General features: G+C 48.4%; 60 protein-coding genes, 4 tRNA genes, 1 pseudogene, 1 riboswitch and 1 other annotated feature (1 of these 67 cut by a window edge). Of the genes and pseudogenes, 48 read left to right on the top strand and 17 right to left on the bottom strand.

The window, feature by feature from the left end; genetic code table 11:
- The 14 genes from WDY75_RS04940 to WDY75_RS05005 all read left to right on the top strand — a co-directional run.
- Positions 1-41 (top strand) — tRNA-Gly (locus WDY75_RS04940) (it extends 34 nt beyond the left edge of the window).
- A gap of 11 nt (positions 42-52) precedes the next feature.
- Positions 53-126 (top strand) — tRNA-Cys (locus WDY75_RS04945).
- 12 nt (positions 127-138) lie between these two features.
- Positions 139-215 (top strand) — tRNA-Arg (locus tag WDY75_RS04950).
- A gap of 7 nt (positions 216-222) precedes the next feature.
- Positions 223-302: transfer RNA gene (locus WDY75_RS04955), tRNA-Leu, on the top strand.
- Positions 303-926: 624 nt separating this feature from the next.
- Entirely contained in the window at positions 927-1,226 is a 300-nt protein-coding gene (locus WDY75_RS04960; RefSeq protein WP_006212661.1) for a hypothetical protein, read from the top strand.
- A gap of 73 nt (positions 1,227-1,299) precedes the next feature.
- Positions 1,300-1,977: a PspA/IM30 family protein gene (locus WDY75_RS04965; protein WP_006212660.1), complete on the top strand. Its 678-nt coding sequence runs from the start codon at positions 1,300-1,302 to the stop codon at positions 1,975-1,977.
- A 2-nt stretch (positions 1,978-1,979) separates the two neighbouring features.
- The gene (locus WDY75_RS04970; RefSeq protein WP_036644774.1) at positions 1,980-2,480 is read left to right on the top strand and encodes a PspC domain-containing protein; all 501 of its coding nucleotides are present in this window, start codon (positions 1,980-1,982) and stop codon (positions 2,478-2,480) included.
- A gap of 1 nt (position 2,481) precedes the next feature.
- Positions 2,482-3,168, top strand: coding sequence for a PspA/IM30 family protein (locus tag WDY75_RS04975; protein WP_006212658.1), 687 nt, complete (start codon positions 2,482-2,484; stop codon positions 3,166-3,168).
- 172 nt (positions 3,169-3,340) lie between these two features.
- The gene (gene liaF / locus WDY75_RS04980) at positions 3,341-3,985 is read left to right on the top strand and encodes a cell wall-active antibiotics response protein LiaF (protein ID WP_036644772.1); all 645 of its coding nucleotides are present in this window, start codon (positions 3,341-3,343) and stop codon (positions 3,983-3,985) included.
- Between the two features lie 48 nt (positions 3,986-4,033).
- Positions 4,034-5,107, top strand: coding sequence for a sensor histidine kinase (locus tag WDY75_RS04985; protein WP_006212656.1), 1,074 nt, complete (start codon positions 4,034-4,036; stop codon positions 5,105-5,107).
- Positions 5,085-5,735 carry a response regulator gene (locus WDY75_RS04990; RefSeq protein WP_036644768.1) on the top strand — a complete coding sequence of 217 codons (651 nt, stop codon included), beginning with the start codon at positions 5,085-5,087 and terminating at the stop codon, positions 5,733-5,735. Before WDY75_RS04985 ends, WDY75_RS04990 begins: the two co-directional genes overlap by 23 nt.
- 165 nt (positions 5,736-5,900) lie before the next feature.
- Positions 5,901-6,719 (top strand): YwmB family TATA-box binding protein, encoded by an 819-nt coding sequence (locus tag WDY75_RS04995; protein WP_063477760.1) that lies wholly within the window; start codon positions 5,901-5,903, stop codon positions 6,717-6,719.
- A 137-nt stretch (positions 6,720-6,856) separates the two neighbouring features.
- Complete coding sequence (gene zwf, locus WDY75_RS05000) at positions 6,857-8,404, top strand: glucose-6-phosphate dehydrogenase (protein ID WP_006212653.1); 1,548 nt, start codon at positions 6,857-6,859, stop codon at positions 8,402-8,404.
- A 119-nt stretch (positions 8,405-8,523) separates the two neighbouring features.
- Positions 8,524-10,104: a peptide chain release factor 3 gene (locus WDY75_RS05005; protein WP_063477759.1), complete on the top strand. Its 1,581-nt coding sequence runs from the start codon at positions 8,524-8,526 to the stop codon at positions 10,102-10,104.
- Between the two features lie 83 nt (positions 10,105-10,187).
- Here the strand turns inward: WDY75_RS05005 and sspI are convergent, their stop codons facing one another.
- A complete protein-coding gene (sspI, locus tag WDY75_RS05010; protein ID WP_006212651.1) occupies positions 10,188-10,424 on the bottom strand; it encodes a small acid-soluble spore protein SspI in 237 nt (78 codons plus the stop codon).
- Between the two features lie 142 nt (positions 10,425-10,566).
- On the opposite strand from sspI, the gene WDY75_RS05015 reads away from it, so the two are divergent.
- From WDY75_RS05015 to yunB, 6 genes are all read left to right on the top strand, one after another.
- Entirely contained in the window at positions 10,567-11,229 is a 663-nt protein-coding gene (locus WDY75_RS05015; protein WP_006212650.1) for a potassium channel family protein, read from the top strand.
- An 86-nt stretch (positions 11,230-11,315) separates the two neighbouring features.
- Positions 11,316-12,119, top strand: a complete 804-nt coding sequence (locus tag WDY75_RS05020; protein ID WP_063477758.1) for a TrmH family RNA methyltransferase — start codon at positions 11,316-11,318, stop codon at positions 12,117-12,119.
- A 124-nt stretch (positions 12,120-12,243) separates the two neighbouring features.
- Positions 12,244-12,690: a DUF1801 domain-containing protein gene (locus tag WDY75_RS05025; RefSeq protein ID WP_006212648.1), complete on the top strand. Its 447-nt coding sequence runs from the start codon at positions 12,244-12,246 to the stop codon at positions 12,688-12,690.
- An 84-nt stretch (positions 12,691-12,774) separates the two neighbouring features.
- Positions 12,775-13,197: an SRPBCC family protein gene (locus WDY75_RS05030; RefSeq protein WP_006212647.1), complete on the top strand. Its 423-nt coding sequence runs from the start codon at positions 12,775-12,777 to the stop codon at positions 13,195-13,197.
- 3 nt (positions 13,198-13,200) lie between these two features.
- Entirely contained in the window at positions 13,201-13,545 is a 345-nt protein-coding gene (locus tag WDY75_RS05035) for an ArsR/SmtB family transcription factor (protein ID WP_063477757.1), read from the top strand.
- A 110-nt stretch (positions 13,546-13,655) separates the two neighbouring features.
- A complete protein-coding gene (yunB, locus tag WDY75_RS05040; RefSeq protein ID WP_063477756.1) occupies positions 13,656-14,621 on the top strand; it encodes a sporulation protein YunB in 966 nt (321 codons plus the stop codon).
- Positions 14,622-14,738: 117 nt separating this feature from the next.
- On the opposite strand, the gene WDY75_RS05045 is transcribed toward yunB, so the two are convergent.
- A complete protein-coding gene (locus WDY75_RS05045; RefSeq protein ID WP_006212644.1) occupies positions 14,739-15,821 on the bottom strand; it encodes a M23 family metallopeptidase in 1,083 nt (360 codons plus the stop codon).
- A 222-nt stretch (positions 15,822-16,043) separates the two neighbouring features.
- Here WDY75_RS05045 and lipA point away from each other — a divergent pair, with 222 nt between their 5' ends.
- On the top strand, positions 16,044-16,937 hold the full coding sequence (gene lipA, locus WDY75_RS05050; protein ID WP_006212643.1) for a lipoyl synthase: 894 nt from the start codon (positions 16,044-16,046) through the stop codon (positions 16,935-16,937).
- Between the two features lie 27 nt (positions 16,938-16,964).
- A complete protein-coding gene (locus WDY75_RS05055) occupies positions 16,965-17,522 on the top strand; it encodes a YutD family protein (protein WP_006212642.1) in 558 nt (185 codons plus the stop codon).
- A 48-nt stretch (positions 17,523-17,570) separates the two neighbouring features.
- Here the strand turns inward: WDY75_RS05055 and WDY75_RS05060 are convergent, their stop codons facing one another.
- Positions 17,571-18,374 carry an NAD kinase gene (locus WDY75_RS05060; RefSeq protein ID WP_036644790.1) on the bottom strand — a complete coding sequence of 268 codons (804 nt, stop codon included), beginning with the start codon at positions 18,372-18,374 and terminating at the stop codon, positions 17,571-17,573.
- Positions 18,375-18,439: 65 nt separating this feature from the next.
- Positions 18,440-19,672, bottom strand: coding sequence for a sporulation integral membrane protein YlbJ (gene ylbJ / locus WDY75_RS05065; RefSeq protein ID WP_063477755.1), 1,233 nt, complete (start codon positions 19,670-19,672; stop codon positions 18,440-18,442).
- A gap of 409 nt (positions 19,673-20,081) precedes the next feature.
- Here ylbJ and WDY75_RS05070 point away from each other — a divergent pair, with 409 nt between their 5' ends.
- The gene (locus WDY75_RS05070; protein WP_006212639.1) at positions 20,082-20,459 is read left to right on the top strand and encodes a globin; all 378 of its coding nucleotides are present in this window, start codon (positions 20,082-20,084) and stop codon (positions 20,457-20,459) included.
- Positions 20,460-20,516: 57 nt separating this feature from the next.
- The gene (locus WDY75_RS05075) at positions 20,517-21,212 is read left to right on the top strand and encodes a DUF2225 domain-containing protein (RefSeq protein ID WP_172963903.1); all 696 of its coding nucleotides are present in this window, start codon (positions 20,517-20,519) and stop codon (positions 21,210-21,212) included.
- Between the two features lie 79 nt (positions 21,213-21,291).
- Here the strand turns inward: WDY75_RS05075 and WDY75_RS05080 are convergent, their stop codons facing one another.
- Together WDY75_RS05080 and WDY75_RS05085 are read right to left on the bottom strand one after the other, a co-directional pair.
- On the bottom strand, positions 21,292-21,522 hold the full coding sequence (locus WDY75_RS05080) for a hypothetical protein (protein ID WP_082834246.1): 231 nt from the start codon (positions 21,520-21,522) through the stop codon (positions 21,292-21,294).
- Positions 21,519-21,704 carry a YycC family protein gene (locus WDY75_RS05085; RefSeq protein WP_006212637.1) on the bottom strand — a complete coding sequence of 62 codons (186 nt, stop codon included), beginning with the start codon at positions 21,702-21,704 and terminating at the stop codon, positions 21,519-21,521. The genes WDY75_RS05080 and WDY75_RS05085 overlap by 4 nt, the downstream gene beginning before the upstream one ends.
- A 127-nt stretch (positions 21,705-21,831) precedes the next feature.
- Between WDY75_RS05085 and WDY75_RS05090 the strand changes: the two genes are divergently transcribed.
- Entirely contained in the window at positions 21,832-23,625 is a 1,794-nt protein-coding gene (locus tag WDY75_RS05090; protein ID WP_063477754.1) for a M3 family oligoendopeptidase, read from the top strand.
- Positions 23,626-23,918: 293 nt separating this feature from the next.
- The gene (locus tag WDY75_RS05095) at positions 23,919-24,323 is read left to right on the top strand and encodes a hypothetical protein (RefSeq protein ID WP_006212634.1); all 405 of its coding nucleotides are present in this window, start codon (positions 23,919-23,921) and stop codon (positions 24,321-24,323) included.
- Positions 24,324-24,416: 93 nt separating this feature from the next.
- Here the strand turns inward: WDY75_RS05095 and WDY75_RS05100 are convergent, their stop codons facing one another.
- Together WDY75_RS05100 and WDY75_RS05105 are read right to left on the bottom strand one after the other, a co-directional pair.
- Positions 24,417-24,638 carry an alpha/beta-type small acid-soluble spore protein gene (locus tag WDY75_RS05100; protein WP_006212633.1) on the bottom strand — a complete coding sequence of 74 codons (222 nt, stop codon included), beginning with the start codon at positions 24,636-24,638 and terminating at the stop codon, positions 24,417-24,419.
- Between the two features lie 218 nt (positions 24,639-24,856).
- Entirely contained in the window at positions 24,857-25,846 is a 990-nt protein-coding gene (locus WDY75_RS05105; protein WP_063477753.1) for an aldose 1-epimerase, read from the bottom strand.
- A gap of 176 nt (positions 25,847-26,022) precedes the next feature.
- Positions 26,023-26,264 (top strand) — a binding site (T-box leader).
- Positions 26,265-26,370: 106 nt separating this feature from the next.
- Between WDY75_RS05105 and trpS the strand changes: the two genes are divergently transcribed.
- Entirely contained in the window at positions 26,371-27,357 is a 987-nt protein-coding gene (trpS, locus tag WDY75_RS05110; protein WP_063477752.1) for a tryptophan--tRNA ligase, read from the top strand.
- A 15-nt stretch (positions 27,358-27,372) separates the two neighbouring features.
- On the opposite strand, the gene WDY75_RS05115 is transcribed toward trpS, so the two are convergent.
- Positions 27,373-27,540 (bottom strand): hypothetical protein, encoded by a 168-nt coding sequence (locus WDY75_RS05115; protein ID WP_006212630.1) that lies wholly within the window; start codon positions 27,538-27,540, stop codon positions 27,373-27,375.
- Between the two features lie 121 nt (positions 27,541-27,661).
- On the opposite strand from WDY75_RS05115, the gene WDY75_RS05120 reads away from it, so the two are divergent.
- From WDY75_RS05120 to WDY75_RS05130, 3 genes are all read left to right on the top strand, one after another.
- Positions 27,662-27,880, top strand: coding sequence for an alpha/beta-type small acid-soluble spore protein (locus WDY75_RS05120; RefSeq protein ID WP_006212629.1), 219 nt, complete (start codon positions 27,662-27,664; stop codon positions 27,878-27,880).
- A 283-nt stretch (positions 27,881-28,163) separates the two neighbouring features.
- On the top strand, positions 28,164-29,102 hold the full coding sequence (gene cyoE / locus WDY75_RS05125; protein ID WP_006212628.1) for a heme o synthase: 939 nt from the start codon (positions 28,164-28,166) through the stop codon (positions 29,100-29,102).
- A gap of 63 nt (positions 29,103-29,165) precedes the next feature.
- Complete coding sequence (locus WDY75_RS05130) at positions 29,166-29,783, top strand: SCO family protein (RefSeq protein ID WP_006212627.1); 618 nt, start codon at positions 29,166-29,168, stop codon at positions 29,781-29,783.
- A 119-nt stretch (positions 29,784-29,902) separates the two neighbouring features.
- On the opposite strand, the gene WDY75_RS05135 is transcribed toward WDY75_RS05130, so the two are convergent.
- A complete protein-coding gene (locus WDY75_RS05135) occupies positions 29,903-30,250 on the bottom strand; it encodes a toprim domain-containing protein (protein WP_036644739.1) in 348 nt (115 codons plus the stop codon).
- Positions 30,251-30,677: 427 nt separating this feature from the next.
- Complete coding sequence (locus WDY75_RS05140) at positions 30,678-31,829, bottom strand: MFS transporter (RefSeq protein ID WP_036644738.1); 1,152 nt, start codon at positions 31,827-31,829, stop codon at positions 30,678-30,680.
- A gap of 176 nt (positions 31,830-32,005) precedes the next feature.
- Here WDY75_RS05140 and WDY75_RS05145 point away from each other — a divergent pair, with 176 nt between their 5' ends.
- From WDY75_RS05145 to WDY75_RS05170, 6 genes are all read left to right on the top strand, one after another.
- On the top strand, positions 32,006-32,452 hold the full coding sequence (locus tag WDY75_RS05145) for a hypothetical protein (protein WP_006212624.1): 447 nt from the start codon (positions 32,006-32,008) through the stop codon (positions 32,450-32,452).
- A gap of 120 nt (positions 32,453-32,572) precedes the next feature.
- On the top strand, positions 32,573-33,721 hold the full coding sequence (locus tag WDY75_RS05150; RefSeq protein WP_063477751.1) for a transglutaminase domain-containing protein: 1,149 nt from the start codon (positions 32,573-32,575) through the stop codon (positions 33,719-33,721).
- 128 nt (positions 33,722-33,849) lie between these two features.
- Positions 33,850-35,901, top strand: coding sequence for a penicillin-binding protein 2 (locus WDY75_RS05155; RefSeq protein WP_063477750.1), 2,052 nt, complete (start codon positions 33,850-33,852; stop codon positions 35,899-35,901).
- Between the two features lie 154 nt (positions 35,902-36,055).
- A complete protein-coding gene (locus WDY75_RS05160; RefSeq protein WP_063477749.1) occupies positions 36,056-36,802 on the top strand; it encodes a Cof-type HAD-IIB family hydrolase in 747 nt (248 codons plus the stop codon).
- Positions 36,803-36,809: 7 nt separating this feature from the next.
- Positions 36,810-37,289: a DUF456 domain-containing protein gene (locus tag WDY75_RS05165; RefSeq protein ID WP_063477748.1), complete on the top strand. Its 480-nt coding sequence runs from the start codon at positions 36,810-36,812 to the stop codon at positions 37,287-37,289.
- A 54-nt stretch (positions 37,290-37,343) separates the two neighbouring features.
- Complete coding sequence (locus WDY75_RS05170; protein ID WP_063477747.1) at positions 37,344-38,969, top strand: polysaccharide biosynthesis protein; 1,626 nt, start codon at positions 37,344-37,346, stop codon at positions 38,967-38,969.
- Between the two features lie 50 nt (positions 38,970-39,019).
- On the opposite strand, the gene WDY75_RS05175 is transcribed toward WDY75_RS05170, so the two are convergent.
- On the bottom strand, positions 39,020-40,378 hold the full coding sequence (locus tag WDY75_RS05175) for a DUF2515 family protein (RefSeq protein WP_338841933.1): 1,359 nt from the start codon (positions 40,376-40,378) through the stop codon (positions 39,020-39,022).
- A gap of 183 nt (positions 40,379-40,561) precedes the next feature.
- On the opposite strand from WDY75_RS05175, the gene WDY75_RS05180 reads away from it, so the two are divergent.
- The 8 genes and pseudogenes from WDY75_RS05180 (at position 40,562) to WDY75_RS05215 (ending at position 48,562) form a co-directional block, all read left to right on the top strand.
- Positions 40,562-40,906: a thioredoxin family protein gene (locus WDY75_RS05180; RefSeq protein ID WP_063477746.1), complete on the top strand. Its 345-nt coding sequence runs from the start codon at positions 40,562-40,564 to the stop codon at positions 40,904-40,906.
- A 245-nt stretch (positions 40,907-41,151) separates the two neighbouring features.
- Complete coding sequence (locus tag WDY75_RS05185; protein ID WP_063477745.1) at positions 41,152-42,126, top strand: heme A synthase; 975 nt, start codon at positions 41,152-41,154, stop codon at positions 42,124-42,126.
- A 121-nt stretch (positions 42,127-42,247) separates the two neighbouring features.
- Positions 42,248-43,875 (top strand): annotated as a pseudogene (locus WDY75_RS05190) (UbiD family decarboxylase domain-containing protein).
- A gap of 46 nt (positions 43,876-43,921) precedes the next feature.
- Positions 43,922-44,641, top strand: coding sequence for a Cthe_2314 family HEPN domain-containing protein (locus tag WDY75_RS05195; RefSeq protein WP_006212614.1), 720 nt, complete (start codon positions 43,922-43,924; stop codon positions 44,639-44,641).
- Between the two features lie 121 nt (positions 44,642-44,762).
- Positions 44,763-44,909: riboswitch (SAM riboswitch) on the top strand.
- Between the two features lie 107 nt (positions 44,910-45,016).
- Positions 45,017-46,033, top strand: a complete 1,017-nt coding sequence (locus WDY75_RS05200) for a methionine ABC transporter ATP-binding protein (RefSeq protein WP_006212613.1) — start codon at positions 45,017-45,019, stop codon at positions 46,031-46,033.
- A complete protein-coding gene (locus WDY75_RS05205; protein WP_063477744.1) occupies positions 46,033-46,701 on the top strand; it encodes a methionine ABC transporter permease in 669 nt (222 codons plus the stop codon). The genes WDY75_RS05200 and WDY75_RS05205 overlap by 1 nt, the downstream gene beginning before the upstream one ends.
- A gap of 66 nt (positions 46,702-46,767) precedes the next feature.
- Entirely contained in the window at positions 46,768-47,610 is an 843-nt protein-coding gene (locus tag WDY75_RS05210) for a MetQ/NlpA family ABC transporter substrate-binding protein (RefSeq protein WP_036644711.1), read from the top strand.
- A 178-nt stretch (positions 47,611-47,788) separates the two neighbouring features.
- Positions 47,789-48,562, top strand: a complete 774-nt coding sequence (locus WDY75_RS05215; RefSeq protein WP_063477743.1) for an SDR family oxidoreductase — start codon at positions 47,789-47,791, stop codon at positions 48,560-48,562.
- A gap of 76 nt (positions 48,563-48,638) precedes the next feature.
- On the opposite strand, the gene WDY75_RS05220 is transcribed toward WDY75_RS05215, so the two are convergent.
- The gene (locus tag WDY75_RS05220; RefSeq protein WP_006212609.1) at positions 48,639-48,884 is read right to left on the bottom strand and encodes a NifU family protein; all 246 of its coding nucleotides are present in this window, start codon (positions 48,882-48,884) and stop codon (positions 48,639-48,641) included.
- A gap of 82 nt (positions 48,885-48,966) precedes the next feature.
- Here WDY75_RS05220 and WDY75_RS05225 point away from each other — a divergent pair, with 82 nt between their 5' ends.
- The gene (locus tag WDY75_RS05225) at positions 48,967-49,215 is read left to right on the top strand and encodes a YuzB family protein (protein WP_063477742.1); all 249 of its coding nucleotides are present in this window, start codon (positions 48,967-48,969) and stop codon (positions 49,213-49,215) included.
- A 38-nt stretch (positions 49,216-49,253) separates the two neighbouring features.
- On the opposite strand, the gene WDY75_RS05230 is transcribed toward WDY75_RS05225, so the two are convergent.
- Positions 49,254-50,312 carry an NAD(P)/FAD-dependent oxidoreductase gene (locus WDY75_RS05230; RefSeq protein WP_006212608.1) on the bottom strand — a complete coding sequence of 353 codons (1,059 nt, stop codon included), beginning with the start codon at positions 50,310-50,312 and terminating at the stop codon, positions 49,254-49,256.
- Positions 50,313-50,466: 154 nt separating this feature from the next.
- Positions 50,467-51,573 carry an aminofutalosine synthase MqnE gene (mqnE, locus tag WDY75_RS05235; protein WP_006212607.1) on the bottom strand — a complete coding sequence of 369 codons (1,107 nt, stop codon included), beginning with the start codon at positions 51,571-51,573 and terminating at the stop codon, positions 50,467-50,469.
- 391 nt (positions 51,574-51,964) lie between these two features.
- Between mqnE and WDY75_RS05240 the strand changes: the two genes are divergently transcribed.
- Positions 51,965-52,324 carry a HesB/IscA family protein gene (locus tag WDY75_RS05240; protein WP_006212606.1) on the top strand — a complete coding sequence of 120 codons (360 nt, stop codon included), beginning with the start codon at positions 51,965-51,967 and terminating at the stop codon, positions 52,322-52,324.
- Between the two features lie 399 nt (positions 52,325-52,723).
- A complete protein-coding gene (locus WDY75_RS05245) occupies positions 52,724-53,461 on the top strand; it encodes a hypothetical protein (protein WP_063477740.1) in 738 nt (245 codons plus the stop codon).
- Between the two features lie 910 nt (positions 53,462-54,371).
- Here the strand turns inward: WDY75_RS05245 and WDY75_RS05250 are convergent.
- Entirely contained in the window at positions 54,372-54,917 is a 546-nt protein-coding gene (locus WDY75_RS05250; protein WP_063477739.1) for a hypothetical protein, read from the bottom strand.
- Between the two features lie 270 nt (positions 54,918-55,187).
- Complete coding sequence (locus WDY75_RS05255) at positions 55,188-55,397, bottom strand: hypothetical protein (RefSeq protein ID WP_006212602.1); 210 nt, start codon at positions 55,395-55,397, stop codon at positions 55,188-55,190.
- Positions 55,398-55,620: 223 nt separating this feature from the next.
- On the opposite strand from WDY75_RS05255, the gene WDY75_RS05260 reads away from it, so the two are divergent.
- Complete coding sequence (locus WDY75_RS05260) at positions 55,621-56,283, top strand: YheC/YheD family protein (RefSeq protein ID WP_036644697.1); 663 nt, start codon at positions 55,621-55,623, stop codon at positions 56,281-56,283.
- Positions 56,284-56,391 lie beyond the last annotated feature (108 nt).

A 56,391-nucleotide genomic window follows, 5' to 3' on the forward strand; every position in this document is an offset into this window, starting at 1 on the left:
CAAGGCGAGGGTCGCGGGTTCGATTCCCGTCGTCCGCTCCATTTTTGTTTCTGGCGCCATAGCCAAGTGGTAAGGCACAGCTCTGCAAAAGCTTTATCCCCAGTTCGAATCTGGGTGGCGCCTCCATTACAAACTTATGTGCCCTTAGCTCAGCTGGATAGAGCGTTTGACTACGAATCAAAAGGTCAGGAGTTCGAATCTCTTAGGGCACGCCATCAGTAAGCCGGTGTGGCGGAATTGGCAGACGCGCGCGACTCAAAATCGTGAGGGAAACCGTGGGGGTTCGAGTCCCTTCACCGGCATCATCAAAAGGAATGCAGACGTTTATAGTCTGCATTCCTTTTTTCGTATTGATCTTTTGTTAGGTTAGTTACTCCACGCTAAGCCTCCGTTGCTTTTTATGATAGGGACTGATGTAAATGCTCCTCAGTATGTAGGCAGCTCCTGAATTGCACCTAACTGCATACCTTTAACTGCATACCTTTAACGCCCCCTTTTTAATACACTATCGTACTTCATTTTACGTGGTATTAATTCCCTCACTAATCCGGGACTCGTTTAATTCCAGTGCTTTCAATCATTCATACATTAATGAATATCTTGATTTTCTTACAAGGCCTTTGTAAATCAGGACATATTACGCGACCCGCGGTATAGATCCTTTCTAAACCGACACTTTTAGCACTGCTCTAAGGTAATCAGACAGCAGTAGAGCTATGCTCTCGATGGTAATGATACATCCCATGGAATGAGCTGAGAGCAGATCTAGTGTAAGGGTTGGACGCAGGTCTGTAGGTGGCCCCGACTTAGGTCTAGGTTCAAAAACCGTCCGCAGGCCGTTTTAGTTCATCTTGAAATTACCTAGAATAGAGTCATAAGGTTGAACAAAAGAAACAACAATCAAATAACAGAAAGGCGGTGCATAAATGAGGAATTCAAAAGGAAATGGAATAAGTATCCTGTTGATTGGTTTAGGGATATTGGTTCTCCTGGGAATATTCGGTCCTCTGCTCGGATGGTTGTTCAGTCTTCTAATTCCAGTGCTGATGGTCGCTTTGGGATATTACGGGATCCGTAGAGGAAATACCTTAATCGGATGGATTATTCTCGGTATCGGTGTAATCTGGTTGATGGGTAAACTCTCCTGGTTGATCGGTCCGATCTTTGGAATCATCTTAATCATCTACGGGGTGTCCAGATTGAAGAATGGCAGACCACGTTACTGATATAACACAATAATGAATGGCAGGCATAAACAGCCAGATAATGATCGCGATAGAAGAGGAGGACTAAGCCAATATGAGTGTTTTCCGACGGATAAGAGACATAACCGTTGCAACATTGAATGAAAAGCTTGAACAGAGCCAGGATCCGGTTCGTTTGATCGACCAGTTCCTTCATTCAACCAGACAGGACATTGCAGAAGCAGAGAAACTGCAGCAGCAATGCCAAGTACATTCCAGACAGCTGAAACAGCAGGTGGATCAAGCAGAAACCATGCGCTATAAACGTGAAGAGCAGGCATTGCTCGCACTGAAGGCCGGTGAAGATCATCTTGCCAAACTTGCATTGCAGGAAAAGTTGATCTATGAGGAAAAAATTGAGCAGTACCAAGGCCTGTTATCCTCAAGCCTGGAGTCGCTGAAAGAAATCGATGAACAGCTCGGCGAGCTGCGCATGGAATATCAGACGGTGTACAGCAAACGTCAATATTACGTTGCCCGGGTCGAGACCCTTCGTCTTCAACAAAAAATGAATGAACGTACGGGATCCTACGGCGGCGGTCAAGATGTACCCAAGATGTTCAATCGCCTAGAAGATCGCATCAGTGATTGGGAATTGGAAGCCAGAAGCCTTCGCGATTTACGGCGCATGGGGCAAGAATACATGAATCAGGCTGGTGAATCGGTCTCCACTGTATTGGAAAAGGAACTTGCCCGCTTGAAGCAAAAGCTGAATAACAGCGGAAAGGAGTAAACATGACTAGATTGTACCGTTCCACCCGCGACAAAATGTTCACAGGGTTGATCGGCGGTATATCCGATTATTTCGGAGTCGAATCGACCCTACTCAGAATCATATTTGTAATCAGTATCTTTTTTACAGGCGGTACAACGCTCTTAATATATCTGATTGCATCCCTCGTAGTTCCCAAAGAACCGTATTATCACGATCCGTACGGACCACCACGGGGAAGACAGGGCGGCGGATATCGTTACAACGATAATCCAGGACCAGGTCCAGGCTACAATGGTTACAACGACGGTTATGGACGCCAAGGCTATCCTAATGAACATGGGATCTTTGGTCCGAAATATGACCGCTCTGGGCGTCCGGATGGAGGACATGGCGCAAGAAACAACGCGTCCCCGGATTCCGATCTGGATGCAATGATGAAGGATATCGAGAAGAAGGCAATGCAGAAAGAAATTGAAGAACTTAAGAAAAAACTTTCGGACTATGAGAAGGGAGATAAATAACATGGGAGTATTTAAAAGACTTAAAGATATGACAAAGGCATCGGTGAATGAACTGCTGGATAAAGTAGAGGATCCGATCGTAATGTTGAATCAGTACCTGCGCGATATGGAGGCAGAAATTCATGAAGCAGAGGTAACGGTTGCGAAGCAAATGGCTAACGAGCGCCGCATGAAGCAGCGTGTGGATGAGGCAGTAAAAATGGCTGCACAACGCGAAGCACAAGCTGAATTGGCTCTGAAAAACGGTCAAGAAGAAGTGGCTCGCAAGCTGCTTGAAGAAAAAATTTATTTCGATCAAAAAGAAACCGAGTATGTGGAGCTGCACCTGCAATCCGAGGCTCAAGCGAAAGAGCTTGTCGCTCAGCTGCATGAAATGAAAGACGAGTTCTACAAAATGCGTAACAAGCGCAATGAGCTCGTAGCCCGCGCTCAAATGGCTAAAGCGAAGAAACAGATGTCTCAAGTGAGCAGCCTGCACACGATTGAAAGCGGCAGTGCTTCGATGGGCTTCCACCGTATGGAGGAAAAAATTATGCAGTTGGAAGCAGAAGCTGATGTGCTCCGTGCACCATACCGTCCTAACAATGCTGTATACACCAGCCCGGTGGATGCTGAGAAGCAGTTGAAGGTGGATGAGCAGCTGCAAGCTTTGAAAAACAAAATGGGTAATTCCTCAAAGTCAGAGTAATTGCTTAACAAGTTAGCAAAATAAGTACAAACCATATTCGAAATCCATGTTCATATGATATGCTATACGGTATGATAGTTGTTCGAATAGTACAGGTAAAGCCATACAGTGTGGAGTGTCACACTGATATGGCTTTTCCGAGCTTATATCTTGGTCATCAAGGAGGTGCGACATGGACAGAAACCGCTGGATTGCAGTTGGTTTAATGAGCTTGGGATTCATTATGCTTTTCGGCCGATGGTTTGGTTTCTTCACCATTGTCGCCCTGCTGCTCATGTTTGCAGGTGTCCTTCAGATCAGGGAAAGTCACGTGAAGAAGGGATACATTCTGCTCGGAGTAGGTGCCGTGATGCTGCTGCTGGAGCATCTCATGCTGATTATCGGCATCAGCTTGATTTCGCTAGGTATTTTTTATGGTAAGTCCAAACGGGCTCATACAACAACAGGATACATTCAGAAGCAGAACTTTATGTCCAACTTTGATTGGGACCGTGCACCGTGGGTGATGCGAAGTCTGAGTGTGTGGCATGTGCTTGGAGAGGCGGATGTGGACCTATCGCTTGCGCTTCCTGAGGAACGCCAAACCGTCCTGATGTTCCACGGAATGCTGGGCGATATTGATCTGATGATTCCTGACTATTATGGGGTGGAGATCGAAGCATCGATACTGTTTGGCTCCATTCATATGGACGATCGGAAGGAAACCGGCATCCTCAATCGAGTTCGATATAAATCGCCTAATTATGAGGCCAGTGAGTATAAGGTGAAATTCATTGTTTCTTATTTAGGCGGAGATTTGAATATAAGAATGACCTAATAAATGCAGAAGCATTGTCTTGTTTAAACCATTCAGGAGGGTTGCCCCGTGGAAACAGAAAAGAAAGCAAATATGATTACCCGACATATGCGCGAGGGGACCCTTCTTGGATTGGTTGTCATGCTCGTTGTTCTTTATTTATTATATACATATGGTTATCTTAAGCCGTTTGATTCGTGGAAGAACCGGATCGAAGCCGGCATTACTCTGGTACTGCTGCCGATTGGACTTGGAGCCATTTATGGATTCTTTCAAGGATATCGGGTAAAGCGCCGGGTCGATCTTGTAAGGGAAACATTGGTAAACTGGGAAAAAGGCAGCCTAACGGACGTAATGCCCGATATCGGTGAAGATGAAGTGGGCAGGCTAGGCGAGCAGCTGGTTAAGATCAGCAAACGCTGGGAGGATCAAGTATCTTCCCTGCAGCGACTGTCTACGAACAATGCGCAGCTTGCAGAGCAAGCCAGAGTCACGGCGATTGTAGAAGAGCGGCAGCGCCTGGCACGCGAGCTTCATGATGCGGTTTCTCAGCAGCTGTTTGCGATCTCGATGACCGCAACAGCCGTAGGAAGGACGCTGGATAAGGATTTTGACAAAGCACAGCGTCAGGTCGCGCTGATTGAGGAAATGTCGGCCGTTGCACAGTCGGAGATGAGAGCACTGCTTCTTCATTTGCGGCCGGTCTATCTCGAAGGAAAAGCTCTTGAGCAAGGACTGAAGGATCTGATCAAGGAACTGCGGATCAAAGTACCCATGGAAATTACGTTTGAGATGGACGATGACATACATTTGCTAAAAGGGATCGAGAATCATCTGTTCCGTATCGTTCAGGAGGCGATGTCGAATACACTTCGGCACTCCAAGGCGGAGAAGATGGATATCCGCATTCATCGTAAGCAGAATACCGTTCGGGTGATGCTGCGGGACGACGGGATCGGATTCGAGTTGGATGACAAGAAACAAACTTCCTACGGTCTGTCCACGATGCAGGAACGGGTAACGGAGATCGGGGGCTCGGTACAATTCATAACAGCACCAGGTAAAGGGACGCGAATTGAGATTGTTGTGCCGCTCATAAATGACGAACGTAAACGGGGGGATGGAGATGGAAACACCGATTAAGGTGCTGCTGGTGGATGATCATGAGATGGTTCGGATCGGTTTGGCGGCCGTTCTGGGTACAGAGGATGGCATCGAGGTGGTTGGTGAAGCCGGCAGCGGCGAGGAAGGGATACGCTTAGCCCAGGAATATCATCCAGATGTGGTGCTCATGGACTTGGTGATGGACGGAATGGACGGGATCGAGACGACGCGTCAATTGATGAATCAGTTCCCGAATCTTAAGGTTATTGTACTGACCAGCTATCTGGACGATGAGAAGATGTATCCGGTTATCGAAGCAGGCGCCTTCAGTTACTTGTTAAAGACTTCCCGCGCTTCAGAAGTAGCCGATGCGATACGTGCAGCCGCACGGGGGCAGTCGGTACTCGAGTCGCAGGTTGCCTCCAAGATGATGAATCGCTTCCGGCATCCGCAAAATGAAGCACCGGCCCATAACGACCTCACGGATCGTGAGATGGAAGTGCTGCGATTGGTGGCCCAGGGCAAGTCGAATCAGGATATTGCTGATGATTTGATTATAGGCATCAAAACCGTGAAGTTTCATGTGACTAATATTTTGGGCAAGCTGGGTGTAGAAGATCGTACCCAGGCGGCCATATATGCATATAAGAACGGGTTGGCTGAGTAAGAACGGCCGGCTCTTTTTTTTATAGATATTGAATTTATAAGTTATCAACAGGCTGATGAATTTAATGGCGAGAGGCGCATTTTTCATGTTGGGTGTATAAATCCGCTGTGACGAGGCTATCCTTTTAGTAGATTGATAGATTCGTACGGGGAGGCGTGGCTGACGATGCGGAAGATGCGATTACAGATTATTGTGATGATGTTGTTGCTGTGTGGAGCGGCAGGTGTCATGGCGGGTTTTGCAGGAACAACGAAGGACAATATGGGCGTAACGGTTCCGCAAGCGGAAGCAGTCTCAACCTCGGCAGGATGGGAAGCAGCAGGTGTGGCAGCAAAAAGCGATCTGGAGCTTCTTGTCGATCTGGGGGAGGAACACATGGACCCTTCGGCTCTCTTAACAGTAAAAATTCAAGGAGAAATCATAAATACCGTATCTGCGGATCAAGCTAAGATGCTTGCGGATCAGTTAGCGGGAGCTATTGGGCTGTCAGAGGTCACTACGGCTCGACTTCATGGAAACGAAGTATTCCATGCTGAAGCGAAGGTTTCCGGCGTATCTGCGCAGCTGGATTGGGCGCTCAGCGAGGAGGGTAGCAGTTACATCAGAGTGATGCTTATTGGAGAGGCAGCAGAGCAGACCACGGAGATGATGACGATGCAGCAGAACATCCAGGATGAGATGAATCAGGCAGGCATTGCCAACACATGGAATGCGGCCATTCAGGGGTATGCATTGAAAACAAGGGGTGTCGAGGAGACGATGAATCAGGTAGAGGAGTCCATATCCGCGGAAGTGCCGATTCGCTCGGTTGAAGATTATGCGGATGTCACAACTTTGAGTCGTTCATATGAGGCTCCATCCTTGGATGCTTTCGTGATGAGTGGCAGCACACCCATTCATATGCAGATGGCGGTGCATGAAGATTCGGTGAAGAAAAGTAATAGAATAACGATCGGATTTCCCGTCATTACAATAGAGTACTGAAAATGATTTCTGAAACTCCGATGAAAAAATGTGGAATGAGATAGCATACTTTATATGAATATGCTAAAATGTCATCACATCGTGTTAAGTTCCGATGCATAAAAATACACTATAATTCATAGAAAGAATGAGGAGCCATGGCTGAAAATCAAAATCTAGATACATTGAAGACACCGGGAGCGGTATTTTTCATCTTTGGAGCGACCGGTGATTTGGCAAGACGTAAGTTGTTTCCGGCGATCTACAGTCTTTATCGTGAAGGGAAACTGGATGAGGATTTTGCGGTAATCGGCGTGGCGCGGCGTCCGCGCACCCAGGAAGAGTTCCGCGAGGACGTTTATCGTTCGATTCAGGAATTCTGCCGATACAGTTCGGAACAGGATAGTGAATGGCATGCATTTGCACAGCATTTTGAATATAAATCTTTAGATATTAACAATATTGACGGTTTCCGTGAGCTTCGTGAACAAACAGAGCAGTTGGAGACGAAATTTAATATACCGGGTAATCGCTTGTTCTATCTGGCGCTTGCACCGGAATTGTTCGGTAGCGTATCGTTTAACCTGATGAAGGGCGGTATGCTGGACGGAGAAGGCTGGAACCGTCTGGTGATCGAGAAGCCTTTTGGCTACGATCTGGAGTCGGCTGCCAAGCTGAACGAAGAGATCCGCAAGGTGTTCAAGGAAGAGGAGATTTATCGAATCGACCACTATCTGGGCAAGGAAATGGTACAGAACATCGAAGTTATGCGTTTTGCGAATGCTTTCTTTGAGCCGCTCTGGAACAACAAGCATATTGCGAACATCCAAATTACGCTTGGCGAAACGGTTGGCGTAGAGGAGCGGGGAGGATATTACGACCATGCCGGCGCACTGAGGGATATGGGACAAAACCATATGCTGCAGTTGCTGACCATGATTGCAATGGAGCCGCCTAGCCGTCTGCTCGCAGAGGATATCCGCGACGAGAAGGTGAAGGTACTTCGTTCCCTGCGTCCATATGCCTCACATGAAGAGGTGAAGAACAACGTTGTCCGTGGCCAATATACCCACGGCTCCGCAGGCGGCAAAGATCTGCCGGCTTACCGTGAAGAGGACAAGGTTAATTCGGAATCCAATACAGAAACCTATTTTGCGGCCAGAGTATTCGTGGATAACTTCCGTTGGGCGGGCGTACCGTTCTATATCCGTACAGGCAAACGCCTGCCAGTCAAAACAACCGAGGTTGTTGTCGAGTTCAAACGGATGCCAACAAATGTATATTTGGGACAGAAGCATTCTCTGGAACCTAACTTACTTGTTATCCGCGTCAACCCGATGGAAGGCATTTACGTGAAGATTAACGCCAAGAAGCCAGGTTCGGAGTCGGAGATCGCTCCTGTAGCGATGGACTTCTGTCAAAGCTGCATCGTGGGAATCAATTCGCCTGAAGCTTATGAGCGTCTGCTGCATGATGCAGCCCGCGGTGATTCCACCTACTTTACGCGCTGGGATGAAGTGGCTTCAGCCTGGTCCTTCGTGGATCGAATCGCAAACGCCTGGAGAGAGAACCAAGGGGAGCTGGAATCATATCCTGCAGGTTCTTGGGGACCCAAGAGGGCGGATGAGCTTCTGGAAGAAGACGGATTCCACTGGTGGCCCGTTAATGGTCAACTCGAGGATAACGTTGTGTGGTTGAAAAACTAACCAATTTCTAAAATTTACGTGATAAAAATCATCCTCATGCGCACCGCGTATGGGGATGATTTGCGTATTAATTGTGGTACAATGATATACATGACTTTAGTTACGAAGGGATAAGTGAAATGGCAAAGCTAATAGATGAACTGCAGCAGGAAGTGGATAAGCGACGTACGTTTGCGATTATTTCCCACCCTGACGCCGGTAAAACAACACTGACCGAGAAGCTGCTCTTGTTCGGGGGCGCCATTCGTCTGGCTGGATCGGTTAAGGCTCGTAAAGCGAGCAAGCATGCAACGAGTGACTGGATGGAGATCGAGAAGCAGCGCGGGATCTCGGTTACCTCGTCTGTTATGCAATTTGATTATTTAGGGCATCGAATTAACATATTGGATACGCCAGGTCACCAAGACTTTAGTGAAGACACCTATCGTACGTTGACGGCCGCAGACAGCGCAGTCATGTTGATTGACGTTGCGAAAGGGGTCGAGGCTCAGACCATTAAGCTGTTTCAGGTCTGTGCCAAGCGGGGCATTCCCATCTTTACGTTTATTAACAAGCTCGACCGAGAAGGACGCAGTCCGTTCGATCTCATGGAAGAGCTGGAGCAGGTGCTCGGAATCCGTTCTGTACCCATGAACTGGCCGATCGGTTCTGGACGCGATCTGTGCGGTGTATACGACAGGGTTAAGAATCAGGTTGAATTGTTCCAGGGAGACGACCATTCCAAGATTAAAGTACAGAAGGTCGAAGGCTATGAGGACCCGCTGATTCGTGAGATGGCCGGTGATTACCTGCATGATCAATTGTGCCAGGACCTGGAGCTTTTGGATGTCGCTGGCGACCAATTTGATCTGGAGAAAGTTATGCAAGGTCAGCTGACGCCCGTATTTTTTGGAAGCGCGATTAACAATTTCGGTGTTCAGACTTTCCTGGAGAACTTTCTTCAGCTTGCGCCGAAGCCGGAGCCGCGCCGCAGCACGGAGGGTGTGGTGGAACCGACTGACGAGAAGTTCTCCGGGTACGTATTCAAGATCCAAGCCAATATGAATCCGGCTCACCGGGATCGTATCGCTTTTCTGCGAATTGTGTCGGGTAAGTTCGAGCGCGGCATGAGTGTGAAACACGTTCGCGTAGGCAAGGAAATCAAGCTGTCGCAGCCGCAGCAGTTCCTGGCGCAGGATCGAGATATTGTGCAGGAGGCTTATCCTGGCGATATCATCGGTCTGTTTGACCCGGGTATTTTCCGTATCGGGGATTCCCTCAGCCAAGGACGAGAAGTGGTATTCGATGAGCTGCCAACGTTCTCCCCAGAGATTTTTGCGAAAGTAACGGTGAAGAACGCGCTCAAGCATAAGCAGTATCAAAAGGGGATTGACCAGCTGACGGAGGAGGGAACCATTCAGGTATTCCGTACCGTTAGCTTCGACGAAACAATCCTCGGGGTTGTAGGTCAGCTGCAGTTCGAGGTATTCGAATACCGGATGAAGGGTGAATATGGTGTCGATGTCCAGCTTCAGCGGATGCCGTATCAGTTCGCACGCTGGATTGTGGATAAGACCATTGATCCGTCCAAGTTCCGGATAAATTCAACGCTCGTGAAAGACAAGAAGGATAATTATGTTGTCCTGTTCGAGAATGAGTACGCAATGAGAACGGCAATCGATAAAAATCCAACCGCGAAGTTTCTAGAAACGGCTCCGTAAGTTGTAGATCGTAATGCGGTACATGAAAACAATCCCCCAGCTATGACGGCTTAGGGGATTGTTTTTTTTGTTGACCTTTGGGTTTATCCTTGCAGGTTGCCGGGGGTAACGGTTTTCAAATGGTCGTGAAGGGAAGTGACAAGGCTGTTCTGCTGCGAAGCATCCATGTCTTTCCACATCATTTCAAACATCACACCGAGTCCCGGTAGCGCGGCTTCAGGCCCGTCAACGGAACCCTCGATCATGGAGCGCAGCTCTTCTTCGTCCTGGTTGTGGACTTTATGAATGACGGCCTGCCTTAGATCTAACAATATGGACATGGAAATGTTCCTCCTTGTTATGAAAGGGTCATTGTGTAATGTACCCGTTAAGCGGCCGTTACATTCAAGTATTCGGGACAGTATGATATACTGATATCATTCATATTAGGAAATGGACCTAGGCTCGTGGAGGGGTATATATATGGCTAAGAAGCAGTACGCAGTAATCGGTATGGGGCGTTTTGGCACAAGTGTTGCCAAGGAATTAAGCAGCATGGGATTTGACGTATTAGCCGTCGATGCGAGCGAACAGCGCATACAGGAAATCGCGAATTTGGTCACTCATGCCGTATCGGCAGATTCGACGGATGAAGACGCGCTTCGGGCGCTGGGCATTCGGAATTTTGACGTGGTGGTTGTGGCAATTGGCGAGGATATTCAATCCAGCATTTTGACTACGCTGATTCTGAAGGATCTTGGTGTACCGGCCATTATCGTCAAAGCGAAAAACGAGCTGCATGGTAAAGTCCTTAACAAAATCGGTGCGGACAAGGTGATATTCCCGGAACGGGACATGGGGCTTCGGGTTGCCCATCATTTGGTGTCACCGAACATTTTGGACTATATTGATTTATCGGACGACTACAGTATTATGGAGATGCTCGCTACCGGAGATCTGATCGGTCATAATCTGAGGGAGCTTGATATTCGGGCACGTTTTGGCTGCAATGTCATGGCGATCCGAAGTGACGCGGATATGAACATCTCGCCGAGTCCCGATGACCGGATAGAGGACGGCGATATTCTTGTTATCGTTGGGCATAAGAACGATTTGACAAAGCTGGAGCTTGCTTATCCGAAATGACGTCGGTAATGTGAATTTTTGTGAATGTAGTATCAGGTTGAGTGGAACTCAGCAATGTATATAAGCAAAGAACGGATGGATTAAGAATGGAGATACTATCGCCGCAGAATGCCAGGGTAAAGGGCTGGGCACAGCTGCAGGAGAAGAAACATCGAGATAAGCAAAACAAGTACGTGGTTGAAGGTATCCATCTTGTGCAGGAGGCCTTGTCATCCGGTGCGGATATCGAGTGCATAGCTTATGATATGGATAAGGGTATCCCATTTGAACTCCGTCAAATTCCAGATAGGGGTCAAGGTGCCGAATGGATTGGCGTATCCCATGCGGTGATATCAAAAGTCAGTGATACTCCGTCCCCGCAGCCGGTTTTTGCCGTTGTTCGGAAGGAAGCGCGTCAATGGCAGGACTTGATCATGCGCGAGAACGGATTGGTCATTGTTCTGGACGGTCTTCAGGACCCAGGCAACGTGGGAACTATTATACGGGGGGCGGACGCCGTAGGTGCTGCTGGCGTTATACTAGGACGCGGCTGCGCAGATTTGTATAACCCCAAGACGCTGCGCTCTACCATGGGCTCCCTGTTTCATCTGCCGGTGCTGGAGGGCGAGCTGCTGAGCATTTTGCCGGAGGCTCGAGAGCGAGGAGCCCGATTAGTGACAACCATGCTGGAAGGGAAGCGTTCCTGCTTCGAGTATGATTTCAGAGGGACAAGCTGGATTGTAATTGGAAGCGAAGGCCGTGGTGTCTCGCCTGAGGTTGCGGCTATCGTGGATGACGCGATCCGTATCCCGATGCCGGGTCAAGCGGAATCACTGAATGCAGCCATGGCGGCGTCTGTGCTCATGTACGAGGCACTGCGGCAAAGACATTACGCAGACACAGGTCAATAGCAGATAGGGTCTTCTTCTGGGCGGGAAAGTGATTAGGTATCGTTGCTGATCATTTTCCGGCCTTTTTAAGTTATTTTTGAGAAAATGGAAAACCTAACGGGAGAGGTAGAAAGGAGTTATTCCAATGTATGAGCAAAAAACGAAAGAGACAGATAACAGCGTGGTGGAGTTTATCGAGCAGGTGGATTCCCCTAAAAAGCGTGAGGATGCTTATCGCTTACTTGATATTTTCGAGGAAACAAGCGGCTTTCCAGCCAAGATGTGGGGACCCAGCATCATCGGTTATGGCTCATACCATTATCGTTATGCATCCGGTCACGAGGGAGATGCGCCGCTGGTTGGGTTTTCTCCCCGAAAAGCTAAAATCAGCCTGTATTTTGCCCCTGGTGATGATAAACGGGAGGAGCTGCTGAAGAATTTCGGCAAGCATACAGCAGGCAAAGGGTGTGTGTACATTAACAAAATCGCGGATATTGACGTTGAGGTGCTGAAGCAGCTCATTCGAGAATCCATTGTCTTTTTGAACGAAACCTACCCGGATCAACATCAGGAAGATAATATTGGTATTTGACGCGAAACCTATTGGTATCATATTATGTTAAAAGGGAAACCAAATGGTTTCATAATTCAAACATAAGTGAGGTATCATTTTGCCATGGACAACCCATCAAACGGCAAGCTGCCGGATATTCGCCATACCCTTGTACTTCAAGCGCCGATCGAAAAGGTGTGGAAGGCTGTATCCACCTCGGAAGGCATTGCGGCTTGGTTTATGCCAAACAACTTTGAACCGGTGGAGGGCTTTGAGTTTGAGTTGAATGCAGGTCCATTCGGGAATTCACCCTGCAAGGTTACAATCATTGATGAGCCCAACCGTCTGTCTTTCAACTGGGGGAAGGATTGGAGCGTTACATTTGAACTGGTACAGCAAGGAGATCATACGGAATTCACGCTCATCCACGGCGGCTGGACAGCGGATCAAGTCACCGAGTTCGGAGAAGCTCACGATATTGTACGTGGCCGCATGGACGGCGGATGGGCAGGAATTGTTCAGAAGCTTGCCAGATACGTGGTTTAATCCATGTCTCAAGCTGCTGCAAAGCATGATGTTTATCAAGCCATTGCAGATCCCACGCGCCGCAAACTGCTTGGTTTGTTAAGTGATAAGGAAATGCCGGTTAAGGAAATCTCGGGGCATTTTCCAATGACGCGTACCGCCGTGTCCAAACATCTACGAATTCTGGGGGAAGCGGGGCTCGTGCAGGAACGCAAGGTTGGACGCGAGACCCGCTATCGCCTGGATGCCGAGCCGCTGAAGGAATTAAAGGATTGGCTCGCTTACTTCGATCGTTTCTGGGAAAATAAACTGTCGATGCTGAAGCATTACGTAGAAGAAGAGGAAGTTCGATCCCCTAAGGAAGAGTAAGGATAACCTATCCTTGCTCTTCTTTTTTGCCGTTTGTCCGCATACCCTCTATACAGGAGAGCTTGCCATGGTAAACATGCTCCTCGGGGCGTAAATAGGGGGGACCAAGCATGAGACGAAAGAGATGGGGAAGCAGACGTATATCCTTTCCGTCCCTGTCATGGCCCAGACCAAGGAGGGCTTATAAACCACCACGCAGAGGCTTTAGGCCCGTACCTCAGAGCCGGGGCCGTCCTCAGGCTGCCAAACGGCGCAGCATGAAAAAATGGTGGCTGATCGGTGCTCTGCTCCTTGTGTTTGGGATCGTTGAGTTTTTTATGTATATTGAACAGAATCTGCGTCCGCCAATCATGCATCTTGCGCAAATCAGGGTGAAGCAGATTGCCACCGAAGCGATTAACAAAGCGATCACATCACAGGTGACCCAAGGCAAGGATTTTGATAACCTGGTTAACTGGAAAACGGATAGCAACGGCAAAGTGACGGGATTCATGCTGAATTACGCCGAGCATCTGAAGATTACGTCCCATACAACCGAGGTTGTTCAGAAGACACTGGACGACATCCATAAGCGCAAGGAACAGATTCCACTGGGCCAGGTGATGAAGAGTCCAATCATCGCTTCATTCGGTCCGCAAATCCCATTAAAGATCGAACCGCAGGGAGCGGTAAAGGTTCAGTTGGATACTAGGCAGCAGGGAGCCGGTATTAATATGATACTGGTGGAGGTATTTGTTCATATTGTAACCGAAGTGGCGGTAGTTGTTCCTTTTGACATGGAGCCACAGATTGTGGAGGCCGATATTCCCATCTCCTATCTGCTCGTGGTCGGCGATGTGCCGATGTATTATTATGATGGTCAGGGAAAGGCTGTTGGTGAGAATAAAGCTAGCGCGCCAAGCATAGCGATTCCGCCACCAGTGACGAATGAGAACAACCATAACTCGCAGCAGGAAACCCCACCGGCAACAATTCCCGGAAATCCGGTTGAGGGAAGCGATGTGCCCATTATTCCTCCTCCTTCGTCCGGTGGCGTAAGCTCAGGACAACAAGAGGGGACAGGGATCGGGGATTAAGCATTAGGGGTTAGCCTATTATTCGGAATACCTACCTGGGTTTGTACTCGGACCGTGTGATTGAATCAGTTGAGCAGTTGATGTCATTGAACGAAAAAAACGCGCCCTGAGCTAAGCTCAGGAGCGCGTCTTTTTCTTGGTTCGTCTTTCTTCTGCTTCCCAATGCTTCAGCAGCGGGTAAGGATCGAATGCCCACTCGGTGAGTCCGGTATCCCGGTAAATGCCGTAATGGAGATGAGGAGGAAATTTGCCTTGGGTTCCGGGCTTTCCGTACCCTGAGCTGCCGACCCAGCCCAGGGTTTGCCCCGGCGTCACAACATCCCCAAGCGAAATGCCTTTGTCGAAGCCTTGCAGATGGGCGTAATAGTGGTAATGGTTGTTCAGGTCACGGATGCCGATACGCCAGCCGCCGTATTTATTCCAGCCCTTGATTTCAACAACACCGTAACAGGTACTGCGAACGGGGACTCCATAATGGGCGAACAAGTCGGTTCCTTCATGGACTCTTCTGCCGCCCCAGTTGCGTCCCATTCCGAATGTGCTTCGGTAGGAATAGTCGCTTTGGACAGGCAGAGGAAAGGCATGATCGAACAAATCCAGCTTCCCAAAGGTCTCATACAGCTTGGCATACTGCATCACGCGCTGCACGGCCCGAGTGTTCTGATAGTACGACCACAATCCGATGCTGAAATCATCAGCGGCATGCCCATACGGAGATAGTCTTGTCGCAACCGTATAGAGAAGATCGATATTATTATTGGGGTCTGCCTTGCCATCTCCGTCACCATCCAGACCGATCCCTGAAAACACGCTGATCGACATCGGATCAACATCTTCCTGATTGGGATTTAAGGGACCGGTCCATCTTGTGGGAGGGATGAAGATGCCGATTGTCCGCTCTGGATGCTTGCGATCCTTGGGATGGACCCGGGTAAGTGTTCTTTCATACTGGTCGATGGCCGCAAGGCGATACCATGGAATCTGGGTCACGGTAGCAACCTGGTCGTACAACGATTTCCGATCAGCAAAAATGGCTGCGGCATCGATGCTTTCTACGGATTCATCGGCTTTGTTTATCGCGATAGAAGCGGATGCAAACACAGGTCCGCACATGCAGCAGGCAGCGGTCACTGCAGCCACTGCTGCAGTGGTCCAGCGATAATAGATGCCGCTGCGGCTCAATGGTTGTAATATCCTCAAGGTGTCCTTCTCCTCCTTCTAGATTGTCATAATTAAGGACGGACAGTCATGCCTACACTGTAGGGTGAATCGAAATAAGGATTTTTATCCATGCCGCAAGTAGATTAATCTCATATCGATGCGAAACAAGTAATATGATGGTTTTCATGATATAATATGGGACAGTAAACGATGGGTTATGTCTTGCGTTATATCATTACAATTCGAAAGAAGGTTTTTTCTTTGTCTAAAACCAAACAGCCAAAACCTGACTGGATTCGAATCAAGCTGACTACTGGCGATAATTATAAAGAAATCAAAAGCATGATGCGATCCAAGACGCTGCATACGGTGTGTGAAGAGGCTCGCTGTCCAAATATTTACGAATGTTGGGCAAACCGCACGGCAACCTTCATGATTTTGGGCGATATCTGCACCCGTGCATGCCGATTCTGTGCCGTGAATACAGGGCTCCCAACAGAGCTGGATCTGCAGGAGCCGGAACGCGTAGCGGAAGCAGCAGAACAGATGAACCTGCGCCACTGCGTAGTAACAAGCGTGGCCCGCGATGATCTGAAGGATGGCGGAGCATACATATTTGCAGAAACCGTGAAAGCCATTCGCAGACGTTTGCCGTTGTGCTCCGTGGAAGTGCTGATTCCCGACTTCATGGGAAGTGAGGAAGCACTGAAGATCGTCATGGATGTGAAGCCGGACATTCTGAACCATAACATTGAAACAGTAGAAAGAATGTCGGATCGGGTTCGTGCAAAAGCCAAGTATGAACGTTCTCTGCAATTGCTGAAGAATGCCAAAGCGATGCAGCCTGATATTCCAACCAAGTCCAGCATCATGCTGGGTGTTGGGGAGCAATGGCATGAGATCCTGGAGGCTATGGACGATCTGCGGTCCGTTGGCTGCGATATTATGACGATTGGACAATACTTGCAGCCTTCACCGAAACATCTGAATGTGGATAAGTACTATACGCCTGAAGAGTTTGCTATCTTGAAGGAAGAAGGAATGAAACGTGGATTCAGTCACGTGGAGTCCGGTCCGCTTGTGCGCAGCTCTTATCACGCCCATGAGCAAGTGAAATCTGCGGAACGCAACAAGGAAGAGACTGTACAGTCTTAACCTTTGGAAAGGCAGGGGAAGCTTTCAATGATCGTTATCGGAAACAAAAGTTATGAAGTGTTAAAGGACCATCGAAACGGCTGGAATCCGGAAGCTTTCCGTGAGCGGTACAGCGAGGTGCTGGAACGCTATGACTATATCGTGGGAGACTGGGGTTACAATCAGCTTCGACTTAAGGGTTTCTACCGGGACAACCATCCCAAGGCTGCCAAGGATTCCACCTTCTCCAGCATGTCCGATTACATTAACGAATACTGCAACTTCGGCTGCGCCCACTTTGTGCTGCAGAAATCCAAGGAGCAGAAGGAAGCGAAAGAACGGGATTCCAAAGAGCCTGCAGAGGGTCCCGCATCTCCCAAAGAAATTCGGGTAGATGGGGATCCTAAGGGAAACATGGATAACAAAGAAACCAAGGAAATGAAAGAAACACCGCAGGATGCCAATAAGGTTAGCAAGGATAACAAGAACCAGCGCGAGCGACGTGAAGCGAAGGAAGCGAGACGCGAGCAGCGCGATCTTAAGGAATCCAAAGAGAAGGAAGCCAAGCCGAAGGAGCTTAACCCTCCTGCAGAGCAGCACCAATAAAAAAGATCGGTCATCTGTTTAACAGATGACCGATCTTTTTTAGTTCAATCAGCCAAGAAATGCATCCCTCACACGATTCCAGAACGGGAACGGCCGATAACGGGCAAAGCTGACCTGCTGCTCCGCCACTTGACAGCGCACGGAAACGAGATCATCAATCGAGATGTTGACATGATCGATGGTCAGCAGCAGACGCTGCTCTTTACGCGAGAATATATCACAATGATGATGCTTGGGCAGGAGGAGCGGTGAGCCCAGCGTACGGAATATCCGATTGTTAATTGAGGCGATCTCCGCGATCTGAAGGGCATCGATGGAGGGGTGTACCATGGCGCCGCCGACACTCTTGTTATAGGCCGTGCTGCCGGACGGCGTGGACACGCAAATGCCATCTCCCCTGAACATCTCAAAGGTTACGTCGTTGATGTCAATCTGAGCGACGACAGTGCCGTCAACGCCCTTAAGCGTAAATTCGTTTAAGGCAATGTAAGAGGACGTCCCTGATTTCTTATGGATTTCCAGCTGAACCAGGGGATACTTGACGAGACGCGGCTTCATGCCGCTGTGTTCGCCTTCTCCGCTCATATGATCAATTAGCTCCGTCAGTTCATCCGCCTTCCAGTCTGCATAGAATCCCAAGTGTCCCGTGTGGACACCAACAAAAGCGAGGTCAGGAATCCGGTCAATAAAAGTATGAAAGGCGTGCAGCATCGTACCGTCTCCACCGATGGAGACCACAATCTCCGGAGATTCTGCATCCAGCACAAACCCCCGCTGTTCCGCCAGCTTGTGAAACTGCTGGGTCAGCTCTACAGACAATGGGTCACCGCGGTCCAGAACATAATATCTCAAGTTGATAAGCTCCTTTGTAAAGGTTATATAAAGATGATAATCAATCTTGAAGAAGAACACAATGTTCACCTTGGGAATTTGCGGAATTTCTGCTGCAGTCCTTTTATGACCTGGATCAACAACGTAAATGTTATGAGGAAACCAAGCAGCATGCAAAAAGCCGCCATAATATGGGTATACCCGTTTAGAACGGAATTCGAAACAGCCGGCAGGGCCATGGTCGGAATGGAAGATCCCATCACGCTCTTCCACAACAGCATGACTGCTGTCGCGGCAATCAGGCCATGAACGAGTCTTGCGATGACAAACGGGAGATACCTGAGGTTTGTAGAGTTCAGGATGCTGATGATCTGTGCATGAACGGACAAGCCGCCCCATGACAAGATGAAGGCCGCTGCAGCCGCTTTGTACGCCAACGGAATGGCGGCACCCGCTTCACCGGCGTAACGCGCTCCAAGTGTTACTTCAAAAATCCCTCCTACGATGGCAGTGGAGAGGGACTCGGGCATGCCAACCAGGGACAGCATCAAACCGATAGCCTCGGTAAGCGCCGGGATAACGCCGGCACGGGTCCAAAGCTCGAGAAAGACGGAGAAGAATACCACGAGCCCGCCAACCACGATATTAAGCTGGAGCGATGATTGTATCGCTTGTCTAAGCAAGGTCCCCAAGTCCCGGCCATCCTGCTTCCTCGCAGCATGCATCGCACGAATCGCGGCTTTAACCCGGCTTGTCTTAACCTGAGACAGGTGAAGCGGCGATTCAGATGAGCTTTTAGCGTCATGTTTGCCATGAAACCTCATTAGCAGTCCGACAAGGAATCCACCGCCATAATGGGCTATTGCAAGAATGATACCGATTTTAGGATCGTGAAAAAAGCCGATGGAGACTGCTCCGATTAAAAATATAGGATCAGAGGAAGTGGTAAAGGCCACGAGCCGTTCGCCTTCCTCTCGACTTACCATTTTTTGTTCCCACAGTTTGGCGGTTAATTTGGCACCGATCGGGTAACCTGATACATATCCCATTGCGGCAACGAATCCCCCTGCTCCCGGAATACGAAACAGGGGCCTCATCATAGGGTCCAGAAGGGTGCCAATCAGGTGCACCACACCAAACCCAAGCAGCACCTCTGAAATGACAAAGAACGGGAACAGGGACGGAAAGAGAACGTCCCACCATATCGCCAGGCCCCGAAGAGCGGATTGAAGAGCGGCATCGGGAAATACAGCCATCAGGATAATTACGCTGAGGAGTGCCGTTACAAGCATGAACCAGCCCATTTTTTTCATGGTCATATAATGAATACGCCCCCTGGCATCGATGTGAACTACTGAAATATAGGTCCATTAATTTAAAATCTATGCAGGATATAGGACAAACAGTATAAAAAAACATGAGAAAGCGGTTACAAATGTGCTTTATTTTCAAGGATATTGTGCTATAATAAAAAACATCAAAGCACATCTTTCGTATTATGTTTGGATGGAGTGATGATCATGAGCATAGTCGCAGGTATCCTAGTATGCGCCTTCGTTTATGTAATACGTGCTTCTCTCGTCCAGAGTGAAGAAGACTGGCGCAGTTATTAATAAGTTTCTAAAAGGTGCTAACCATTGCTTAGCGCCTTTTTTTGTTGTTTTTGCTATAATAAAAAGGTATATCCAATCGAAAGCGAATCATAAACAGATGGGAGAATTAGCGGATATGAATCCGAACTTAAGCATCTATGATAACCTCGGGGGTGCCGAGGGTGTACGTTCGCTCGTCGAAGCTTTTTATCCGAGAGTTCAGCAAAATGAATTGCTCTCGCCCTTGTTTCCGGAGGACATCATGCCGGTGATGGACAAACAATATATGTTCCTGAGTCAGTTCTTTGGAGGGCCTGCCCTATTCTCCGAAGCCTTCGGTCATCCCATGATGCGGGCCAGACATATGAAATTTCCGATTACGGACCGCCACGCTGAAGAATGGCTTGGCTGTATGGCAGGAGCCTTGATCGAAATCGGCGTGGAGGATGATCTGCGTGATTTTGTGCTACAGCGTCTTTCCGGTCCCGCTCACCATTTCGTCAATACACCTTAGTGTCTTGGAATTAGAAGTGGACTGGAATTAGACGCGAATGAAGGGATGGCGAATGGCGTGAAGTTAGAACCCTTGTATTCCATCAAGGTGGTTTGTGCGCACTGTGAGCAAGAATATTTAACATCTAGAGTAAGACCAAGCTTCAAAAAGGCATTCCGAACAGATACGGACTTCTGCGCTTATTATAAATCGGAGAATCCTGATTTCTACGTGGTGCGTGTCTGTCCTGAATGCGGATTTGCCTCAACGGAGAATTCGACTGTGAAATTGAATGAGCGGCAGAAGACGCTGTTCTACGAGCAGGTTGGATGCCGATGGGACAAGAGGGATATGGGGGGGCCACGCAGTCTGGAGGATGCCCTGGAGGCGTATAAGCTGGCTCTCCTCTGTGCGCAAGTGATCGGGGAGCGGGATCGGATTGTGGCCAGCCTGCTGCATCATATTGCTTGGCTGTATCGGTATCAAGGCAATCAGGACCAGGAGAACCGCTTCTTGAAATATAGTCTTGAATCCTATATCCGGGTGTTTGAACACGAAGGAGTAGGAGCAAACGATGCCCGTCTTCTATTCCTGATTGGAGAGATCCACCGCAGGCTGGGACAATTCCAGGAGGCGGTTCAATGGTTCTCCCGAGTGGTCCAGGACGAGAAGATTATGGATGCTGCCATGATCCGGGCTTCCAGAGAGCAGTGGAAGCTGATCTCGGAGCAGATACGGGAACAGAAGAACGCTGCAAAGGCGGAATCTCAATGAATGCAAAATGCAAACAGCCCGCCGAATGAAATGCCAGCAGGCTGATAAGAATGCTCATTCTTACTCGTACTAGGCGAAGTCAGCGAAGTCGCTGATCCGTGAGCAAGTAGTCGATGTCGCTGTCCAGTACGGTTACTTTATCATGGCAGCAGGGGAAAATCAGCAGCTTCTTTTTCCCCTCTCTAACACTCACTAATTCTTTGGGCTTCATTGGCAGTAATACATTGTCAGTTCCACAGAAAGGGCAGCTGTGTACATAAACGTCGTTTCCAACGACATCGTAAGGCCACGTATTAGAAAAAGGGATCATGAGTTCTCCGATGAGTGAGGCTCATCGTCCTTTTTCGAGGATGGCCCTTCATCATTTTTGGCAAGCTCGGCAATTTTCTGCATCAATATATGCTGTGGCATATGCATCAGCTGTTCCAGCGGAACGCCCAGCTGCTTGGACAGTGTAACCGCCGTCTCCGGTGATATTTGTAAAGGTCTCATGGCTTCCAGCTCCTTTTAGTTATAGCAGTAATTTGATTTATATATAGTTATACACTTTTCCCTATGCTCGCACAAATGGTATTACTGCATGGATTCATATTATGATTCGAAAGGTGATGAATGTTCGATGGCACTTCAACAAACTTGGGATTTAGATTCGATATTTCCTGGAGGTTCTTCCTCTCCACAGCTCTTGAGCTTTCTTGAGACCCTTGAGCAGGATGTACAACAGCTCCAACAGGATGTACAGGCACTGTCCGTTCCGGAAACCGTCGAGCGTGCGGCGAGCCTTGAGCGTTTCCTAGAGCAGTTTCAAAGCGCCTATGCCCGTATCCGTGAAGTCTCCGCATTTGTGAGCTGTTTGACCGCACAGAATGTGAATGACAAAAAGGCGGTTCAATTGACCGGCCGGGTAACTTCCTTGTCCGCAACCCTGCAATCGGTTAAGAACCAATTCGATAATGTGCTCCGCGGCATGAACGATGAGCTTTGGACCGCTTGGACAGGTACAGATAAAGTGTCTCAGCTGGACTTTGTATTGAACGAAGCCCGCAACCTTGCCAAGGATAAAATGAGCCCTGAGCTTGAAAGCCTGGCTCTGTCTCTCGGCGTTGACGGTTATCACGGTTGGGGAGAATTCTATGATACCATCGTGAAGAAAATCCAGATTCCATATGAGGAAGATGGCAAGACCGTCATGCTGTCTGCAGGACAGGCATTCAATAGAATGCATGATCCTCGCAGAGAAGTACGCCAATCCATGTTTGAAAAATGGGAGCAGGCTTGGGGAGATTCTGCCGATTACTGCGCGGATACCCTTAACCATCTATCGGGCTACCGCCTGAAGCTGTATGAGAACCGCGGCTGGGACGATGTACTGAAAGAGCCGCTCGCCATTGGCCGAATGAGCCGTGAGACTCTGGATGCCATGTGGGCCGTCATTCAGGACACCAAGTCGGTACTGGTGGAGTATTTAAACCGTAAAGCGAAGCTGTTGGGCTTGGAAGGCTTGTCGTGGACGGATGTGGATGCACCGCTTCGTACTTCGGCTGCCAAAATCTCCTACGATGATGCTGCCGTCAACATTGTCGAGCAGTTCCGCAAATTTAGTCCAAGGCTGGCAGACTTCTCGCAAATGGCCTTCGACAAGAGCTGGATTGAGGTCGAGGATCGTCCAGGGAAAAGACCCGGCGGTTTCTGTACATCCTTTCCGGCAAGCAGCCAGACGCGCATATTCATGACATTTGGCGGAACCGCCTCGAATGTTTCGACGCTGGCTCATGAACTCGGTCATGCTTACCACCAGCATCTGATGGGCGGAATTCCGGTTCTCAACCAGAAGTATGCAATGAACGTTGCTGAGACGGCCTCTACATTTGCCGAGATGATTGTTTTTGATGCAATGGTGAAGGGTGCCGGCAGCGAAGAAGAGAAGCTGGCTCTGCTGGAAGAGAAAATTCAGAACAGCGTAGCTTTCTTTATGAATATTCATGCACGGTTCCTGTTTGAAACCCGCTTCTATGACAAACGGAAGAGCGGACTGCTCAGCAGCGAGGAGATTTCAGAATTGATGGTTGAGGCACAGAAGGAAGCCTACTGCGATGCTCTGACATCCTACCATCCTCATTTCTGGGCATCCAAGCTTCATTTCTATATCACGGGTACACCATTCTATAATTTCCCATACACCTTCGGTTATATGTTCAGCACAGGCTTATATGTACGGGCATTGGAAGAAGGTCCGACCTTTGCTGATAAATATGACGCGCTTCTTCAGGATACAGGTGTCATGTCCGTTGAGGATTTGGCTAAAAAGCATCTGGATGTGGATTTGACTCAGCGTGATTTCTGGCAAAGTGCGGCGGATTCTTGCATATCCGATATCAGACAATTCTTGCAAATGACTGAAACTTTGGCATAATTTGTTGATTATCATCGGAAAAACAGATAAAAAGGCCGTTCCTGAAATGGATATCTCTATCCATATTCATGTTTATCCCGTCAAAATAGAGAAGCTCCCAGCGAGCTTCTTTTTTTGTCGTAAAAGAAAGAAAGTTGACGCAAAAAAGGAGTGGAAATCTAAAATATTTGTGCAATTTTAGTAATAAATACCCAATTGTGTTGAATATTGTTGATACATTGATTTCTTTATCCTATAATGAGTCACAAGCCCTAATAATAGGGAAGATTTACTAATAAAGGAGGGGAGAAGAGATGGTAAAACTAGATCAATTATCACTGGCTAGACAATTGGACATTGTTTTTAAAGAGCTGGAAGAAGAGTTGGGAGGTCTAAGTTCAGGGACAGTATTTGTACAAATACGAAACAATGTAATTGGTAAATTTGGCATACGGCATAATCCATTGGCTGGGCGAAACGGGGTCATTGCTCCTTGTGAAGAGGGGCTTAGTGAAGCTCAACAATTCTCTTTTCGTACGATGGCGCTTGAGAGTTTGAAGCATAAACGCCATTGGACACATGGCGAAATTAGTTATGAATTTATGGTACGGCAAGGAATTGTCGTGGTAGATGCTATTCTTGAATCGAACTATAACATGGCCAATCTAATGATTCGGTACCCTCGTAATACATATGCCGAAGCTGCTTCGGAATCCTGAAATCATTTATCATATAAAACATATAACGAAAGAGGCGATCTTTGGGGAGAAGATCGCCTCTTTCTATTTGTGGCTGGAGGGAAGAGATGCGAATTACAGGTTCGAACGACCCGATAATTGCTGCTCAGCCAATTGAACCAGACGTTTTGTAATGTAACCTCCCAATGAACCGGTTTCACGGGAAGTATAGTTTCCATAGTAACCGTCTTGTGGAATCGTTACACCCAGTTCTTGTGCAGCTTCCATCTTCAATTGTTGAAGAGCTGCAGTTGCTTGAGGTACGACAAGATTGTTAGAAGAACGACCTTGAGCCATGTCATGTCACCTCCTTTGATGTTGTATGAGGATATTATGACCTGAATGCTAGGGGTCTCATTCGTTCTGGAGGAAGATTGATCACTGGTAAAATTAGCCGATTCATAAAAATCGTCGTTTATATAGAACAAACCAGAGCAGCACCCTGGTTTCAAAGGTCAACTCTGGTTTGGATAAGTTAAGTATAGATGCTGGTCATCCAGCAGGGATAGAGTGAACTAATCTTGATGCGTTTCCGGTGAAGTTCTCTGGATGCTGATCTTGGTATTCAGATTGACGGTCTGTCCCGGTTCCAAATGAATCAGTCCGGTTTCGTCGTCCGGGAGATTCAGATTGGGAGCGTTAGGAAGCCAGGTATAGGGTTCGATACAGAGGAATTCCTCTGCGACGCCCTTGGTATAGAGCACCCAGTGCTTGAAAAAATCACGATCAGCCGAATAATGGATTTGATAGCCGTCATCCCGTTTAAGCAATGCCTCTGCCGGCTTGCCTTCAGGAATTCTCAGGATCGTATCCAGATCGGCATCCTTCATATTGAGTCCTGTATTCAGTAGTTCCAGATGGCCAAGCGGCGAGAGATCACCGGTTGGGATCAGTTCGTTGTCCAAGGTATAAATACCTTCTACAGGCAGATCAAGCGTCCAGCGATGCGGTTCGCCATCCAACAGGAACCACGTATGATAGCCCATGCCGAATGGTACAGGGCTAGAACCGAGATTGGTTACACGAAGACTCTGCGACAGGCGGGTACCTTGAAGGCGGAAGGTCATCTCCAGCTTCAGCGGTACAGGAAATTGAGCAATCCACTTTGGATCATCCGATGAGATGAACTCTGTCGAAACGGCACAACCGTCATCTTCTTCCTCAATGTCGCTGACACACCAAGCCTGTGAACGGTGGAGTCCGTGGATATGATTGTCGTTCGCGGTATTTTGATCAAATTGATACGTTGTTCCGCCATATTCGAAATGGCCCTTGGAAATTCGACCTGGCGGAATGAGCATCGGGATGCCGAAGTGGTAAGGCTTCTGCAGATAGAATGCAAGCTCGCTTTCATCTGGTCTTCGGAGAATTTCGCGTGTGTTCTCGATGTCTTTGATCCCAATGACGTTGTTACCTAGACGAGGAAGGAGAGTCACTTCAAGACGGCCGCTGTTTAAAATATAGGTGTCGTAACCATTCCACTGGCCTTTGGTCACTTGATTCATATCGATGCTCCTTTACTAACAGAAATCATGGTCTGGACGATTAAACACATCATAACAGATTTTTGTGGAAAGGGTAAAAGAAAAGCTTCAAAACCCAAGACAACCTGATTCCAAATTGGAATTGACAAGGCAGAGCAAGAGTTTTATCATTGCATGTAATAGTGAACCATAATGATGGAAACACGATGACAAGGACAAGTAAGCAGTGCGGTCTATCCTTCAGAAAGCCGGTGGTTGATGTGAACCGGTGGATCCGCTTTGCTGAATGGACCTTCGAGTGCCGAGCTGAACGGGAGAATGCTGTTATTCCTTAATATGCCGGCCGGGTATTCTCCGTTACAAGAATCTAAGGCTGCATCGATTTTTTGATATGCTGTTGCAGCGAATAAGGGTGGCACCACGGTCACACGTCCCTTGCGGATGTGTGGCCTTTTTTGCGTTCATATAGGCACGTAGGCATGCTTCGTATATCGGGGCAGACTCGGGATTGAAAGAATTTTTCGAGATAAATTGGAGGGCTAATCATGAAAACTGTATTATCGGGCATTCAGCCAAGCGGTAACCTGACACTGGGGAACTATATTGGCGCCATCAAAAATTTTGTTAAGCTGCAGGAAGCACATGATTGTTATTTTATGGTGGTCGATCTGCATGCCATTACCGTTCCTCAGGAGCCGAGCTCGCTTAGAGACCGTTCCGAATCGGTTGCCGCACTGTACGTTGCTGCCGGAATTGATCCAAATCGTGCGAATATCTTTTTGCAATCCCATGTGCCGCAGCACGCTGAGCTGGGATGGATCATGACAACCCTCGTCAACATGGGTGAATTGGAACGGATGACGCAGTTCAAGGACAAATCAGAAGGCAAGGATTCCGTAGGAGCCGGGCTATTCGTCTATCCAGCGCTTATGGCTGCAGATATTTTGCTCTACAATGCCAATCTGGTACCGGTGGGGGATGACCAGAAACAGCATCTTGAGATTACGCGTGATTTGGCTGCGCGGTTTAATCACCGGTTCGGTGAGTATTTCAATGTACCGGAGCCTTTCATCCCTGAAGTAGGCGCTCGGATCATGTCGCTTGATGATGCATCTAAGAAAATGAGCAAGAGCAATCCGGTAGAGGGAAGTTATATCGCGATGCTGGATACGCCGGACCAAATTCGCAAAAAAATAAGCCGTGCCACAACCGATTCCGGAACAGAAGTGGTGTATGATCCATCAGCCAAACCGGAAGTCAGCAATCTCATGAGCATTTACTCCGAATGTGCCGGAGTGTCTTTGCAGGAAGTGCAAGCACGCTTTGAAGGAAAGATGTACGGGGCGTTTAAGAAGGAGCTTGGCGAAGTGGTGGTGTCTGCTCTGGAGCCACTACAAAACAGATACTACGAAATTCGCCAAACCGGTGAAATTCATGACATTCTAGCCAAGGGAGCGGAGCAGGCACAAAGAACTGCGACTCAGGTGCTGGATGGCGTGAAAGACAAAATGGGCTTCCTGGCTCCGAGATAACGCTGTCCAACCTGTTTAAGAAGGTCTGCGTTTCGCTTTGATAATGAAGCCCCAGCCGATGTTGAAAATGGATAGGATCCCTAGACCGACAGCAAGAAATCCGTTATAGCTGATGGAGATGGCTGCAGCCGCCAGCAGAACGATGGAAGATACCGCAAACCAAAGAGATAAGCCTTTACTCATATGAAAAAACCTCCAAAGATAAAAAATTTAAAAAATACGTATAACGCTGCAAGAAGGAGCCATAATAAGTTTGCAAGCTTGCACTGGAATTACAGACATTCAGTGAAGGGAGATATTTAATATGGCACGCAGCAGCAACAATTTGGTGGTACCTCAAGCAACAGCAGCATTACAACGTTTGAAACTCGAGGCTGCTCAAGAACTAGGCGTAACGATTCCTCAGGACGGTTACTATGGTAACTATACTTCCCGTGAAACAGGATCCCTGGGCGGATACATTACAAAACGTTTGGTACAGCAAGCTGAACAGGCTCTTTCTGGATCTGGCCGCACGCTGTAATATCTTTCTCATAACGTGAGTGGGAAGCCCGGAGCGCAATGTTTGCGCTCCGGGCTTTGTATTCATTTCAGAGGCTCGACACGCATTCTAATACATAGACAAATTGTGCCTTAAACAACGGTATAACGTCAAGATTATATCGCTTCCAAATGTCACTGAATTGTCATATAGATGGAACGAATTCCGAAGGATTGCTAAACACTTTTTACTAATGATATGATAAACTTTATAGCGGAGGCAGTACTTCCTCCATAACGACAGATACAAGGAGGAACGTTTACACGTGGATAATCACTTGAGATACCAGGCTCCTTCAGAATCCGCGGCACTGGCCTCGGCAGCGCCTGCACCTCCCGATAAGGCGGGGACTTGGAAAGATTTTATCACGGTGACGAAACCCGGAATCATCCGGTCAAATTTGATAGCGGCTTTTGCCGGATTTTGGCTAGCATCGCGTTGGGATATCCAATTTGGATTGATGATTATGACACTTCTCGGAACCGTGCTTGTTATGGCTTCGTCCTGTGTATTCAATAACTATTTTGACCGTGAACTCGACATGAAGATGGAACGGACCCGGAACCGCTCTCTTCCAACCGGACGGCTGACGCCAAAGGTTGTTCTTTGGTATGCCGTCATTCTTGGGGTGGTCGGACTAGCTATACTATTCTCGTTCTCCGGTGTACTGGCAGGTATATTCGGAGCTATCGGCATGTTTGTTTATGTGGTTGTCTATACACTATGGCTAAAGCGCTCTTCGACATGGAGCACCTCGGTAGGCGCGATTTCTGGAGCAATGCCTCCGGTGATCGGTTATGTGGCAGTGACAGGAAGCGTAGATATGGCAGCAGTTCTGCTGTTCGCGCTGTTGTTCCTATGGCAACCGCCCCATTTCTGGGCGCTGGGCATTCGTCGGGTCGAGGAATATCGGGCAGCGGGCTTCCCTCTACTGCCAGTTGTAAAAGGAATCCCGCGCACGAAGATACAGATGATTCCTTATTTGGTGCTTCTCATTCCGATACCGATTCTGATGTACGCGTATGGGTATGCAGGTATATTTTTTCTGGTTATCGGACTCTTTCTGGCAATTTGGTGGCTTTACGCCGCACTGCAGGGTTTCCGTGCCAAGGACGACGAAGCCTGGTCCAAAAAAGTATTTATTATCTCCATTAACTATTTGACCTTGAGCCTGATCGTTCTCATACTTAACACCACTTTTTAATAAGGTGGAGTTGCTATAATAGGAACTGGGTTTGTTTGAGACGAAGGGAGAACGAGGAAGGTCATGAGTGCATTCAAACGGTATAAATGGACTTGGGTATTGCTTGCTGTCTGTGTAGTTGCAGCTGTTTATCTGGTTTACAATTCGCTCGGCTTCGGAAAAGAAAAATTCCCGATTGTTCGTGAGGTTGCCGCCTATTCCATGGAAAATGTGGATGGGAAGACCATCACTTCAGAAGATACCAAAGGCAAAGTGAAACTGATGTACTTCTATTTCACCAGTTGTCCGGATGTATGTCCGATTACAACATTGGTCCTTTCACAGATACAAGAAGACTTGAAAAAAGAAGGTTTGTTTGGAAAAGAAGTTAACTTTGTGTCCATCTCCTTTGACCCGGAAACCGATACGAAAGAGAAGATTAAGGCATTCGGGGACCGATTCTATGCCGATTATAGCGGCTGGTACTTCCTTCGAGGTGATCAGGAGGAAACGCGGAAGCTGATGCAGGAATCCTTCAAGATTCCGCTGCTTGGCAATAACTCGACCAATTTCACTCATGGCAACTCCATCGCGCTGGTTGATCGGAATAACAATATTCGGAAGACCTATAACGCAGCGGATCCGGCGCAAGTGAAGACCGAGGATATTGTGAAGGACATTAAGACCTTAGTTAAGGAATAACATAGTGGTAAAACCAAAAGACGCGCTTCATCGTTAAAGATGGAGGGCGTCTTTTTTATATTCTTCAACTTGCTCATAAAAGGCTTTGGACCAATCAGGCGTTATTTACTCAGGGTAAATCAGAATTCATCAGGTGGCGGATAAATAATGAATTCTTCCAGCCCGGCTTTCTCCAACTGGGCAATCAAGTATTCATCCGGGGTTCCTTCAACACCGGCATACCCCCGGCGTGTATAGATTTGCCCGGCATCTGGGAAGACATCTCGCAGGGCCCCGCGAATTTTCTTGCCGGAGCTGTCATTATCCATAAACAGATAAACCTCCTGGTCTTTCACCTGTTTATGCAGGCTCTCAAGCTTGGCGGTGTTTAATGTTCCGAATGTACACAGGATGGTTATATCTGATGTCAGCAATCTGCGGATTCGGCTGCGATCGTTCTTGCCCTCTACAATGAGGAATATCGGCATCTTTTTTCACCTCTGTCATGATACGGAGATCCTTGGCAGCATTCCCCGGGAAATGTTGATTCGACGTCGAATGATGTATGTATAGTGTAACTTGTTTTTTGTTGATCATGCAAAGCAAACGAAATAAACGGCCATCCGAGTGGAAGGCCGTTTAAGCTAATCCATGTATTCTAGTAGAAGCAGCTCAAAATGATGACAAGCAGAATATACAATACAAGTACCATGCCTACAGAATTTCCATGGCCTCCATGACAGTGCTTATGATGATGAACATGACTCATGTTACTTCACCCCTTGGTTAGATGTCCGTGGTCATTTGCCACACTGTATCTTATGTGGTTTTACCCATACGGATTGTGTGTTGGCCTATCCGCCACTTTTTGGGCGCTTCATCATAACAAGGTACAGGTTTATTAGCCATTTTAGACTATAACGGTGAGATGACCGTTGATGGTGCTTCACGATTGCGTTTCGGAAGCAGGAGCAGGACTGTCATCAGCATGAGGAACGCGATAAAATAAGGAGACACTATCGTCCGGAACTGTCCAGCTGCAATCGGTCCGACAAAGGACCCCAGCGACATCGCAATGGATTGCAAAGAGAATACTTTGCCGAGTCTGCCTCCTCCGCTAAGTTCAATAAACAGGGAGGATAACGCCGGGAACAGCAGGCCCTTGGCAAGACCCAGGGAAAACAGGATAACCATAATCGGCACATGGTCTGCTGCAGCCAGAGCGTAAAAGCAGATCGCCAGTCCCAGCACGCCCAAAGCGACCCTGATATGAGGCGCATAACGGTTCAGGAACAGCATGCTTAACGTGACCAGAGCCCCAAGGCTAATGACGGAGAATAAAATCCCCGTAGACATTATGCTTGCTTTCCCGCTTTCGCGAAGCGGAATTTCGAAGAACAGTATGCCTTGGGAGCAGGCGATAGCAAACGGAATTAAATAAAGGCGCAAGCTAAACGGAAGCCGTGCCGGCTTCTCTTCCTTGGAAGCCAAAGCATTTTCTTTATTGGCGGCCGTGGCTGATAACCGCTTGGGTAGACTGAAAAATGCCATAAACCCGGTAAAGATCAAGAGCCAGCCCAAACTCTGAAATGTACCGGAAAAACCGGCGTTAGCGACAATAAAAGCTCCTGCTGCCGGTGACAAAACAGAGGCAAGGGTGTGTACGACGCCATGACCGGACATGTATTTGCCTTGCGTAACCGGATCACGGGAGAGAGACGCTAACAGCGCCAGGCAGGCTGGTGATAAAAAAGCCAGTACAAAGCCGCTGATCGAGCGAAGCGCGAGCAGCTGCCAAGGCAATTGGACATGAGCTTGGAGTAGCAGGATAACTCCAGCCGCAGTTAAACTGAAAATAATGTAGCGTCTGCTGCCGTGTCGGTCGATCAGATTACCTGCAATCAAATTGCCAGGCAGATGCGTCAAAGCATAAATTCCCATCATCCACCCGATAAACGTGGGAGCTGCACCAAGGGAAATCGCAAAAGGTGTCAGCACGGGATACTGAGCATGCAAATCAAAAAACGCCAGAAACAAAAACATATAGAGCCATAAAGCGGTTTTCAATATGGCACCCTCCTATCCGGCAAGAGTTCGGTATTACTACTTGTACGTTCGAAGGGGCAAGCTTATACCTTTTTGTGAAAAGACCCGGTTGGCTGACAGCTTTGCGGGGTATCATGTATAATTAATAAGACGGCAAAAAATACGCCGCCTGAAAGTATGGACGGGAGTGAAATAAATTGGATACACAGGTCTGGATTGAATTTCTTAAACAAAACTGGCTGGTCATTGCGATTGCCTTAATTATCTTGTTTATTGTACTGAATGTGTTAAGAACCGTAATCAAGTGGGTACTTGCGGTCCTTATCATTGGGGGATTGCTGGTGTACAGCGGAATTTCCTTGGATAAGATTGGGGAAGTGGTGTCCACGGTGAAGGAAGAGACGGTGGATACGATAAAAGCGGAAGCGATGAATATGATGATGAAGGAAGCGAAGGAAGCCAAATATACATCGAATGGGGACGGCACCTACTCGATTAAAGCTCCCAACCTGGAGCTAAAGGGCAGTGCTGGTTCAGAAAAGGTTGAGGTCACTTTCCGCGGGGTTTCGGTAGGAAAGTGGGATATCAATGATACGATCCGGAGTTTTATCAACGATGCCAAGTCCAATACAGCCACTAAATAAAGAATACTACCATAATCGGATGCGGATGTAAGGCAGCGTGGGCAAGTTTATCTTATTGCCAGCAAGCCTGCCCTCTTACATCGGTAGACAAGACATCTTAGGGAGAGGAGGGGATACCGTATGATGTCGGCATGGAAGGATAGCGTGCTCGATGGAAACGGAATTACCATCTTGCTGCTGCTGATTGTGGCTTTTTCATTATGGCAGGGGTGGAATCGTGGAGCCTCCCGCTCAGCCGGGAAGCTTGTTTTTTTTCTGGGGGATGCGGTGCTGCGTTTGGTTGGTCTTGCAATTTCCGTTCCGTTTACATTGTGGTTATCACCCAAGGCAGGGGACTGGCTGGGTGCTGCCTCAACGCTGCCGAATCGTGAACTGCAATTCTGGGAGCAGATTTATTATACGGCTCTAAAATCGCTGGCGGATTTTCCGCTGCTGAGGTTCGCCGTGCTGTTTATGCTCAGTTATGCGCTGATTGTATTTATGCTTCGGCTGCTTGTTTCCCTGATCATAGGAAGCAGGATGGGAGTCTTCGGATCGAGAAAAGAAACCCGGGCATCGCTGCCCAGCCGGCTTGCAGGTGCGGGTATCGGAGCCATCATGGGTGCTGCGCGGAGCATTATCGTGATCGCGATTTTGTTCATCTATGTCAGCCTGAATCCGGACCACGGCTTTAGCCGGTATGTTGAAGCTTCACCCGTATATCAGCAGGGTGCACAAGCTGTCATTGAGCCGCTATCTGGTTCGCTTGTCAAGGAAAAGCTGCCCGTATTCACCCAATCCGTTCAGAATGAACTGAATGGAATCATACAGCGCAAGTATGAGGTGATCGACCATAAGATTCCCGAGGGAATCGAACAGACAGCCGCCCATGTCGTGAAGGAGGCAGCCACCGACGAAGAAAAGGCTCGAAAGCTTTATGATTGGGTTGGCAGCCGCATCTCGTATGATCATGACAAGGTAACATTGTACGAAGAGCAGCGGATATGGAAAGAGCAGACGCCCCAGGATACGTATGATACAAGGTTAGGCGTATGTATCGACTATGCCCGGCTGTATGCCATGATGGCACGGTCACAGGACCTCGAAGTCAGGGTGGTGACCGGCAGGGGCTACAATGGACAAGGCGGTTATGGCCCCCATGCCTGGAATGAGGTTTATTTGAGTGAAGAAAAGCGGTGGATTCCGCTGGACCCAACCTGGGCACAGAGCGGCAACTGGTTTAACCCGCCGCGCTTCAATGAGACTCATATTAAAGAGCAAGTGTTTTGATGATGGACAGGGGCGGACTTTCACAAGGGAAGTCTGCCCTTCTCTTGAGGTCGGCCCTCCGCGTGAAGTGGGGGGGCGTTTATGTTAAGATGGGTTTATGTGATTGTGGGTAAAGGGGAGAAGCATACGTGAAAGGGTTTAGGCCGGATAAACGCAAACAAGAAGAAGGGGATGCCGGCAGTCAGTTTAATTTGCGGGTCAATCTGTTCTTTTTCAGCACATTTATCATATTCTGTGTCATTATTATACGTCTTGCGATACTGCAGTTTGTCGAAGGGCCTGAGCTGAAAGAGCTCGAAACCGGCGGGCAGGTTAAGAATTTCCCGCTGCAACCCATCCGGGGGAGCATCATCGACGCTTCCGGAACGCCGCTCGCTTACTCGACACCCTCCCAAGCACTGTATTTAACGCTGTTAAAGGATTACAGTTCCTCTGAGAGAGGGAAGAAGAACCGTCCGGAAATTGAGAAGTTGGCTGAGGAAATGGTTAAGATATTCGATCAGCATGGGGACCCGAAGGCAGAGAAGCTGACGGTGGACGACGTGATCAAAGCGATGGACCTGGAGTTCAATAAGCAGCCGGGTTATGAGCCGAGACGCATCAAGTCCGAGCTTTCAACCAAAGAAGTGGCTTATTTCATGGAGCACAAGAACGAGTATCCTGGGTTGGAGGTCGTTGAAGAAAGTCAGCGACAATACAATCAGGACAGAATCGCCGTTCAGACCATCGGTTATTTGAAAGAGTTCCGCGGAATTAAGACACTGGAGAAATATAAAGAGATTGATGAGCAGAACAAGAAGCAAAAAGATCCGGGACTCATCTACACCGAGCAGGAAAAGGTTGGTGTTGATGGCCTGGAAATGATGTTCCAGGATGAGCTGCGCGGCAAGAACGGATATATCGGCATTCCGATTAATCCGCAGAACATGGCGGACGGGGTCCCAACAATGATCGCTCCGGAGAAGGGGTACAACATTCATACCACCATTCATAAGGATATCCAGAAGGTTACCCAGCAGGCGATCATGGATCAGCTGAAATGGCTTCATGCCAACCCGGTTTCTGGCAAAACGCACCCGAATGCACAAACGGGTTATGCAGTGGCCATGGAAGTGGATACCGGCAACATCGTGGCCATGGCCAGCATGCCTGATTATGATCCGAATGTGTGGGAGTTCGGGACCGAAGATTGGGAGACGGTCATGAAGTATTACGGGAACGGAACCATCTCTCCGTACAGCTCTGGGCGCTCCGGCAACAATCTGGAATCGACTGTGCTGCTCGGCTCTACGATAAAACCACTGAGTGTGTTGATTGGTTTGAACGAGAAATTATTCGGGCCCAACGACTACTACTATGATTCTGGTGCTGCATTCTTTGGTAAGGATAACTCAAGAGTTCAGAACTCCGGTGGTAAATCCTACGGGTCCCTCAACGCAAGAAAAGCGATTGAGCATTCCTCCAACGCCTTTATGGTTGATTGGATTGGGGAAAAGCTATATAACAAATATGGCTCCGAATCCGTTGGAATATGGGATAAATACATGAAGAAGTTCGGTCTGGGTGTATCCACCGAATCCGGTCTGCCGAAGGAGCATAAAGGAATTATCGAGTATACCAACATTGAGCAGGCGGGAAGTTATTTGGCGGCCATGGCATACGCTTCATTTGGCCAGTCGGGTAAATATACGACCCTTCAACTGGCGCAATATGCCAGCACACTTGCCAATCAAGGTGAGCGCATTCGGCCGCAGCTTGCGAGCAAGATTGAGGATCAAGACGGCAATGTGGTCAAGGAATTCAAACGCGAGGTGCTGAATAAAGAGGAATTCCCTCAGCAGTACTGGAATGAAGTTATTGCTGGGATGAATACCCAAGGGCTTCGGGCTTTTGAAGACTTCAAATATGATTTTGCCCGGAAAACAGGAACATCGGAGCAGGATATATATAAAAACGGAAGCCGGATTAGGGTAGAGAACGGGGTATTCATCGCATTTGCACCGCGGCAGAACCCTAAGCTGGCCGTTGCCGTCGTAATTCCGGAGGCCGGCTTTGGTTCCCAAAGTGCGGCGCCGGTGGCCCGTAAAATATTTGATGCATATGATGAAATATACGGTCTGGACGGTACGCCTCATCCTAAAACCAATAATGATGAGAACCAGGACGGCGAAACGGAGTAATAAAAGGTAACGGCAAAACGGCAGCCAACAGCCCGAATGGGTTGGCTGCCGTTTCTTTTATGCCGTCGATACGGGGGAATGTTTTGGCGCACCCTCTTTTGTGGTAAAATGTCGTTATGTTTGCTTGTGATGGATAAGGGGGTTAATTAATACCATGAATTATAAATATCGTTTGTTAGCATTGGATATGGATGGAACACTGCTTCAGGATGATCATGAGGTGTCGGAGGAAACGGTGAAGTGGATCAAGGAAGCCGTCCGTCAAGGCATCCATGTCTGTCTCTCAACAGGTCGGCCGTTTGCGGAGGCTTATCCTTATGCCAAACAGCTTGAATTGACGACACCGATGGTGACAGTGAATGGCGGTGAAGTGTGGCGTGCGCCATATGAACTGTATCGCCGCGCGCTGCTGGACAGCAAGCTGGTGGAACAAATGCATGCGCTGGCTATTGAAACCGGATCCTGGTTCTGGGCGTATTCAGTAGATAGATTATATAACTCTGAGAACTGGACAGATGATGTTGCGAATCAGGAATGGCTGAAATTCGGTTATACTACGAAGGATCATGAGGTGCGTCACCGAATCCTGATGCGGCTGCAGGACATGGGCGGATTGGAGATCACGAACTCCTCTCCCATAAACCTGGAGATCAATCCGCAGGGCGTCAATAAAGCGACGGGAATCGGGCAGGTATGCGAATTGCTCGGCATCAGCATGTCCCAGGTTGTAGCGGTAGGGGACAGCCTGAACGATCTGGCCGTGATTCAGGAGGCGGGCCTTGGCGTGGCTATGGGCAATGCCCAGCAGACCGTTAAGGATGAGGCAGACCTTGTGGTTTCAAGCAACAATGAGGACGGCATCGTGGAGGTCATCAGGGATCATATTTTGATCGAAGGGTGAGATGTAGATGGACGTATTGGGCTGGATTATCGTAATTGCTCTGTTTATCATTGGTATGGCCGGAGCAATTTACCCTATTTTGCCGGGGGTTGTCGCCATTTACCTGGCGCTGTTCGTTTACGGCTGGTTTTTTACATTCGAGCATTACAATACATGGTTCTGGATCATCCAGACGATCATTCTGGTTGTGCTGTTTGTCGCCGATTATGCGGTTAACGCATGGGGAGTCAAGAAGCTGGGCGGATCCAAAGCCTCTATATGGGGCAGTACGATTGGACTCATTGTCGGCCCCTTTGTAATCCCTGCTTTCGGATTGATCATCGGTCCGTTCCTCGGTGCATTTCTGGGTGAAATGTTCGCGGGGTCAGGACCAAGCAAATCCGCGAAGGTGGGGTTCGGCTCGGTCATCGGATTGTTCAGCAGCATTGTGGTCAAGATCGTTTTACAGCTGGCGATGATTATTATTTTCTTCATCTGGATTTTCTAATAGACGTTTGGATCGCTGTGAGAGGCGTTTTGGAGGAGAAAGAAGGGTACGGTTTTGTCAAAGAAAGAATCATTTATTAAAGGCACCATCATCCTGGCCGTTGCTGCGCTGGTGGCCCGTGTACTTGGGCTTGCGCAGCGGGTGCCACTTGAGCATATGTTGAATGATATAGGGGATGCCTCATTTACGATTGCTAATAACGTATATTTAATGCTGTTAACCGTAGCTACGGCAGGAATTCCCAGCACGCTAAGCAAAATGGTCTCGGAGCGGCATGCACTGAATAAGCCTGCCGAGGCACAGCGCGTCTATCATGCAGCGCTTATCTTTGCCGGAGCGGCCGGCGTCATCATGACGCTCCTGCTGTATTTTGGAGCACCCTTCTATGCAACAAACATAGCTAGGCAACCAGAGGCTGCAGCTGCGATACAAGCATTGGCTCCTGCCCTGCTGCTGTTCCCGGCCATCGCGATGATGCGGGGGTATTTCCAGGGACGCAACAATATGACGGCAGGCGGCATCTCTCAGATCATCGAACAGATTGCAAGGGTTTTAACTGCTATTGGTCTGGCATATGTGCTTCTGCGTCTGGGTTATGACGATACCTGGATTGCGGCAGGCGCTTCCTTTGGTGGCGTACTCGGCAGCATCGGGGCATTTGCGGTGATGCTGTACTTCACGGTAAAACTTCGGCGAAGTGACCGGGAACTCAAGCTACCGGTAGCCGACCGTTCCATTCCGCTCGGGGGAATATACAGGGATATCTTTACCCTGTCCATTCCGATTGTCTTATCATCGCTGGCAGTTCCAGCTGTCAATTTCATTGATGGTTCCATTGTTAAGCCGCTGCTTATGGGACAGATTGGTCCCGAGCAAGCAACAGCAGTACTTGCGGTGTTAGGAAACCGGGCACAGAGCGTGGCAGGAATTCCGCCGATCTTAGCGATTGCGCTGAGCACCTCACTCATTCCGATCATCTCTGCTGCCTTTGCCCGAAAGGATCAGGATCATTTGGAACGACAAGTGACGCTTGCTATGCGTGTTGCTATATTGACGGGAATGCCGGTTGTTATCGCACTTTGCGTTGCATCTTATTCTATTAACGGCTTGCTGTTCAGTTCCCTCGGGGGAAGCGGGATTATTGGCTTTCTGACGTTTGGCACCATTTTTCAGATTACGATGATGACCACGAACTCGATTCTGCTCGGTATCGGCAAGGCCAAGCTATCGATGGTTCACGTTATGATCGGCATTGTGGTCAAACTGGCCGCGAGCTTCCTGCTTGCACCGTTGTTTGGCATTTATGGCATCATTGCAAGCACGGCTCTCTGTTTCCTGGTGATCACGATGCTCAATCTGCGATCCATTAAAGCGATTGTTTCTTTCTCCATCCTGGGCAAACGCTGGACAGGCTTTGGATTGACCGTCATTGCAGCCGGCGGAATCGGCTATGGCCTGAATCAGGCCGGTATTCAAATGGTCGATATCATGCCGGCACGCTTGGCCTTCCTGCTGACTTGCCTGGTTGTAGGCGTGGCCGTGGTCATTATATATCTTGTCCTGCTGGTGGTGTTTGGCGTTTTGCGGCAATCGGAGCTGAGCAGTTACCCGCGCCTTTTGCAGAAAGTGTTCCGTCCGCTTATGAGACTGCAGCCTGCACGTATGCGGGAGCGGGGATAACCCAGAGTTTAAGAGCAGCAGCACACAATAGAATGGAGACCATCCCAACCTCATCGGGATGGTCTCTTCCTGTTTTCATGGGAATGGATTCGCTCCGATACGTCATGCACGATGGAGGTCTTCTCAAGCGCCGCGCGATGGGCGTGGGTCATATCCGGCAGCAGTGGGCGTATTGGCTTGCGAATGTGACGGAGCATCACGCGGCCTTGATACCAATCGTACCGGGGAATGGGTTCCTGGGATTCATCCTGCCAGATCTCCTCAATATGGGGGCTGTATAGACGCCCTCCCTCCGGCAGCCACTCAGACTGGATCAGGTTGCGACTCTCGTGAGCATTATTCATAGCGGACTCAAGGGTCGGGGTAAACAATGCAGGCCAATATTCGGCCCGCGATCCCCGATGCTTGGTCGACTGCGCGAATGCCAGCACGGAGTGGAATATTTCCTCATAACCAAACAACAAAGCGTATAACGTTCTGCCCGCCTTGATCCGAATGCTCAGATCAGCAAACTTGAGGAGCGTCATTCCGGCTAAAGGCCTAGTTGAGTCAGGCGGCTCTTGGGAAGCCATCATGTCCGCCTCGGGCCCGCTGACTTGTCCAAGTGGAAATACAATCTGATTCAGCCTCGCCAGCTCATGGATCCGAAAGAAGGGTTGCTCCAGAACATGCTCCAGGTAAAAAGGGTGCCTTGCCACACGTCCTTCAATATAGTTTTGCTCGTTAATGATCAGGGCAACCGTGAGCAGCGAACTCCCACGGTCCAGCCAGAACTGCTCCCAAAACGGAGTCATGAAGGCCGAAATATGGAAGTGAGGGAGCAAATGGAATAAAGGAGCTCCTTTTTTCCGACTGTGGATATAGAGAAGCAGCTGTGGATAGGCATCCTGAAAGATCAGAGCATTGCAGCGCTCGAGGAACCGGTACAGATGGTTCTTGAACTGTGAATCCGTGAGATCGGACATTAATCCACCCTTCAGATCACTCATATTCCACCCGGCATTTCGTGATACCATATGGGCCAGCAAAGCCCAGTGCAGCTCAGGATATGACTTATAGCAGTCATAATACGCTTGTGTACGGGTCACATTGCTCCGATTCGCATTCGCTGCAGCCTCCTGAATGAGAAGAATCAGCTCTTGCTCTTCCTGGGTTAGGTTATGAAGTTGATTATGACTTCGAATGCTGCTGTATCCTTCTGTAGAGGACATCAGTGAACCGGGCGGTTGAAGATAGGGATGGGAGGAGAGGATATCCTTAAGTTTCCTACGGATGGTTCTTACTGCTGCGTAATCCCATCGTAATTCATGCTTGTTGGTTGTGAGTTTTAAGGAAATTTGCCATGAGGCGAGCGTACCGGACCAAGATTCTGCAAGGGCATGCGGAATGGCGGCTGTCCAGGCCCACACATCCTTTCCCCCCTTTTTATTATCTCTGGTTCCGTGCGAGTGCATTGCAGTTGTCACCTGCACTTTCTGATGAAATTCCAGGGTTTCAACATGGTAATGTCAGTATGCCTCTAAAATTTGACTTCCACTCAACATTTTGATTCACTAAGGGTGAAGGAATTCGACGTAAAGGGGAGATAATCAATGGAAAAAATCACTTCAGAAGCAGAATTTCAGGTTGCAATCCAGTCTCCGCGACTGACCGTTGCCGTATTTAAAGCAGACTGGTGCGGCGATTGCAAGTTTATCGATCCGTTCATGCCGGAGGTAGAGACTAAATTCTCGAATCAACTGACTCTGGTAGAAGTTGACGTCGATGCTGTCGGTGACGTGAGTCAGCAGCAAAATATTTTGGGAATCCCAAGTTTTGTTGCTTATACAGACGGACGCGAGCTGGTTCGCTATGTTAACAAACTTCGCAAATCGCGAGAAGAGATTGAAGACTTCCTGCAGCGCGCTGTGGATGTATACGATACGATTCACAAGTAAAGCATGGATAATAGCACCACCGCCTCATAGCTATATCGGGCGGCGGTGCTATTTTACATATTCAAAAGGGGTTAGGTTGAAGAGCCAAGCGTGTCCAAGAATGATTTTCTCATTTTTGAACATTTTGTCACAATCGCTCAAGTGACCGTAGCTCCAGAATCAGGTATAATGAAATGTGGACTGTGTTCGATGCGATCCTGTAAAGGTTCCAGATAGTTAATGATTACGAGCAGCAGGTGAGATGAGTGAATGATAAACAATTAAAATGGTTGAGTTACATAACATGCATCGTTATGTTCTGTGCGACTTTTGGAGGCATGGTTGTAACGAAGACGGGTTCGGGACTCGGTTGTGGCCAAGAGTGGCCGCTGTGCAACGGGAAATTTGTTCCCGCTTACACGGTTTCCTCCATGATCGAATACTCGCACCGGGCAGTTAGCGGAATGGCGGGTTTGGCAGCTCTGGCCTCGCTTATCGCGTTCTGGAGATATAAGCGGGACCGGCGGGATTTGATGGCTTACGTCATTGGCACCTCGGTGTTTGTTGTGGTACAGGCTATTATGGGAGCCTTTGCCGTGGTCAAGCCCCAGTCGGCAGCAATCATGGCGCTGCACTTTGGATTCTCGCTGATTGCGTTTGCCAGCTCGGTTATGCTGGCTCTTGGCATGCGGCGGGTAGAACAGGCCAAGGAATCCGTTGATCGGGACCGGCTGCCGCGGGTAACCAAAGGGTTCCGTAATTTGGTGTGGGGAACCACGTTGTACAGCTACGTCGTTGTTTATATCGGTGCATTCGTCAGCCATACCGATTCGCGGGAAGGCTGTTCGGGATGGCCGCTGTGTAACGGAGAAGTTATACCCGAGCTGACTGGGGGCGTGGGGATTGCCTTTATGCACCGCGTCGCAGCCCTTCTGCTGCTGATTGTGGTGGCTGTTATGGGGCACTTTGCTTATTGGCGAAACCGGAACAATAGGGAGATACAGATGCTGGGGATTTCGGCAGCCGTGCTCTGTCTGCTGCAGGTGTTCAGCGGTGCCCTCATCATGGCAACGATCCATAATGAGGAGGTTTATGTATTCTCCGCATTGGGGCATACACTGCTGATCTCGGCGCTGTTCGGCGTACTTTGTTATTTAAGCGTGAGAGCATGGCAGCTAGGCAAGCCGCTTGAAGCGAAATTGCAGCGGGACCAAGGTATTCCCCGCGAGAAGATTGTGTAAGTAGTAAAGGCTCATGCCTGAGCCTGATCAGATCGAAATTTTTAATAACATAGATGTACGCAAAGTCCCCGGGCCAGCAATGCAGTTCGAGGGCTTTGTTGTATAGGAAGGAGGGGAGTCGTTGATCGTTCATAATCTTCGCCAGTGGCTCGAAACGCTACGCAAGGAGAATGATCTTGCTGTCATTGATACCCCGGTAGATCCGTATTTGGAGCTGGCCGAGATTCATCGGCGCGTGATTGATGAGGGAGGGCCGGCCTTGCTCTTCACTAATGTGAAAGGCACGCCCTTCCCTGTGGCTACGAATTTGTTCGGCACGCCGCGCAGAGTCGATATGGCCTTTGGGCCCAGGCCCGAGCAAATGATGAAATCGCTGATCGGTGCTGCGGAGACATTGCTTCCACCAACCTTTTCAGCGCTGTGGAATGAACGGGGGCTGCTTAAGGACATTTTAAAGGTAGGCATGAAATCAGTTCCGCAGCATGAAGCGCCTGTGATGGCAATAAAAGTGACGGAGAATCCGCTGAAGGATCTGCCGCGGCTGACCAGCTGGCAGGATGACGGCGGACCTTTTGTTACACTGCCGCTTGTATACACGGAGAGCCCATCCAAACCGAAGGATCATAATCTGGGCATGTACCGGCTTCAGATTTACGATGACAACAAGGCGGGTATACACTGGCAGATCCATAAAGGTGGCGGTTTCCATTATGCTGAAGCAGAGCAGCAGAATCAGGCGCTTCCGGTCTCAGTATTTGTAGGTGGACCCCCAGCTCTGATTGCCTCTGCGATTGCACCGGTTCCGGAGCATTTGCCGGAATTGCTCCTGGCCTCCCTCATTCTTGGCGGGAAATTGCCAATGACCGACAACCCGCTGGGAGGACATCGCATTCCGGCAGAGGCGGAATTTGCGATTAGCGGTGTGGTGCCACCGCATGAACGCCGTCTGGAAGGCCCTTTTGGGGACCACTACGGTTATTATTCCCTTGCCCATGATTTCCCGGTCCTGCATGTGAAGCATATGTATGCGGAAACCGGCTTCCATGCCTTAACCGCAGCGGTCGTACGGGAGAGCTATTCCCGTGAGGCGCTTTTGTCCGCATTCCGAATTTTGGGCGAAGGGCAGTTGTCACTAACCAAAATGCTGCTCCTGACCAACCGTCCGCTCGATCTGTCCGATTTTCGTGAAACATTGGAAGCGGTATTGGAACGGTTTAATCCGGCATCAGATTTGTTTATATTTAATAAAACGTCCCATGATACCTTGGACTATACGGGGAATAAGCTCAATCATGGCAGTAAGGCCGTGCTCATGGGTATCGGTCGGCCAATTCGTGAGCTGCCGCGCAGTTATACCGAAGGTGAAATTCCGGGCATATCTCAAATGGCTCCATACTGTGGGGGTTGTCTGGTCGTTTCGGGGGCATCCTATGAGAACGATCCCGGACTGGCCCAGCAAGTGATGGGGTATTTAAAAGCACGGGATACCGCATGGCCGTTGGTGATTGTGGTTGATGATGCCGAAGCGGCAGCGGCCACACAAACCTCATTCCTGTGGACGGTTTTCACCCGCTTCAATCCGGCAACGGATATTCATGCGGCAGCTGATATCCAGCATCATCATCTATCCTATAAACTTCCGCTGGTTATTGATCACGAATGAAACCGGGATATCCGGAGGAGCTGTCCCCGCGAGAAGATATCGTGCAGACGGTGGATGCTCGCTGGAGCGATTATTTTGGCAAATAGCAATTCATGAAAGAAGGTTAATCTGACGACGCGAGGGGGTACCGCCATGCTGCGAATGTTACTCGGGGAACAGCCCCGACACAACAATGGCTTGCTTGAGGAGGCCATCGAATCGATGGTCAAGACAACCCGGCTGCTGCAAAAGGAAATGGAGAAACATCAGGATCCAACGCATGATTTTCGCAAGCTTGAGATTTGGACCCGCGGATTGATTGTATCCCTTGATGAGCTGGAGCAGAGCTGGAATGCGGCCAAGCATTTCAGTCAGTCGGTTAAATCGGGTTATATCGATGATATGTCAATTCAGGAGCAGGGCGAGTATCAAAGGTATGTGTATTTTTACAAAAACGGATTTATTCGCGTATTCTCCATCCTTGACAAGCTGGGTACGGTGCTTAATGAGCTGTATGATCTCCACACCTCGAAGGTTAAGGCTCATTTCTCCTACTTTACGGCACTGCGGCAGTTCAAGTTTCTAAAGGCACACGGTGAGCTGGCGTCAGAGCTTGAGGCGATCAAGGAACGCTATAAAATACCGCTGAACACACTTCGGAAACGCCGCAACGCTGAGATCCACTATATGAATTCAGAGATGCAGGATGATCTGTGGCAGCGCCATCAGGGACTGTCGGATAAAATCGAGCTGGAGGATATCGACCAGCACCTCGAGGATCTTAAGCAGGGTGTAGATATGGTATGCCGAAGCTTGGCTGCCTCGTATCGATATACTAATCGGATCTGGGCGGAAAAAGGAGTGCGGGTTTAGGCACAAAATCGCCATGAAATTCCTTTTGACAAAAACCTGAAAAGAATCTATACTAACTATTGCATTCATTAAATGTTATTAAATCAGATCAAATTAATTGGAAAAATTTCATATCGATGTTTTCTTATCGAGAGAGGCGGAGGGACAGGCCCGATGAAGCCCGGCAACCGGCTCCAGCGTATATCGCGTAACGCGATGACGGATGGAGTGACATGGTGCTAATTCCTTCAAAGCTGCAGGATCATCCTATGGCTTTGACAGATGAGAAAAGGCGTTGACTTTTACGTAAAGAGAGCCCTTTTTGATTCTACAAAAAGAGGCTCTTTTATTTTGGGTAAATAGATATGAGGCTATGGAAAAAGGAGGATTATCGGATTGATTGAGCTCAAGCAATTGACGAAGCAGTACGGAAAAGCCCGAACGCTAACCACAGCCTTGTCCGAATTGGATTTGTCGATTGAAAAAGGAGAAATCTTCGGTGTGATCGGACACTCCGGCGCAGGTAAAAGTACATTGATCCGTTGTATCAATTTGTTGGAACGTCCCACCTCCGGCGAGGTGTGGGTTAACGGTAAGAATTTGACACTGCTCGGCAAGAAGCAGCTTCAAGCAGAGCGTCGCAAAATCGGGATGATCTTTCAGCACTTTAACCTGCTGTCATCCGCAACGGTTTACGATAATATTGCCTTTCCGCTGCGGCTGATCAAGACGCCGAAGGCTGAGATGGAACGCAAAGTATCCGAGCTGTTGGCCTTGGTTGGCTTGGAGGCTCACCGGGACAAGTATCCGTCCCAGCTGTCAGGAGGACAAAAGCAGAGGGTCGGCATAGCCAGAGCGTTGGCAAGCGATCCGGAGGTTCTGCTGTGTGATGAGGCCACTTCAGCGCTGGATCCGCAGACCACGGATTCGATCCTGCGCCTGCTGCTGGATATTAATAAGAAATTTCATCTCACGATTGTGTTGATCACCCATGAGATGCATGTCATCCAGAGCATATGTGATCGGGTGGCCGTTATTCATCAGGGCGGCATTGTGGAGCAGGGGCCGGTAACGGAAGTGTTCCTGAAACCTAAACATGAGGTGACGCAGGAATTCATCCGTCAAGAATTGGACAGCGGAGAAGCGCTCCGGCTGGCCATGCAGGGTCAGGCGAACAGCTCTTCCCAAGCGGTGCAAATTACGTTCCTGGGATCGAAAACGTACGATTCCATTCTATCCCATACCGTTCATGAGACAGGCGTGAATTTTGCGATTCTGCAGGGCACGATCTCCACGATCAAGGAAACACCGTATGGCCAGCTCATCGTACGCTTCGAAGGGGAAGAAAGAGCCATCGAAGAGACGATTCGGAAGCTGCTTCAACAAGGATTAGACGTGGAGGTGATTCATTAATGTTCGAGCTCGATTTTACCCAGATCGACTGGAAAGAAATCGGTACGGCAACATTGGATACCCTGCGAATGCTGGGGGCTTCGGCTTTGTTCAGCTTCATTATCGGGCTGCCGGTTGGCGTGCTGCTGTATATGGCTGCAAGATCCACATCGGGCTTGGTGCGCTTCGGATATTCGATCCTGTCGTTCATTGTGAACATCCTGCGTTCGGTTCCGTTCATCATCCTGATCGTTGCGATGATCCCGATTACGAAGTCGCTTGTGGGTGTATCGTACGGCGTCCTGGGAACCATTCCGCCGCTCGTTGTGGGGGCAGCACCGTTCTTCGCCAGACTGGTGGAGACGGCCCTGAATGAAGTGGACAAAGGTGTCATTGAAGCCGCTCATGCGATGGGCTCCTCGACAAGCCAAATCGTGTGGAGGGTGCTTCTTCCCGAGGCTCGTCCGGGTTTGCTGGCGGGCATGACCATCACGATTGTGACCCTGGTATCCTATACGGCGATGTCGGGTCAGGTCGGCGGCGGCGGTTTAGGGGATTTGGCCATCAAGTACGGCTATTACCGTTATGAGACGGAGATCATGATTCTGGCCGTTGTGTTAATGATTGTGCTGGTGCAGCTGCTGCAAATGGCAGGGGACCGCCTGGTACGGCATTTTACAAGAAAATAACGGGATTGGTAAAGCATCAAGGCAGACATTATATAGATAATACATTTTCGGAGGGAGAGTTTAAGAATGAAAAAATGGACATTGGCACTCATCAGTTTGACTTTGGTTACGGTGCTGGCTGCATGCGGCAGCAAGCCTGCGGATAACGCTTCGGAGCCAGGGGGAACAACGGGAGGCAGCGGTCAAGAGACCGTAACCTTGAAAGTAGGAGCTTCGCCTGCACCACATGCGAAAATTCTGGAACATATCAAACCTGCGCTTGAAAAAGAGGGCGTGAACCTGGAAATCGTGGAGTTCACGGATTATGTTCTGCCGAATACGCAAGTAGATTCCAAAGAAATCGATGCAAATTTCTTTCAACACAAGCCTTACCTGGATAATGAAATCAAGGAACGCGGCTTGAGCTTGGAATCGGTGATTGCGGTACACGTTGAACCGCTGGGTGCTTACTCCAGAACGATTAAGTCTGCGGATGAGTTGAAGGATGGAGCCGTTGTAGCAATCCCTAGCGACCCATCGAACGCTGGTCGTGCATTGTCCCTGTTGTCCAAGAACGGCGTAATTAAGCTGCAGGATGAGACGAAGCTTGAAGCTACCGCCAAGGATATCGTGGAAAATCCGAAGAACCTGCAATTCAAGGAAGTTGAAGCCGCCATGCTGCCGCGTATGCTGGATGAGCTGGATCTGGCTGTCATCAACACGAACTATGCGCTTGAAGCGGGACTCGACCCAACGAAGGATGCTCTCTTTATCGAGGACAAAGAGAACCCTTATGCAAACTTGCTGGTAGCCCGTCCGGATAACAAGGATTCCGATGCCATTCAAAAATTGGCGAAGGCACTGACTTCCGAGGACGTGAAGACTTTTATTGAAGAAGAGTACAAAGGTGCCGTCATTCCGGCATTCTAATGGATCATAGCAGGTATCTGCTGTATCCATGAATAGAGGGGCATTATTCGAAAAGACCTGCGGGTCTATCGAGTAGGCCCCTTTTTTTGTTTACCTTAGTCGCTGCCCCCTACAAGTTGTGAGGCTGGATCAAATCTTTTATACTGAAGGAAGGATATCCATCTAAGGAGGGAAAGCCTTGAAGGGAAAAGTGGCGCTGGTTACAGGCAGTGCGACAGGTTTAGGAAAAATGACTGCTCTGTCGTTAGCGCGGCAGGGATGTAATATGGCTATAAATTATGTAAACAGCAAGGATGAGGCAGAAGCCCTTTCTCGTGAAATTGAAGGACTTGGCGTCAAGTCGATAGCGATTAAAGCTGATATCGCCAGCGAGTTGGAGCTGTATTCTCTGGTGGACCAAACGGAAGACCGTCTTGGCAGCGTCGATATCCTGGTGAATAACGCAGGCCCTTTCATTCGGGAGCGCCGCCTGTTCTCGGAGTACACCCGCGACGAAATTGTACATATGGTCAATGGCAACCTAACCGGTGTCATGCTGCTGGACCATCGCGTTCTACCTGCCATGCGTGCGAAAAAATGGGGCCGGGTCATCCATTTCGGCTTCGGGCATGCCGGCGAAGCACGAGCGTGGCCTCAACGCGCAGCCTATGCGGCTGCCAAAGTGGGCCTTGTTTCGTTTACCAAGACGCTTGCGGTGGAGGAAGCGCCATATGGAATCACGGTCAATATGATCTGCCCTGGAGATATACGCGGTGCAAACAAGGAGAAGTCCATTGATGAGGTGTCAGGTATTCAGGACGGTCTGACACCGCGCGGACGATCGGGAAGCGGGGAGGACATCGCCAGGGTAATCGAATATTTATGTCTGGATCAATCGGATTTCATTACCGGCAATATTATGGACATTTCCGGCGGACTGGACCCGATCCGGCCGTTAATCAAACCGGAATAGGATCTCATTATATTCTCTCAAAAAAAAGAGTCTTGGTTCCGTAAGGAAACCAAGACTCTTTATAGTTAAAGAAGATTTAGAATACTTGAACTACTTCTTGAATGCCTTCTACTTCTTCAACCAGGGCGCGTTCAATCCCTGCCTTCAGAGTAATGGTGGAGCTTGGGCAGCTGCCGCATGCACCCATCAATTTCAGCTTAACGATGCCGTCTTCAACGTCGACCAATTCCACGTCACCGCCGTCGCGCTGCAGGAACGGACGAAGTTTATCAAGCACTTCAGCCACTTCATCATATACAGTGGTTTGCGTGTTTTCACTCATCTTGTTCAACTCCTTTCCTCCCTATATTATAGTACATAAACCGGCAAATTAAAATGCCAATCTTAAGGCGGGTTGAATAACAATGTCCATCATGATTGAGCTTTGTACAAGTAATTCCTATTTCGGAACGGATAAAGTTTTACAACCGCTTGAAGCCAGGTTTGATTGTCAAGTCATTGAATATGGCTGCCTGACAAGCTGCGGCCAGTGTTATTTGACGCCCTTCGCCTATGTCGATGGCGACTGGATGGAAGCCCCCACGGCTGAAGCGCTGCTTGAGGCCGTAGTGCGCAAGTTGGAGAGCCTAGAGCTCAATCAGGAGCAAGGCTGAGCTGCAGTTTTTCCATGAGCGACTCGTCATATTTCAGACTAGTAGTGGCGCTTGGATTTCCAGAGTACACCGCTCTTCAATATTCTTGGCACTCGGCCCATAACCGAAGTGCTGCCCATCAGGCCAAAGCCTGCATGCTTGCCAAGGGAACCCAGCGTTCCCTTCAGCTTCAGCGGAGATACCTTAGGCGTATCCTCACGCCAAACCGCTTTCAAGACATGTCCCACTTGCTCGGCTTGAGCTCCGGCCGCTTGGGCACTCGGGACGAACGGAAGGCTGGCGCAGTCGCCGATGACATACACTTCCGGATGGGAAGGAACCTGGTACCACTCGTTTAGCAGAATGCGCCCGCTGCGGTCTTTTGGCAGATCGAGATCCTGCACGACTTTTACAGGCTGGATGCCAGCCGTCCAAACAGCCAGATCGGTTGCGATGGGCACATCGAGATTGTACACGGCGTCCTTCTCAACCCGGGATACGGAAACGCCGCTGTGGATATCCACGTGATGCTCCTCAAACCAGCGTTGAATATAAGCAGACAAACGGTTAGGAAAAGAAGAAAGAACGCGTTGTCCCCGGTCCAGTATGGCGATATTAAGGTCAGGTCGGCTTTCACGAAGATCGGCAGCGAGTTCGATGCCGCTTAAGCCTCCGCCAATGATATGAACTTGACCGTAAGGTCGCAGGTTGTTCAGGTTCAAATAGGTTTCCCGGGATGCAGAGAAAGATTGCAGGCTGAACGTAAATTCCTCAGCGCCCGGTACTCCATGATAACGGTCCGTACATCCCAGGGCAATGGCGAGCTGATCGTACTCCACAGGATCGTTGTTTGTCAGGTTAACAAGCTTCTTCTCAAGGTCAACGGATGTAACTTCACCGTATAGAATATGGAGCCGATTATACACTGGAAATTTCACACGAACGGCGGTATCGGCCACGGTGCCTGCTGCCAGCGCGTAATATTCGGTTTTGAGTCCTTGATATGGCATGCGGTCGATGAGCACGACCTCCACGTCTGGAGGAAGATAGCCGCTGAATAATTCCTGAATTAAGGCAAGACCACCATAGCCTCCACCGAGAATGACGAGCTTTTTCATAAATTTCTTCCTTTCTCAAGAGATAAGAAGGTGAGTGGATGTTCGCAAGAAAAACGCCGCTAAAAGCGGCTTAGGGTACCCACGCTATATTATCTCTTTAACCTGTTTTCCGTTTTTTGGAACGTCTGCTTGTATTCATCGCTGCTGATAAGGGTTATTCGTAAACCTTGATCTCGTTGTAGAATGTGTCTCTTTCAACCGGAATGCGGCCAGCGCCTTTGATAAGCCACACAAGCTCTTTGCGTGTCAATCCCTCCGGTGTTAAAGCTCCTGCAGCATGGCTGATGCGTTCCTTCAGGATGGTACCATGCACATCGGAAGCGCCAAAGCTAAGCGCCACTTGAGTCAACTGTGCTCCGATATTAATGAAATAGGCTTTGATGTGGTCGATATTATCGAGCATCAAGCGGCTGATGGCAATGGTTTTGAGATCCTCGTAAGCCGAGTTCCGGCGCATAATGCCCGCATTTTTATTCTTAGGCTGCATGGACAGTGGAATAAATACCATGAATCCATTGGTTTCATCCTGCAGATCCCGGATTTGCAGCATATGGCGGATACGGTCCTCATGGCTCTCGATAGATCCGTACAACATGGTTGTATGGGTCTTCATGCCAAGCTTGTGTGCAGTACGGTGAACATCGAGATACTGATCCACATTGGCTTTATCCACCTTCATCTTCTGACGGTATTGGTCCGATAAAATCTCGGCACCGCCGCCTGTCAAGGATTGCAGACCGGCCTTCTGCAGTTCCTGCAGCACTTCCTTCGTGCTAAGCCCGCTGATTCGGGTGAAGAACTCGATCTCTGCCGCGGTGTAGGCTTTCAGGGTCACTTCCGGGAAACGTTCGCTCAATGCCTTCAGGGAATCTACGTAGTACTGGAAAGGCACATGATTATTATGTCCGCCAACGATGTGGAATTCTCGAACTCCTGGATGAATATGCTGTTCCACATATTCAATCATCTCAGCACCGGATAGGGTATAGGAGCCTTCCTCGCCTTGATCCTTCCGGAAATTACAAAACGCACAGTGGGATTCGCATACATTCGTGAAATAGAGACTCATGTTCTCGATGAAGTATACTTTTTTCCCGTTCTTGCGCAGGTTTGCCTCATTAGCCAGCTGCCCGAGGGTCAACAGGTCATCGGTTTGGTACAAATACACACCGTCTTCGAGATTCAGGCGTTCGCCGCTTCGGACTTTGGCAACGATTTCGGCCATTCTCTGATCGGTAAAGGGTGTTACAATCGTGGACATGTTCAATCCTCCTGTTCACACTTGATCTGTCTGAACATTCAGCAGCCAAGTGATCATAAAGTGGATCACTCCCCGTAGGGAACGGTCCGTCTATAATGGTATAACTGCTGCATCCATAATGGGCTGAATAATTAATGGAGTTTGTGAAAAAATATACAACTGTGGACCAGCCATAACCTTTGCCGCATTTAAGCCGGGGGATGTGACAATTATCCAACAGTTGCCGCCCATGTTCCTTCCCTATTATAAACCTGACCCCTCGGGGTAGCAATACAAATAGAGGAATTGAAAACAGGTAATTGTTCATATGGCAAAATGACCATCATAAGAACCTTGAGCGAATTCGCGAAGAGGAGTATACTTAAAGGGTGAACGAAAAGGAGGGTGACCTATGATAACAATCAGCGAAACGGCTGCAGAACGGTTGAAAGAAATGCTTGCTGAACAGGAAACGCCCAATATGTTCCTTCGATTGGGTGTCACTGCCGGCGGTTGCAGTGGTTTTTCATATGCAATGGGCTTTGATGACAGTGAAACGGAAGCAGACGTATATATGGACTTGCAGGATATGAAGGTGGTCGTTGAGAAGGACGACCTGAAATACCTGAACGGTCTTGAGATTGATTTTGAAGAATCCGGCATGACCGGCGGCTTCACCATTCACAACCCGAATGCTACGGTTACTTGCGGCTGCGGTTCGTCGTTCCGCACGCGAGAAGACGCAGGCAAACCGAGCGAGGAGCCTTGTTAAGAAGCGGTTTTCAGCGTTGACGGTTCCGGATGTGCCTTGCGGAAGCATAGGCGCCATGATTGTGGATCACGGCCTTTATGACGGTAAATAACCGTTATGGAGGTCGTTTTTTATGTCTTTAAAAAAGCGCACGAAACGAATCAATATTGATAAGAGTTATTCGCAATTAACGTTTAAGCAAGCGCTCGACATGGCAATCAGCGAGAAGAAGGCGGAGGGTTTGCGTGATCGTACGATAAAGGATTATGAGAAGCATTACGGATACTTCGTTAAATGGCTACACGATTATATGAATATTCTATCAATAAAGAAAAATAATTTATTAGTATTTATAGACACATTTTATATACATATATCACTATATAAAGGTAATTAAATCTTGAAATGGAAGGGGTAACAATGAAGAAAAGAAGGGTATTAAGTATTTTGTTTTCTCTGACACTAGTAGCTGGTTTATTTTCTGGAGTAGCGTCTGCAGAAGAAGAAAAAGAAAGTCCAAAGGCTGTTGTTAAGGAGACTATTCTGTCACCGGTAGAAAAGAATGAGAGTTTGAAGGTGACCATTCAACAACTTTCTGATGGAACACAGAGAAGGATTTTTAGTGGCTCAGGTAATGCTGCTGATAACCCAGTTCGATTAGACATTAAAGTGAACTCCGAGAATAATACATATAACGTTATCAGAACTGACCTGTCTAATGACCCCAAATACCAAAAAACGATTGAGCCTTTCGCTCCCTTGTGGAACAAGCAAATTAAGTTGTTAACAAAAGATCCCGCGAATTGGGATATTGTCTATACAAAAGCTCTGCTATACTGGTATTCACAGAATGGGTATCCTGCTTATAGTACTGGCGGATCTGCAACTTGGGCTGTTAAAAATTCTCCACTCAAAACTAATTGGTACGTTGATCTTGAACAATCATGGAGAAATGATAGGCAAGATGGCACTGCAGTAGGACAAGCAGTATATGGGAGTTTTCATAATTATGATTTTGGTGACCATAATAAAGGAACATGGGTTACTCACAATGTCTATGTTTGGGGAGAAAACAATGCTGGGTTTGACTATGATGCGATTCAGGACATAACTGGTGAAGGCGAACTATTGTTATGGAGTACAATCGAAATATATTAAGTGAAAATGACCGACTACCTACTATGGGTAGTCGGTTTCTTAAAGTTCATTAAGATAAAGCTAACAGATAACAACACGATTATAATCCACGTATATCTATATACTCCATTTCCCCCAGAGAAATAAAGAGCCACAGGTATCAACCAAACTATAGAAATTAGCATGAGTCCTCTTCTACGTGCTATGGCTGAAAAAACTGCCAAACAACCAGGGATAAATAACATAAAGAGTAAGATCGTAATAGTACCCCAATTCAACATTTCGGTAGGGTTGAAAAAACAAACGATAATATAAATCACAACGCTACACAATCCTCCGCAAACTCCTAGCAACTTATCAATAAACATTATCTTCCTCCCCTCTTGAGGTATAAGAACCTTCTTCCATTCTAATTGATATTATTTCACATATCAGTATAAATTTATAATTTTTAATTTTCACTATTGTTCACTATACCTTTGCTTCGGCAAAGAATTACGTGTCCTGTATCTCTCATCCGATCCTTAGTTCGTGTAGTTTTAACGACTTATGATTATTAGGTTTCCCCTCGTTGTATGACTGAATCAACACTCCAATGCACATTTTTCTCCTAGATCGAAACATCGTTCCGTAAGCCGCCGGGATCAAGCAAATTATACTGCCTAACGAAGTATCTTGCTTGTTCTGATCGTTTCTCTTCCGGTTCTTGGATTGAGCACGTTTACGCAGCGTTACAAATAGTCGGAATATTGCGGTCCTAACGACACGGACGACATTAGCAGATTACGGTCGAAAATGAGCGGATCTACGGAAGGGCGATTTATACGTTGTGATTTATTGTGAGTTTGCGCGATTTTCCTGCCGCATGCCTCTGACGCGTGACCCCTCCGAAATCTCATAGTTTGTTTTTTCATCGATTCTCCCCCCATTCTTATTGTTTAGGGTAAACATAAGCGTTTACACCATTAATATCATCTGGTTGAGGTTTAACTATTTTATTTCGATCTCTAAGCTGATTCATTAGTACATCGCCTGATCTGAGGTCACCTATATGCAATGCATGGCCCAATTCATGAGCGAATATACTCTGAGCAACATTCCAAAAATCCTTCCCTAGAGTTGTTTGATTAACTACTGCAGTTTGGTTGATCCAAATCTGAAATTGAGAAGCTTGACCATGTCTATCTAAAAACTGTGGCGTGTAGCTTCCAAAAATTTGAGTATCGGATAAATTACCCATTATAACAGTATTATCAGCGTTAGCATCTCGGCTAATATACACTTTAGTAGAAGCCGCATTCCAAAAAGCCGCAGCGCTGATGAGGGCCGATTCATACTGTGAAGGCTGGGGGGCAAACCTTATACTTGGTGACAAATACCCAGTTTTTAAAGGTACGTAAGCGTATACACTTGAGGAGAACAATAATACTAACCTAATAATAGCTGTTAAGATTAATGACGTTTTCTTTTTTAACATTTTATACCTCCTGTGTTTTCAGTGGACTCTTTTTGAGGCAATTGTAATTGAGAAGGGTGATGAAACCATTACGGTAACATCCTATGAGAATAGGACCGCTGCAACGTTTCTCGTCGCAGTAGTCTTTTTTTGTGTAACACCTGCCGCTTCCTACATAATATGTAGATGAAGAAGAAACTCAGGCCATAATTCAGAGGCACATAACAAAAAAATGCAGCCCGCCCGACATAGAGGTGGTAAGCTGCATTTTTTTATGTTCTCCTTAACCGATCATACCGGGAAGAAGAAGGTGTCGTTCAGCATCAGCACAATCATACCGGCTGCCACAAGCGAAAAGACGATACAGCCAGCTCCGAGTACCCGGCGCTTGTCTTTGATGAACTTGAAGCCCATGACAAAGATAAGAACGGTGATGGCTGCTAGGGCAACGGACATGCCGACAATGGCAATCCAGTACAATACTTCAAACAACTCTGCCAAGGTGACAAAGCCTCCTTTATCGTTATCCAAGCGTGATGGATTTATTACGGACAAAGCTCTTTTCTTACTATACGATAGATCACATCATTTGGAAAGGGAAGCCATCGCGACAACACCGGGTAGACAAATTATTAGGCATACTCTCACGGACAATCATCCAAGAAAAAGCGCGGATACGGGAATAGAATAACGTATGTCATGAATAAAAGGAGGCGAAAGCAGCATGGCGGGAAGACAGCTGGCCAGCAAGTGGCTAAAGACGGAGGCACTGCTGACCGATCCGCAGGTTGCTCCCTACATTCCGGCTACCGAGTCGTATGGAGGGGATACCCTGGTCTCAATGCTGGCGGAACACGAAATGGTCGTGATCAAGCCGATTGTAGGTACCGGTGGTAACGGAGTCATCCGAATACAGAAAGACGGGACGGGGTACCTGGTAACCCATAAGAGACGTACGGTTCATGCAGATACATTGAATTCCCTGTTGCAGGTACTGGGCAGAATGAAACTGAAACGGCGTTACATGATTCAGCAGGGCATTCATTTGGCTAAAATCCATGGGCGTCCACTGGATTACCGGGTGAAGGTGGTTAAGGAGAGAGGGAGATGGGAGTTCAGAGCAATGCTTGGGCGGCTCGCCAGCCCGGGGCTGTTTGTTACGAATATTTGCAAAGGGGGAACGCTGCTTCGGTGTCGCCACGCGCTTCGGTTGTCGCTGCCCCATATCAATGCAAGGGAAAAGCGAAATGAAATGCGTCGTGTAACCAGGCAGTGTATTTCAATAATGGAATCACGCTTTCCGGGAATCGGGGAACTGGGGTTTGATTACGGTCTGGACAACGAAGGGAAGATTTGGATTTTGGAAGTTAATACAAGACCAAGCTGATTTTTTGTTCGTTATTCCCCCTGATATTCGTTTATATGATTTTTTAATAGGGTAATTAAAAAATAACCACAAGTTTCCGATATAATAATTGATTATTTTTTTTTATAG

The organism is Paenibacillus glucanolyticus (genome assembly GCF_037333485.1).
GTDB classification, from domain to species: domain Bacteria; phylum Bacillota; class Bacilli; order Paenibacillales; family Paenibacillaceae; genus Paenibacillus_AQ; species Paenibacillus_AQ glucanolyticus.

Excerpts from the sequence above, each read along its gene's own strand:
- WDY75_RS04960 (WP_006212661.1), top strand. The coding sequence starts at position 927 with ATGAGGAATTCAAAAGGAAATGGAATAAGTATCCTGTTGATTGGTTTA.
- WDY75_RS04965 (WP_006212660.1), top strand. The coding sequence starts at position 1,300 with ATGAGTGTTTTCCGACGGATAAGAGACATAACCGTTGCAACATTGAAT.
- WDY75_RS04970 (WP_036644774.1), top strand. The coding sequence starts at position 1,980 with ATGACTAGATTGTACCGTTCCACCCGCGACAAAATGTTCACAGGGTTG.
- WDY75_RS04975 (WP_006212658.1), top strand. The coding sequence starts at position 2,482 with ATGGGAGTATTTAAAAGACTTAAAGATATGACAAAGGCATCGGTGAAT.
- liaF (WP_036644772.1), top strand. The coding sequence starts at position 3,341 with ATGGACAGAAACCGCTGGATTGCAGTTGGTTTAATGAGCTTGGGATTC.
- WDY75_RS04990 (WP_036644768.1), top strand. The coding sequence starts at position 5,085 with ATGGAGATGGAAACACCGATTAAGGTGCTGCTGGTGGATGATCATGAG.
- WDY75_RS04995 (WP_063477760.1), top strand. The coding sequence starts at position 5,901 with ATGCGGAAGATGCGATTACAGATTATTGTGATGATGTTGTTGCTGTGT.
- zwf (WP_006212653.1), top strand. The coding sequence starts at position 6,857 with ATGGCTGAAAATCAAAATCTAGATACATTGAAGACACCGGGAGCGGTA.
- WDY75_RS05005 (WP_063477759.1), top strand. The coding sequence starts at position 8,524 with ATGGCAAAGCTAATAGATGAACTGCAGCAGGAAGTGGATAAGCGACGT.
- sspI (WP_006212651.1), bottom strand. The coding sequence starts at position 10,424 with ATGTCCATATTGTTAGATCTAAGGCAGGCCGTCATTCATAAAGTCCAC.
- WDY75_RS05015 (WP_006212650.1), top strand. The coding sequence starts at position 10,567 with ATGGCTAAGAAGCAGTACGCAGTAATCGGTATGGGGCGTTTTGGCACA.
- WDY75_RS05020 (WP_063477758.1), top strand. The coding sequence starts at position 11,316 with ATGGAGATACTATCGCCGCAGAATGCCAGGGTAAAGGGCTGGGCACAG.
- WDY75_RS05025 (WP_006212648.1), top strand. The coding sequence starts at position 12,244 with ATGTATGAGCAAAAAACGAAAGAGACAGATAACAGCGTGGTGGAGTTT.
- WDY75_RS05030 (WP_006212647.1), top strand. The coding sequence starts at position 12,775 with ATGGACAACCCATCAAACGGCAAGCTGCCGGATATTCGCCATACCCTT.
- WDY75_RS05035 (WP_063477757.1), top strand. The coding sequence starts at position 13,201 with ATGTCTCAAGCTGCTGCAAAGCATGATGTTTATCAAGCCATTGCAGAT.
- yunB (WP_063477756.1), top strand. The coding sequence starts at position 13,656 with ATGAGACGAAAGAGATGGGGAAGCAGACGTATATCCTTTCCGTCCCTG.
- WDY75_RS05055 (WP_006212642.1), top strand. The coding sequence starts at position 16,965 with ATGATCGTTATCGGAAACAAAAGTTATGAAGTGTTAAAGGACCATCGA.
- ylbJ (WP_063477755.1), bottom strand. The coding sequence starts at position 19,672 with ATGACCATGAAAAAAATGGGCTGGTTCATGCTTGTAACGGCACTCCTC.
- WDY75_RS05070 (WP_006212639.1), top strand. The coding sequence starts at position 20,082 with ATGAATCCGAACTTAAGCATCTATGATAACCTCGGGGGTGCCGAGGGT.
- WDY75_RS05080 (WP_082834246.1), bottom strand. The coding sequence starts at position 21,522 with ATGATCCCTTTTTCTAATACGTGGCCTTACGATGTCGTTGGAAACGAC.
- WDY75_RS05085 (WP_006212637.1), bottom strand. The coding sequence starts at position 21,704 with ATGAGACCTTTACAAATATCACCGGAGACGGCGGTTACACTGTCCAAG.
- WDY75_RS05090 (WP_063477754.1), top strand. The coding sequence starts at position 21,832 with ATGGCACTTCAACAAACTTGGGATTTAGATTCGATATTTCCTGGAGGT.
- WDY75_RS05095 (WP_006212634.1), top strand. The coding sequence starts at position 23,919 with ATGGTAAAACTAGATCAATTATCACTGGCTAGACAATTGGACATTGTT.
- WDY75_RS05100 (WP_006212633.1), bottom strand. The coding sequence starts at position 24,638 with ATGGCTCAAGGTCGTTCTTCTAACAATCTTGTCGTACCTCAAGCAACT.
- WDY75_RS05105 (WP_063477753.1), bottom strand. The coding sequence starts at position 25,846 with ATGAATCAAGTGACCAAAGGCCAGTGGAATGGTTACGACACCTATATT.
- trpS (WP_063477752.1), top strand. The coding sequence starts at position 26,371 with ATGAAAACTGTATTATCGGGCATTCAGCCAAGCGGTAACCTGACACTG.
- WDY75_RS05115 (WP_006212630.1), bottom strand. The coding sequence starts at position 27,540 with ATGAGTAAAGGCTTATCTCTTTGGTTTGCGGTATCTTCCATCGTTCTG.
- WDY75_RS05120 (WP_006212629.1), top strand. The coding sequence starts at position 27,662 with ATGGCACGCAGCAGCAACAATTTGGTGGTACCTCAAGCAACAGCAGCA.
- WDY75_RS05130 (WP_006212627.1), top strand. The coding sequence starts at position 29,166 with ATGAGTGCATTCAAACGGTATAAATGGACTTGGGTATTGCTTGCTGTC.
- WDY75_RS05135 (WP_036644739.1), bottom strand. The coding sequence starts at position 30,250 with ATGCCGATATTCCTCATTGTAGAGGGCAAGAACGATCGCAGCCGAATC.
- WDY75_RS05150 (WP_063477751.1), top strand. The coding sequence starts at position 32,573 with ATGATGTCGGCATGGAAGGATAGCGTGCTCGATGGAAACGGAATTACC.
- WDY75_RS05160 (WP_063477749.1), top strand. The coding sequence starts at position 36,056 with ATGAATTATAAATATCGTTTGTTAGCATTGGATATGGATGGAACACTG.
- WDY75_RS05165 (WP_063477748.1), top strand. The coding sequence starts at position 36,810 with ATGGACGTATTGGGCTGGATTATCGTAATTGCTCTGTTTATCATTGGT.
- WDY75_RS05180 (WP_063477746.1), top strand. The coding sequence starts at position 40,562 with ATGGAAAAAATCACTTCAGAAGCAGAATTTCAGGTTGCAATCCAGTCT.
- WDY75_RS05195 (WP_006212614.1), top strand. The coding sequence starts at position 43,922 with ATGCTGCGAATGTTACTCGGGGAACAGCCCCGACACAACAATGGCTTG.
- WDY75_RS05205 (WP_063477744.1), top strand. The coding sequence starts at position 46,033 with ATGTTCGAGCTCGATTTTACCCAGATCGACTGGAAAGAAATCGGTACG.
- WDY75_RS05210 (WP_036644711.1), top strand. The coding sequence starts at position 46,768 with ATGAAAAAATGGACATTGGCACTCATCAGTTTGACTTTGGTTACGGTG.
- WDY75_RS05220 (WP_006212609.1), bottom strand. The coding sequence starts at position 48,884 with ATGAGTGAAAACACGCAAACCACTGTATATGATGAAGTGGCTGAAGTG.
- WDY75_RS05225 (WP_063477742.1), top strand. The coding sequence starts at position 48,967 with ATGTCCATCATGATTGAGCTTTGTACAAGTAATTCCTATTTCGGAACG.
- WDY75_RS05230 (WP_006212608.1), bottom strand. The coding sequence starts at position 50,312 with ATGAAAAAGCTCGTCATTCTCGGTGGAGGCTATGGTGGTCTTGCCTTA.
- mqnE (WP_006212607.1), bottom strand. The coding sequence starts at position 51,573 with ATGTCCACGATTGTAACACCCTTTACCGATCAGAGAATGGCCGAAATC.
- WDY75_RS05240 (WP_006212606.1), top strand. The coding sequence starts at position 51,965 with ATGATAACAATCAGCGAAACGGCTGCAGAACGGTTGAAAGAAATGCTT.
- WDY75_RS05245 (WP_063477740.1), top strand. The coding sequence starts at position 52,724 with ATGAAGAAAAGAAGGGTATTAAGTATTTTGTTTTCTCTGACACTAGTA.
- WDY75_RS05250 (WP_063477739.1), bottom strand. The coding sequence starts at position 54,917 with ATGTTAAAAAAGAAAACGTCATTAATCTTAACAGCTATTATTAGGTTA.
- WDY75_RS05260 (WP_036644697.1), top strand. The coding sequence starts at position 55,621 with ATGGCGGGAAGACAGCTGGCCAGCAAGTGGCTAAAGACGGAGGCACTG.